Source organism: Citrobacter sp. HN-141, from assembly GCF_033341895.1.
Lineage (GTDB): Bacteria > Pseudomonadota > Gammaproteobacteria > Enterobacterales > Enterobacteriaceae > Citrobacter.
Genome location: NZ_JAWPBF010000025.1, coordinates 1 through 42219, shown reverse-complemented (window position 1 = coordinate 42219; position 42219 = coordinate 1). Strand labels below are relative to the sequence as shown.

Here is a 42219-nt window from a genome sequence, read left to right as displayed (position 1 = left end):
AACTGGGGGTGATGTTCCACTACGGAAAGCTGAATATGGCGTTCTGAGCCTTCCCACCATGATCGGGGAAGACCCATGCATATACAGTATAAAGAATCAGTTTTATTCTTCAACACACTGTTTATTATGTTGTAACTACTCCCTACCTTCAGGTTCATGGTTCATTTTGTTAACGGTCTGTTGCTTCACAGCTTTGCTGATAGTCGCCCGGCTACAACCCAGCACTTTTTGAATCTGGCTCCAGGAGCTGCCGCTCGCAATCAGCCTGTTTATGGCGTCATAGCGAGACTGATTAACCTGGCGGCCTTTATACTTCCCTTCCCTTTTCGCCCTGGCGATCCCCTGCTGCTGCCGTTCCCGGCGCTGTTCATAGTCTCGCCTGGCGACGGCGGCCAGCATATCCAGCAACATATCGTTTATGGCCGAAAACATTCGGCTGTCAAAATCATTGTGACCCGATGCGAGCCAGGTTGTCGGAACGTTGACGGCCACAACCCGGATATCTTTCTGCCGGATCATTTTCTTCAGTGTGTTCCAGTCCTCCCCTACCAGGCGTGAAAGCCTGTCCACATCCTCTACCAGCAAGATATCGTTTTGCTGACAATCTTTCAGGAGCCGGAACAACTCAGGGCGTTCAAGCTTAGAACCTGATTCATTTTCAATGTAGTAGTTACAGATGCTCAGGCCGCGCTCGATGGCGAAGGTATTTATCGTGTCCAGGGCGCGTGTTGCATCCTGTTCAGTCGTGGATGCGCGTAAGTAAGCTCTGACAAAGCCTTTCGGTACTGTTTGAGTCATTATAGGGAACCAGTTCATTTTGAGTTAACCAGACACACCCATACAGTACCCATTTCAGTTGGTTCAGGGAAGGCACACTCAAAAAGAACCAGCAAACAGACCCCAGCCCTATAGTGACAACGTCACACTAAAAATTTACAACATAAAGATGATGTAAAGACACACCAAGATTTACACCATAAAGCGCACATAAAGACACAGCAACATTTACCATGTAAAGACACCATAAAGATAAATATATCTTTATTTGTGCTTTACATGGTAAAGCCATTGCATTATAAAGACACTGTAAAGACAAAAGTATCTTTACGAAAAACACACCATGTAAAGACATTCATATCTTTACATGAGCTTTACAACATAAAGAGAGGGATTCTGAAATGGGTAAAATCTTGCTTGTCGTATCAGATAAAGGTGGGGTAGGCAAAAGCACCTACGTGGCTAACACAGGCTCAATGCTGGTCAACAAAGGTAAGTCGGTAATTATCCTGAAGACAGATAAAAACCACGATCTGTTGAGCTGGAACGAAAAGCGGACAGATAACGGCTTACTCACTATCCCGGTTCACGCAGCTTACGGAAACGTCAGCAACGAAATTAAGCGCCTTAGTAAGCTGTGTGAAGTTCTCATTGTCGATTGCCCCGGCCACGACAGCCAGGAGTTCCGTAGCGCCCTGACAGTATCAGATATCGTGGTGACACTGGTTAAGCCGTCCTCTGATTTCGAAAGCGAAACACTGACCAGTGTTACAGAGAAAATCCGCACCGCTCAGAAAGCTAACGCAGCTCTGGAACCGTGGGTGCTGTTCACCAGAATCAACTCAGCGAAACCCCGCCACAGAAAAGCGGCCATTGATCTGGATAAATTACTGCGTTCGGACAACATCTGGATTCAACCTCTGAAAACCCGGATATCCGAGCTGGATGTGTATGAAAGCGCCTGTAATGAAGGGGCAGGGGTACATGACGTTAGCCGGGCATCGAGCCTTTCAACAGCGAAAGCACAGATTGAACTTGTGGCACAGGAAATTGGCATTTTATAGAAATATCAACAATATTCATCGAAATCTTTACATTGTAAATACACCATAAAGATACTATGATATTTACAATTAATGCATACCGTACAAGGGGAAATTTTCATGGCTTTAAAACTAAACCGCCCGAACATCGATGAATCTCAGCAACCAGCAACAAACGCAGAAACCGCGCGTTTTATCTCCGGCGCTACCAGAGCGCCTGTAGCGGGTAAACCAAAGTTGATGAACTTCAGACTGCCAGCGTACTTTGAGGAGATCCTGGAAGCGGAGGCGCAGAGAACAGGCCAGAGCAAGACAACCGTTCTAAAGGCAGCGCTGGCCGCATTCGATAACCTGGACGAGAACCTGAAAAACCACTGGCTGCTTGAATCTGCAAAATTAGGGTAGCGTTATGGCTAAGAAAAAGAGATATGTTGTGATGGTTAGAGATAAACCAAATACAGCGGCAATCAGCGATTATTAGCCTGGTTAGTATGGTTCGCTAACAGGCATAATAAGGCCGTTGCCTATGACTGCGGAGAATGGATTGTCGAACCATCACATTGGTTAAGAATTGGAAATCCAAAATAGAAAGAAACCTAAGGAAAGAAAAATGTTCATATTCAGATATATTAAAACTCTTATTAATATCTACTTGTTATACATCCAACCGATATTGGGGATGTTCCTTATAGGTATAGGCTTATGGGGGTTCTATGCACCTGATGAGGGAACTTGTACTAATCTCAATATTGAGTTATGCGCTGTATCAGCTATTGATGTTCTGAAGCCTGCTATTTTTGTATTTTTAGGCATTATTACCGTTGCCGGATGGTACTTTACCGAACTTCAGCCGAAGCTAAGGGGGGAGGGCAAGTATATGAAGGTAAAAACAGGTGTAAAACCGGAAGATTTCGTTAAGTAAAAACCGAGCCTAAAGACGTTAACCGTGGGGGATTTATGAATAAATCATGGCTTGAACAACAGGTGCAAAATGAAAAATTAAAAAAAGTACAGGAAGAGAAAAAAGATGGCACTATCCAAAAAGGATTGTACAGGGTTCGTATAAAAGACAAATACAGGTGGGATTTGTGGGAAAATGATTTCAGAGTTGTTATTGCTTATTCGAAAGATGATGCAGAGCTAAAATTTACAGAAATGACAGGTTTTAATGAGCATTACTATATAGAAAGCATTGAAAAAATAGTGCTTTCAGATATAGAAAAAATCTTACTGGAAAACTGAAAAGATAGTTATCCAGAGGTTTAGTTAAATAATGGCGTCAGTTTTTCAACCAGTAGCAGATCGCTTAAACCGTCTAAAGAAACAACTTCTATACCAGAATCAACAAGTGAATCAACTCCACATACTTCACCGAAGCCGATAACCATAATCGGCTTTCGGTCTATCAAATCAAAAATCACCAAAGGCAATATTACACTGTTAATCGCTTCAAACTCCTGAAAAAACATTTCAGAGCCGTATTCGCTGGCAGGAAAAAGAATCTCACTTAATCTCAAACCATAAAAAATATGGTAGTGTTCTTTAAGGTTATCCTTTAAAATATTAACAGCCTTAGAATATTTTTCGTTAATAAACTCTTTAACCTGATATTTCATAACTCTCTCCAACAAGAACCGACTGTAGGTCACCGGGCAAACGTTGCGGAATGGCGTCAGAGACGTCATTTTGCGGCGTTTGCCCTATCCTGCATCGCAGTGAAAAGAACTCGCCTCGTGCGCTATGATTAACCGATGATAAAAGGCTGAAAGAAGCACTGCAAGCCGACTGGATAACATTGTTGCTTCACGGCTGATCATCATTGGTTGCCTCAGTGCTAGTGTGCTTTGCATCAGGAACCAGAAGACGATACCACGGCATTTTTTTGTTAAGCAGCTCCATCAGGGGAGTGGCAAACAAACTCAATCCCCACAGCGTTACGATTACTGGAATCGTGAAATTTTGCGGCGTCCAGAACTGGCGCTCAAGGTGGAACCATGTAACAACACAGAGCATTCCACCAATCCAGAAAATAGCTTTACTGAAAGCCCCCAGGACTGCCAGAGAAATAACAGAGACTAAATGCAGTGCGCCAGCCGTAGCAAGACGTAGATAAAACCAGAACCATTTAGCGTGCCGGATAACCGGGTTACCGTTCGTTTCTCGCAATCGTTTTTTACGTTCCCGGATGATTTCTTTTTTCAGCTTACTTCGTTCGGCTCCCTGCGGAAACTCATATATTTTAGCCATGTTTTGCCTCACTTATTCTTTTTTGGTGGAACGACTTTGTCAAACTCCTCTAAAAATGCCATATCATCTTCCGAAAAGGATGAGGATTTTTCATTTATACTAAACTCAAATCTAAGCATGTGAGCCATTCTCCCTTTTTTCCCAACAACAGAGAAAGATAACTGATTTATTTCCGTTTTCTCAATTATCTCATTAATGCTTTTATTGATAACATCACGAACAAAAAATGAGTATTTAGGATACTTATATTTCTTCTCCCCTTCCTCAATAGTATAAAGTCCCATTTCCTCTTTTAAATCATCCACGGATATATCAAAAGATTTTTTTGAACTATTCTGACTGTAATATTTCCTAATGACTTGATAAAGGTTTGTTGAGTTTACACTGTTCAACAACACAACTGATTTCAATACCTGAGTGGTATATCTATTTTCAGAACCAATCAACTTAGAAAAATATCGCTTAGCTGTATTTGTGAATTTTATCCGTACAGTTGCAAGATGATCGTAATAGGCACAGAATTCTGTTAAGTTTAAATCCAAGCGATCAGGTATTTTATTCTTAGATGATAGTATCCCAAGTTCATCAGCCAAATTTTTTAAATCATCTCTGTTTAAAACTAACGTAGTTGAAGAAAGAACTTTAGCTCCCTCTTTCAGAGCTGCATAAGAGGCATATTTATCTAAAGAAGTAGCTTTTGAAAAAAAGTCAGCATCAACCTCCAAAATATCATCATCTAACATTTCCTTTGTATCAATCTGGCAAAGAGCCAGAAAAAGCACTCTTTTTGCTGAAAGGGAAAGGGATGCAAGAGTTACCCCAACTTCATTTCTATGTCTAACTTTCGTTAATCCCGTTACTGTCTTCACGATAAGCCTCATATAACCTTTCCTATGTAGGCAAATCATAACCCCACAAAGGTTGTAATTCAAGACAACAATACAACCTTTAATTAAAAAACCTCTCACCTTTAGATATGAAGATCTGAGGATCTTCATATCTAAAGATAGCAACAACCGCATGTTTCACTTGATGTTCAGTCAAACTGTGGAAACCGTTAAAAATCTTCTCACCTTACGTGAAAAATCCTCTCATCTTTAGTGAAAAATCTAACTACCTTAACTTAAAAATCTTCTCACCTTACGTGAAAAATCCTCTCACCTTACGTGAAAAATCCTCTCACCTTTAGCAATTTTTTTCCATAATTTTCAGGTAATTGAAGCGAGCTAAGTTTTTAAGTTTTTAAGATCAAGAAGAAAATATAAGGCTTTTAATGCACAGCGTCTGTGGATAACTCAGCATAAATCCAGAGGATAGATCCGTCTGGCCTCCCTGAGCACTGCACCACCAAAAATTGAGCAAATATTAACCTTAGCGCGTAAGTGCTCTATTGAAACCCCGTGGAAATTCCGCTTCCTCGCTCACTCTCGGGCTTCGCCCTGTCGTTCGGCTGCGGCGAGCGGTGTAATCTCTCTAAAAGATCCAGACGGGATCCTTTTCCGATCCAATTCTTAAATGCTCTCAAAAGCCCTCAGAGGCGTTTTAACCGCTTTAACCCGGTCATGGTTCAACGGAGCGGGTAAAATGCGCTTAGAACGTCATACAGCTCGTTTTTAACCTGATCCCTAATCAGGGGGTATAACAGAGGCGGCCAAAAAATCCGGCCTTGCTCGTCAGAGTATCTACCGCGCATTATCCCCGAACGGAAACCCGACCATCACAACACTTGCACAGCTTGCAGCAGTAGCCGGGTTACAGTTCACTCTCAGTAAGCCCAACCACTAACCTTTCAGACAAGCCCCTCATACCGGGGGGATTATTTCTTACGCCAGCAAAATTTCACGACCGGCGAGGATGGCCAAGTGTTTTTTGCTGGCAATTTTCGTGCAGCAGCTGGCGCCCGGATTCATTTTTTGCTGTCAGGCATCAATCGGTTTCAGCAACCCGCCCCGTAATTCGCTGCTAACGCATCTCATAACGCGCAGATACAGCGCCCCGCGCCAGTGTTTCACACTGACCCGGCGTACCGTTCGCAAGCTCACGCGCTAACTGCGACAGGCTAAACATCGTCTGATAGTCAGAAATTGGCCTGGCAGGGGTGAGGGGGGTTATCGCTCTCATTCGGGCTTGTTGGTTCGCCAGTCCTGGCGAACGTCTCCGGCGCGATGTTACGACAGCGCATTATGTAACTACAGTTCGCGCCTCTTTCGGAAATCCCTTCATGCGCGGTAAAGCAATATACATCTTTATGTAATCTTTACAATGTAAAGCATTAAAAATGATTCCATAACCATCATTTGATGGTATAATGAATTTGTTGGTTGGGAATGGTTCCCTGCCAGATTCCAGAAGCCCACACGGGCGGGAGCGAAAAATGAATATTCAGGAAGCATTAAACGTTTTTGGTTTATCCGGTGATCTGACTGAAAAGGACATCAAGGCGGCATACAAAAAAGCGGCTTTAAAATATCATCCAGACCGCAATCCATTGGGTGCCGAGCTGATGAAAGCAGTAAATGCTGCGTTTGATTTTCTCATGGCTAACATTGATAAAATCAATCAGTTTCAAAGCACTGATGAAAACGCACGTTACAACTACGGTGAAGATCTGGAAAAAGTTCTGAATACGCTTTCCGGCCTTACAGGGATTGTCTATGAAGTTATTGGTAATTGGGTCTGGATTAGCGGAGAAACTAAAGAACACAAAGACATTTTAAAGGAAATGGGCTGTAAGTGGGCATCTAAGAAAAAACAATGGTTTTACCGTCCTGAAGAACACAAAAGCCGCTGGAACCGTAAAGAACACAGCATTGAAGAAATTCGTGAAATGTATGGTACAGCGGGTAAACGTAAGGCGTCAGGCTGGACACGTGTAGAAGCAAGCGCATAACCGGAATGGGGGCGAAAGCCCCCTAGAACATGGCAAAGATTGATTCGGAGACACGTTGATGAAAAACAAGACCATAACGGAAGCGGAGCTGATAAACATTTTTGAAAGTTACGGAGCCTACATTTGCCCGGATGAGATCGAAGTTACAGCCAAAGAATGCAATGAAAATGGTTCAGTCTTGCACCGTGGCTTAAACGCAGAAGGATGGGCGCATCTTTTTGCGAAGGAAGAAGCATATCAGCAGGAATGCGAAGCCCAGGAAGCTGCAAGTGATGATGGACACTTTGATGAATAGTCTTAAAACTGCCGTAATTCGATTTACGGCTTTTTTATTGAGTTCAAAAGGCTGAATCGATGAAAGAACAGAAAAATTTCTTTGAACGGTATAAACCGGTGTTTGAAATCGTTTGTCGAATCCTGGGGAACGGCTGGCGTGTAAATCTGCTCGATGATTGCCAGTACAGGATTAAGCTAACCTCACCTGATTTTAAAAATTACTCTATACATATTCGAATGGAGAAAGGAAGGTTAGTTATCATTGGAAGCGTAGATAGTCGCAGCTGGAGAAGTCCTTACCATACTTGCACAGTATCGCCAGAGCGTAACCCTGTAGAAATCGCCGCCGATATTGAAAAGAAAATCCTGTCGGATGCTTTAGATAATGTAGATATGGCGCGAGAGTATGAACAACAGTTACAGCAAAAACGCGAGAAAAAACTGATCCTGAAAGGAATGCTATCTCGTTTAGTGCATCTTGAAAGCTGGCATGGGACATTGACCGGGTTTAAAGTTGAGAATGGGTTAGATGGTAACGTATCAGAACGGGGCGACGGATATGAAATGGTAATTCGTGGCCTGAGTGTAGATCAGCTCATAAAGGTAGCGGGGTTTATTAAACAGCTATGAGGCAAAAAATGAATGAAGTCCTGAGCGACAGGAAAAACAAAGGTAATGTAACATACAGGATTGTTGTGTCTGAAGATGCAACACGTTTGTTTATTGAACTTGAAAAACTGATGAAGGTACGCTCTAAAGAAGCGGATAAAAAAACAACTAAAAAGATTGTTTTCCAAAAATCATTTTATTACGAAGAATTCTCGAACGTTAAAGATGAAATTGATGATCCAATTTTATTGAAATTCTATACAGATACTATTGTGAAGGTACAAAATCATGAGTTTTAAGCCAACACCTGAAGAGGTGAAACAAGCACGTATTAAAGCTGGCTTTACGCAGCAGGAAGCCGCTGAACGGTTTGGTTTTACGTTATCAGCCTGGCAAGCCAAAGAAACATCCGGTAAAACGTCTCGTGGTTTAGCCGCTGGTACGTATGAATTACTTTTGCTCCTGGCTGATGAACATCCAGATTACCAGCTCGTTAAGAGAGAAAAAAATCAGGATAAAGTGACTAAATAAATTGCATTACCATCATATGATGGTATAATTTATTTGTAGGTCGGGAATAGTTCCTTACCATGATCCAGTAGCCCAAACGGGCGGGAGACTAAAATGAACACGTATGTTATCACTTTCCAGGCTTTAAACACTAAGAAAGAAAAAATCACCTGCTCTGCTTTTGTCCATTCAGAAACTCTCTTCCTTGCCGTTCATTCTTTCGAAGATAAAAATCGCGGTCGTGGTTATGTTATCACGTCTGTTAGTGAATTGTTGTCCGAGGAACTGACGGCGAAAAATTCCCTCAAGAAAAATATTAACTTTTGGTTTAATGAGTGTGGTTTAAGTAAATCTGAGGTTATAAACGAAGTAATTAACTGGAAGAATTTCGCATATACCCTTAAAGAACTGGAGGAAGCCAAAAATGAAGCGATAAGAGAACTGCGGAGTTAATCAATTAGGGGTGGTATCAGGTTGTGGAGGCAACCTGATACCGTGACACTCAATTCCCTCGCGAGGAATATAAAATGTCGGAACGCATGTTATCAGCAATACAGACTGTTGAAAAGGGTGGGCGTCCGGTTTTTCCCTTGATGCCATTCTCTGCTTTTCCTGAGTACATGGCATTACTCAGAAAAGCCCTGGAAAAGAAAGAAACAAAAGCACTGATAGAAAAACAGGAGGTGCTATGAAAAAACAGGAGTTTTTAGATTTTATCAGTGCAGAACAGAGGCGGGGAGCTGTCCGGTTTTCGCTGGGATTTAACAGCAAAGGGGAAATTGTATTGCACTGGACTAACGAGGCCGGGTTAAGAGTCTGGAGTATACTAAGCGGTAACAGGGGAAAAAGTCCCAGCCGGGCAAACCGGGAAAGAATGAGTAACCTCCGCCGCTGGCTCCATGATGCCCGGCAGGGCATGGAAGGCGACACACCAGAGGCAGAATAAAATTCCCGTTCCTGAATCGCCGAAGCCCTCCCGTTTACGGGAGGTGCTTTTTTTGTATATTCCGTAAAACAGCGCTCGCGCCCCCTGCCAGGCCATTCGCGTAGCGAATTTATTTCCGCCCAAGTTAGCCGCGAATCCGTTGTCTCCGGTCGCAGACGCACCAGATCACAGCCACGATAGCCTTTCATTTTTTGCATTTCGATGGACGCTGAAGCACAATTTATGTGTGGAGGTAGTTCACTGCGATGCAGGATAGGGCAAACGCCGCAAAATGACGTCTCTGACGCCATTCCGCAACGTTTGCCCGGTGACCTACAGTCGGTTCTTGTTGGAGAGTTTTATGAAAAAAGTTCAATTCAGGATTGAAGAAAGCCAACATGATGATCTACTTGATTGTCTTAAAACACTTTATCCAGATGAACCGGGTTTAACCGTGGCAAAAGGAATGAAGCTGCTTGCCAATGCTTTACTGAAAAGCAAGGTTAAAAATGAAGATGTTAATGTGTCAAAAGACAATGATGATTTTATCAAAACCACAATGTATTTGACAGGGAAACAAAGAACTTTAATAGAGAAAGCGGCTCATCGTCATGGCTGGAATTTATCCAGAGAATGTCGTTATCGAATCCAGACGACACTTGAAAATGAACTTGATTTTTTCGATCAGGAACTTCTGGTGATGAATCGTTGCCGTAATGCAATAGATAAAATAGGGCGAAACTTTCATTATATTATCGTTAATGATAATGCCAGAGTACTTGATAAAGATGGGTTCTATCAGGACGCTGAGCGGTTGAGTTCAGAGATAATGAGTCTCAAAAGTGAGTTTGAAAACTACATTATGTTATGCAAAGGGCGAACTGTTTCTAACAAGGTTGAGGTGTAATCATGGGCGTTTATGTTGACAAGGAATTCAGGGTTAAGCGTAAGTCCTCTGAAGCTGGCCGCAAGTCTGCTTTCGCCCATAAAGTTAAAAATGGTGGTAAAAACTATCAACGCAACGTTCAGGAACGTATCAACCGCAAGGGTGCCAGTAAGGAGGTTGTTGTCAAAATCTCAGGAGGTGCGATTACCCGGCAGGGAGTTCGAAACAGTATTGACTATATGAGCCGGGAGTCAGAGCTGCCAGTGATGAGTGAAAGCGGTCAGGTATGGAAAGGTGATGAGATTCAGGAGGCTAAAGAGCACATGATAGATCGTGCTAATGACCCTCAAAATGTTTTCGATGATAAAGGTAAGGAAAATAAAAAAGTAACCCAAAATATTGTGTTTTCACCGCCTGTATCAGCAAAGGTAAAACCTGAAGATCTGCTTGAGTCTGTCAGGAAAACGATGAACAAGAAGTACCCAAATCATCGTTTTGTGCTTGGCTATCATAACGACAAAAAAGAACATCCACACGTGCATGTCGTTTTTCGTATTCGTGATAATGACGGTAAACGAGCTGATATCAGGAAAAAAGATTTACGGGAAATTCGTACAGGTTTTTGTGAAGAGCTGAAGATGAAGGGCTATGACGTTAAAGCCACTCATAAGCAGCAGCATGGACTTAACCAGTCTATTAAAGATGCGCACAAAACAGCGCCAAAACGACAGAAGGGCGTTTATGAGGTTGTTGATGTTGGCTACGACCATTATCAGAACGATAAAACCAAACCAAAGCAGCATTTCATAAAGCTTAAGACACTGAACAAGGGCGTGGAGAAAACATATTGGGGGGCTGATTTTGGTGAGTTAACCACTCGCGAGAACGTTAAGAAAGGTGATCTTGTTAAGCTGAAGAAGTTAGGACAAAAGGAGGTGAAAATCCCTGCACTTGATAAGAACGGTGTACAGCATGGCTGGAAGACTGCACACAGGAATGAGTGGCAGCTAGAGAACCTGGGGGTTAAGGGCATAGACAGAATCTCTTCATCCAGTAAAGAGCTGGTGCTGAACAGCGCGGAGATGATTAAGAAACAGCAACTCCAGATGAGAAATTTCTCGCAAATAAAACAGTCGATGATTCAAAGCGAACAGAAAGTGAAAATCGGAATTCGTTTAGGATAATTCATACTCTCCGGTAACTTATTGATTAAGATCGATTTATTTATCTTGTTAGCAGAGTTTTTGTAAAAAGTAACTAGCGGTAAAAAATTTAGTTAACTTGACTATAAAATAAGCGCATGGTGATCAATCGATCTGCTTTTTTGTTATCAAATAGCATATGTATCTAGATATAAATAAAATACAAGCACAAACAAAATGAAATGTGTCGTAAATGCGATCTAAAGATCTGCTTGTGTGGTTGAACGCAGCACATGTAGCTGATAAAGTTTTTATGAGATGTAAATTTGTCCTTTTGTTTTTTTTCTCTGATTCGGGGTCATCCGAGTCGAGAGAGCGCCTGAAAGGAAAAACTATGGAATGGTATGTTTTGCAATTCACCACTACGAGATTTGCAGCAGTTTTTGCTCATCTCGAACGCCTGAACTTCTCTTACTTCTGTCCTATGGAGACTGAAAGGTATCGTCGCCCGGATAAGATAATTTCATATCGAGAAAGACGTTTGCCGCTTTTTCCCGGTTATCTTTTTATCCAGGCAGATTTTGAAGAGGTTCATTCCACTACAATAACTGCTATCCCTTACGTACAACGCTTTATCTCATTTGGCGGTGAGCCTTTACCTGTACCAGAAGATGTGATGGCGGAGCTTTTGTACAGACAATCACATACAACAGCTCAGGCAAATCTTTTAAGGAAATCAATTCCACACGATTTTGCTGAAATTCTACTCATGGATAATCCGCAGCAAAGAAGTATGGCTTTCATCCACTACATCACAGAGAGAAGCTTAACCCACAAAATGAAACGGAAGAAAAATGACTGCTACCCGAAAAAAAACCGCAACGAGACGCAAGCCCCAACGTAATACACTCTACCTGCCCTCAGCTTCTCGTGAGGAACTGGATAAAATTGCTCTGGAGATTGGCTATCGCAGGGGGCGACGTATTTCAAGCTCTGGTGTTGTCCAGTACCTCATAAAAAAATATTCCAGCCAGGCTATTGAGGAGCTGATAAACGAAGACGATGAAGACGATGACGACTTCGATGACTAACCATTCAGTCTAAACTTTCCGCGCTGTTCTGGCCGGGAGAAAATCATGTTATCTACTACTGCTTTTGCGGCGCTTGCTTTGCAATGCGCGGCCAGCGTTCATCCCGATACTGCGCATGAAGTTGCAAGGGTTGAATCTGGTTTTAACCCATATGCTATTGCCGAGATAATACCGAAGGTTGAACGTAAGCCCGGTGACAAAGGCGTAGTGTCCTACTTTCCCAAAACTAAGGAGGCTGCACTCCAGATCGTAAATCAAATTGAATCACGAAATCATCGTTACTCAGTCGGTCTTATGCAAATAACGAGTACGAATTTTGCAAACTTCAATACAACCGCTGAGAAAATGTTTGACCCCTGCGAAAATCTCAAGGTTTCAGAGCAAATTTTGGTGGATTGTTATAAACGTGGTGGCGATATTTTACGTGGCCTGAGTTGCTATTATTCCGGCAATCCAGAAACAGGAACTAAACCTGAATCAGATTTTAATAACACCAGTTATATACAGCGCATAGGGTTTAATCCGCCTGATAACAAAAAAAACTGGGTGGTTCCTTCAGTTAAAGATGCAATCAGAAAGGAGAATGTAACACAGAGTATCAAACCTAAAGAAGTTACCGTATATCCCCAATATGCCATGCGTGGCACTGTTTTAGATGAAAAGGAAACAAACGATGTTAAAACTCAATAAACGTTATTTAACTCTTTCTGTATTTATGGCTGCATTGATGCTTTGTGTAGCAGAACCCGCCTTTGCTGATGATGTATCCACTAAAACAACTGGCTTCTTGCAGAAGATTATCGATTTTCTGACGGATATCCGTAAGCCAGCAATCACCATCATTGCGCTGGTAATTGGTTATATCGCTATCTTCTCACGCCAGCATGCAGCGTGGATTACGCCTTTAATTATCGGGATTATCATCTTTATTGTTGCGCCATATCTGCCTGACTGGTTAGCGTAATATGTAATAAAAGGGGGCGTAAAAATGAGTACCGTTTTTAAAGGGCTGACACGCCCCGCTTTGATTAGGGGGCTGGGCGTTCCGCTCTACCCCTTTCTTGGAATGTGCGTTATCTGCGTTTTGCTTGGTGTCTGGATTCATGAGGCTATGTATGCCCTCATCCTCCCTGGCTGGTATGCCATCAAGCGAGTTACGAAGATAGATGAACGCTTTTTTGACCTGCTTTATCTGCGAATGCAAATCAAAGGTAATCCTCTGGCAAACAAGCGCTTCAATGCCGTCCATTATGCGGGGAGTTCGTACGACGCAGTCGATATATCGAAAGTGGACAATTTTATGAAGCTTAAAGACCAGTCTTCTCTTGAAGAGTTAATCCCGTATTCATCACACATCACTGATAACCTCATTGTTACCAGAAACCATGATCTACTGGCGACCTGGCAGATTGACGGAGCTTATTTTGAATGTGTAGATGAAGCGGATCTAGCCTTGCTTACTGACCAGCTCAATACGCTGATACGTAGTTTTGATGGGAAACCCGTTACCTTTTATACGCATCGTATTCGGGTTAGAAAAGAAGTGCGACCTGTATTTGACAGCAAGATCCCATTCGTCAACAGAGTGATGAACGATTATTACGAATCGCTTTCGGCGGCTGAGTATTTTGAAAACAAATTATACTTAACCGTATGCTATAAACCGTTCAGCGCTGAAGATAAAGTGACGCATTTTCTTTCAAGGAAAAAGGGTAATAAAAATATCTTCGAAGAACCCATTAATGATATGAATGAAATATGTGGCAGATTGAGCACCTATCTCTCCCGGTTTCATTCCCGTCGTCTTGGGTTATATGAAGAAAATAATATAGTTTATTCAGAACAGCTTACGCTGTTCCAGAAACTGCTATCCGGGCGCTGGCAGAAAGTCAGAGTCACCAATAGTCCGTTTTATACATACCTGGGTGGTAAAGACCTGTTCTTTGGTAACGATGCTGGACAAATCACTGCCTCTGACCATGCCCGGTACTTTCGTTGCATCGAGATCAAGGACTACTTTCAGGAAACGGATGCCGGAATTTTTGATGCACTGATGTATCTCCCGGTTGAGTATGTACAGACTTCCTCTTTAACTCCGATAGACAAGCAGTCTGCAATCAAGGCGCTGGATGATCAGATCGACAAACTCGAAATGACCGATGATGCCGCTAAATCCTTGCTCGCTGATTTGAAAGTTGGTCTCGATATGGTCTCCAGCGGCTATATTTCTTTCGGGAAAAGTCACCAGACACTGATTGTTTACGCAGATTCGCCGGAGCGTCTGGTGAAGGACACCAATATTGTAACGACGACCCTGGAGGATTTAGGGCTGATCGTAACCTATTCAACCTTGAGTCTTGGCGCAGCGTATTTTGCTCAGTTACCTGGTAACTACACGTTACGGCCACGCCTGAGTTCTATCAGCAGTCTGAACTTTGCCGAAATGGAAAGCTTCCATAATTTCTTTACGGGCAAGGAGAAAGGAAATACCTGGGGTAACAACCTTATCACCCTGGGCGGCTCAGGAAATGATATTTATAACCTGAACTATCACATGACTACCGAGCATCAAAATTACTTCGGTAAAAACCCCACGCTGGGGCATACCGAAATTCTTGGTACGTCAAACGTGGGTAAAACGGTAGTGATGATGACTAAGGCTTTCGCCGCCCAGCAGTTCGGAACGCCGGAGTCTTTTCCACCTGAGAGGAAATTAAAGAAGTTAACTACAGTATTTTTCGACAAAGATCGGGCAGCGGAACCCGGTATACGTTCAATGGGAGGTGCTTACTTTCGGGTGAAAGAAGGAGAGCCGACTGGCTGGAACCCTGCGGCTTTGCCACCAACCAAACGAAATATTTCCTTTATGAAAGACCTGGTGAGGCTACTTTGTACGCTTAACAGTGAGCCGCTTGATGATTACCAGAACCGCCTGATTTCTGATGCCGTTGAGCGCCTGATGCAGAGGTCAAACCGCTCTTATCCGATCAGTAAGTTGCGACCACTCATTCTGGAGCCTGATGATACTGAAACCCGGCGGCATGGGCTTAAAGCACGCCTGAATGCCTGGGTGCAGGGAGGGGAATTTGGCTGGGTGTTTGATAACCCGGACGATACGTTTGATGTGGACAACCTGGACGTTTTCGGTATAGACGGAACGGAGTTTCTGGATAACAAAGTACTTTCCAGCGCCGCTTCATTCTATCTCATCTACCGTGTCACCATGCTGGCTGATGGCCGCCGACTCCTTATCTACATGGATGAGTTCTGGCAATGGATTAACAACGAAGCGTTCAGAGATTTTGTTTATAACAAACTCAAAACCGCGCGTAAGCTGGATATGGTGCTTGTCGTAGCGACACAATCGCCGGATGAACTAATTAAATCACCTATCGCGGCTGCCGTTCGTGAGCAGTGCGCAACACATATTTATCTGGCGAACCCCAAAGCGAAACGTAGTGAGTACGTAGACGAGTTGGAAGTGAGAGAACTTTATTTTGACAAAATTAAAGCCATTGACCCGTTATCTCGTCAGTTCCTGGTCGTCAAAAACCCACAGAGGAAGGGGGAAAGTGATGATTTTGCGGCTTTCGCAAGACTGGATTTGGGAAAAGCGGCGTATTACCTACCGGTTCTCAGCGCATCGAAACCCCAGCTTGAACTGTTCGATGAAATCTGGAAAGAGGGTATGAAGCCGGAAGAGTGGCTTGATACCTATCTGGAACGTGCAAACCTGATTTAAGGAATCCCTATGAAAAAGCATATCGTTGCGGCACTTATCGCCTCTGTTACGGTTATTTCTGGTGCTCAGGCTGGTGTTCCCGTTGCCATTGATGCAAACCCTGAATGGGCTGTCGAAGCGCAGCGCTGGACAGAACGCCTCAAACAGTGGCAGGACACCGTGAACCACTACCAGAAACAGATTAATGCCTATAAGCAGGAGCTGCTGACCAAAACGGGCATTCGTGATGTTCAGGGACTGGTGCAGTCTGCGCAATCTGTCAGTAAGGAGCTGGAGAATATTTACGACCAGGGGAACTCCTTCATTGATGATTACATTAAGAACCCGGAAGCCACCCTGTCTGAGCAAGCCAGATCACTACTGGCCGATTATAAGGTGACAAACACCTGTAAGGGGCTGGGATATACGGGCGACCTGGTGCGGGGCTGTGAAGCCTCGTTCCTGTCCCAACTGGCGGGGATCGAGTACGGCAATAAGCTGGAAAGTAAACTGCGTGAAGATAATCAGGAAATGGCCGACCTTATCGACCAGGTGAAGAACGCCCAGGACACGAAAGCCACGCAGGACGCGACAAACGCTGTATCTCTGGCAAGCCTGAAATTTAACAAGCTCAAATTTCAGTATGAAATGTATCGCGATAAGCAGCGCGATCTTGCAGAATACAAGGAGAAAATGTTACAGGCTGCTTTCCAGGAGAAACAATTAGGGGCTGTTAATAAAGAAACTCCAGTTGTTGATTATAAGGCAGCATTTGAGCAGCAGAGTTATGAAATGAACTGAGGGGGCATTTTGAAAAAATATGGATTAGTTGCGGCGTTGGGGCTTACATTCTTTCTTACCGGGTGTGAAGAGGTTAAATCTGTAGACTGGTGGCAGTCTCACGTAGACGATGCAACGAAAAAAGTAGCTGAATGCAAAAAGTCTGGGAGTGATAGCGAAAATTGTAAAAACGCTAAGGAAGGTTTGTTTAGGTATAAGCAATTACATCCTAAGCATGTTGACTATAAAGATGCATTCAAAAATGTATTGGGTAAAGATGGAAGTTAAAAGGAGCCACTATGGCAACTTCTAGGTATTTCCAGGCCGCTCATGACGTTATTGTTAAAACTCTTGACCAGTCTTTGACTGGTCAGTTAGATAACTTTTCTTCAATAGCGTCTCAGTTGGGTAAGTATGGTATTTCCATTTATATATTGTGGTATGCTTATACCACAATAGTTGGGAAGCAAAAAACCGCAGTGCAGGATTTTTTATGGAATCTATGTCGATTCTGGTTAATTCTTGTTTTTGTCAAAAATATGGGGGGGTGGTTAGATAGTGCAACTCAGGCCATTGATGGGCTGAAGGAAACATTTGCAGGAGGTGATCCTTGGAAATGGGTTGACGAGCTTTGGGAGAAAGTTCAGCAGGTAGCTGCATATCTTATGTCCAAAGATACTTCGAAGTATGTGAAAACAGATGGGGCAATCGCATCTTTATTAACATATGCTGGAGGGATAATTGCATTATTGCTAACTTCAATAGTTTATCTCGCCGCCGAAGTTACTATTAAGATACTTACTATTACCGCGCCGTTGTTTATTATTTGTCTTTCATTTGGTTTTTTAAGGCAGATGTTTAATAGCTGGCTTCAGTTAATATTTAGCTCATGCTTCATATTCTTGTTTTGTGGACTGGCAATTAAAGCGGGAATGACGTTCCTTAATGGCATTCTGACAATCTCGATAGCTAACGCAGATGAATTAAATCTGATATCAACAGGTGCTCAGGCCGGGGTTGCAGGTGCATTTATGGCCTGGATTATCTGGCAAGCCAAAACCTATGCTTCCCAGCTCGCAGGGGTAGGTGTTGAAGGCGCGATGCAAGGGGCAGCCGCAATGGGGATTGGTGCTGGCGTGTTCGGCGCTTCCCGTATGGGGCGTAATCTGCTTGGTATGGGTAAAAATGCAGGGATTGGCGCATGGAAAGGCGTTCGCCGTCAGGATGGAGGGTTCAACCAGTCTCCTGGTGTATCCGGTAAGTTGGGGAATCTGACCGGGCAGGGCGTTAATATTGGCGCTAAGAGGCTTCGCCAGGCTGCGATAGATGCGGCGAAAAAGAAATATGGAGGTTAACCGATTTATTATTTAAATCTGTCAACTCTGAGTATTCCGCAGTAAATATTCACTCCTCTATTTAGGTTCTCACATTATGAAACTACTTATCACGGCTATCGTGACGCTTTGCCTTGTCGGATGCCAGGCGTCACATAAACAACCTCCGGTATCCGGAAAAAGCGAACCTGTTAATTCAGCAGAGGTAATGCGCAATGGGGTTTAAACTCTCAGGATTAAAACTTCCCGGTTTTAACAAGAAAAAAGAAGTAACAGACTCTTCAACTACTTTTGAAGAGAAAAATGTATTGATGCAGGAGAAAATGAACCGCATTTATAAATTCGGTGGTATTGCAGGAATTGCCGTAGGTGTGTTGTCTCTGCTGGCACTGAATGGAGCGCTACCGTTAAAGAGTACGGTTGTCGAAGCTTATCTTATTAATGGTGTCACTGGCGTTGCTGAAAGACTGACTTCTGTTAAAAAAGAAAACCTCTCTGAAAATGAAGCGCTGGCGAAATACTTCATTACTCAGTATGTGAAGCGTCGTGAAGGGTATAACTATTTCAGTCTCCAGCATGATTATGATTATGTTCTGTTATACAGCGCTGAGAATGTGGCGACGGATTACAACGCTTTAATCAACGGCAACCAGTCACCAAAGGTTATTTATAATAAAGCGGAAAAAACCGCATCTGTTCAGGATAATCCGTCCGTGATTATCAGTCCGTCATCCCGGCGCGATGATAAGGATATGGGAGCATATATCCGGTTTAAATTAACCATTCGAAATGTCGCGACAGGCCAGGATGATTATGAATACTGGAACGTCCGGTTGACCTACCGTATTGAACCACAGGTCGAAATGGCATCGGGTGACCGAAACAATAACCCGCTTAAATTCGTTGTAACGAGCTATGTACGCGATAAAGAAGTGAAAGGGTGAAAACTATGAAAATGAATAAAGGAGCGCTAATTGTGGCGCTTCTGTTGGTGTCGCACGTCTGCCATGCAGCCGTTACGCCAGCAGCCAGCCGTTTTGATCCCCGTAATCAGATTGTCAGTTATAACCCGCAAAACACGACAGTCATAAACAGTGCGGTTGGCTATACAACCACACTGGTATTTGACGAGGATGAAACGGTCATCAGTGCCAGAACCGGCTTTCCCCAGGGCTGGGAAGTGAACAAAGAAGATAACCTGGTGTATCTCGAAGTGAAGCCCGTCAAACAGACCGTACAGAAGAACAGTACCGATGACAATGGCAACCAGTCTTCAGAGGTGGTCAGTGTAGCCCTTGATCCTGAAAACGACCTGGAACGCTGGCGAACAAACCTGTTTGTTCGCACAACAAAACGTAATTACAGCATGGAGCTGAACGCCCGAACGTTCCGGCAGCCGGATAAGATCGCGTTTGTTGTTAATTACCAGTACCCGCAGGAACGCCGGAAGGAGCAAGCCGAAATCGAGAAGAAACGGATTGAGGCTCTTAACAAGCGGCAGGAGGAGCAGGCAATCAACCGTTCTCTTGAAAATGCGAAGTCGCCCAAGAACTGGGATTACTGGAAGCGGGTAGCTGACGGCAGCCAGTCAATCAGCCCGGATTATGCGTATGACGATGGCCGCTATACCTGGTTTGGCTTCAGCCCCCTGAAGAAAATCCCCAGCGTCTTTGTTATGAGCGGCGAACAGGAAACGCTGACTAACCCGGTAGTCAAAAACAGCGGTAGTTTCACCGTTGTTGGTGTTCCTGTAGACCAGCGCTTTGTTTTGCGTATGGGAAATCAGGTTGTTGGGGTTGAAAACCGGGGCTTTGGCAAAGTCCGTCTTCCGGCAGGAGATACCGTTTCCCCGAACGTTGAGAAAGAGGTGATCCAGTGAGCGAACAGGAAAATAAAATCCCGACCGCTGTAGAAATTGAACAGGCACTACGGGAACGGCATCAGAAAGAAATTGAGCAAAACGATAAAACGGATAAGGGAGATGAAGATGACGGTAAATCAGTAAAACGCCTGGGTATCGAGAAGCTTAAAAAATCGCGTAAGGGGCTGGTGATTATTGTGGCCGCTTTCCTTCTGCTGGCCGCCGGGGTGTCTGTCTACTATATCCCGTCGATTATTCGTGCAATGTCCAGCGGTGATGATAAGCCTGCCAGTAATGCGGTATCTACTGGTTCAGTAAAACGCGCGACAGGACTCAGCGATGATGTTGATCCATTCAACACCAGGGAAGAACCGGCTAAGACGGAAGAACGGAAGGAAAGCAGCGGCAAAGCGGAAACGCCACCGGAAAAAGTACAACAAAACTTCAGTCGTGCGCTGGATGTGGCCTATGGGGGGAGCAGCTCTGCTTCCTCAAATTCCGGTGGTAGCTCATCAACGGCCAGCAATACCAGGAACGAGGGGGACGGCAGTGACAAACAGGCAGAGGTTCAGCCTGTTAATGCAGGGCAACCCGCGCAGCTTTCTAAAATTACGCGCGTTCCTTATGACCCTAACCTTTTCATTCCTGAAAATACCGCGATTAAGTGCTCGCTGGACAGACGATTTATTTCTGATCTGGCTGGCAAGCTGGTCTGTACGATTAATGAGGACGTATACAGTGCAAACAGGAATGTAAAGCTAATTGAAAAGGGAACAGCCGCATATCTGATGTATAAAACGGGCACGTTCAATCATGGTCAGGGAGCCGTGTTTATCGCTGCTACGAAGCTTAGAACACGTAAGGAACCTTTCATTGATATTCCGCTGATTGATACACAGGCGGCGGGAGCGCTGGGTGAGGCCGGGGCTTCAGGCTGGATTGACACACATTTTGCAGATCGCTTTATGGGCGCGATGATGGTTGGCATGATCCCCGATGTGGCACAGGCCGCAAGTGGAGCGGCTAAAAGTAATAAAGACAATCAGACCGACTATACAGCTAACAGTCGCCAGGCTTTTGCTGATATAGCACGCGAAGCGTTTGCAAACAGCGTAAATATCCCTCCAACGCTTTATAAAAACCAGGGGGAAATCATTACTCTGATCGTTGGTCAGGATTTGGATTTCTCCAGCATCTACAAATTAAAAATGGTGGGTACCCGGAGGTAATTTGATAACGCTGGATATCAAAGAGTTTTCAATGCTGTTAGGAATAAGGGAAAGCGAAATATACCATCATATTCGTAAGGGCATACCAATAAATGGCGTTCCTTTCCCCAAACCACTGAAACAAATCAAAACGCATCGATTTAATTACGAAGAAGTCATGCGTTTTATTGAAGATCTTAAAGGAAAAGGTGAATTATGAAGGATGCAGAGAACAGACATATTGTTTATGAAATAATAGATGAATACTTCCACCACTGGCTTAATGAAGTCGATGGTTTAACTGAAATCGCGGTAAATCGGCCTGATGAACTGTTTGTTAAAGTGAGTGGGAAATGGCAGCAGCATGAATTAAAAATGGATTTTAAAGATTGTATGTCATTTGCAGGGGCAATTTCTGATTATCATGATGGTGGGTCGGTTACGCCAGAATATCCCTTACGTTCTGTTACGCTCCCCGGAGGGGAGCGTGTACAAATAGTTATTCCCCCGGCAACGGAACGGGAAACGGTGTCTATTACAATCCGTAAGCCGTCCAGTGTGTTTATCGACCATGATACCTTTGTTAAACAAGGGTTTTACTCAAGGCTAAATCAAGGGGGGAAATTCAGGGATAAAGAAGATGAATTATCTTCAATGTTTAAAGATAATTGTTTTGAACAATTTGTCCCTGAATGCCTGGTTAAGGGTAAAACGATGGTATTTTGTGCCGGAACGGGGGCGGGTAAAACCACCTTTGCAAATGCCTGTCTTCAGTACATACCCCATCATTTACGATGTATTTCAATTGAAGATACAGATGAAGCAAAGTTCAGGTTCCACAAAAATCATGTGAAATTGTATTACCCGTCAGAAGGGGAAAGTAGCACTGTCAGTTCCGCTTCTCTTTTACGTTCTGGTTTTCGTATGAACCCGGACAGAATCCTCATGACTGAGGTTCGCGGCGCGGAAGCCTGGGATTTTCTCAAAGGCTCAAGTTCCGGCCATGCAGGGAACCTTACAACCGTCCATGAGAGCACCCCTGAAGATGCTGTGCTTGGACTGGTTCAACGGTGCTATATGAACCCTGAATGTCAGAATTTGCCTTATAACATTATATTGCGGAGGGTGTTAAGCAACGTCGATGTGATTATGAGTATTAAGTACATCGATGAGGAAGATAACCGATTTGCATCGGGTATTTACTATCGTGATATTCATTTTCAGGAATACTTTGAAAAGCTGAAGGAGTGATTATGTCTCTGAAACTACCCGATAAAGGCCAGTGGGCTTTTATCGGTCTGGTTATGTGTCTTGTGACGTATTATACTGGCTCAGTTGCTGTTTACTTCCTGAACGGAAAAACGCCGCTTTATATATGGAAGAATTTTGATTCCATGCTGCTGTGGCGGATAATAACAGAGAGTAATATACGGACAGATATCAGGTTAACCGCAATCCCCTCTCTTTTATCAGGTATGGTTTCGTCTCTCATTGTGCCTGTTTTTATTATCTGGCAACTGAATAAAACGGATGTTGCTCTTTATGGTGACGCGAAGTTTGCCAGTGATAATGATTTAAGAAAATCGAAACTTCTGAAATGGGAGAAAGAAAACGATACTGATATTCTTGTAGGTGCATATAAAGGTAAATACCTGTGGTATACCGCACCAGATTTTGTATCACTTGGCGCAGGAACCCGCGCAGGTAAAGGGGCTGCAATAGGTATTCCAAACCTGCTGGTCAGGAAACATTCCCTGATTGCATTAGATCCAAAACAGGAACTGTGGAAAATCACCAGTAAGGTACGTGAAAAACTGCTGGGTAATAAGGTCTATCTTCTTGACCCTTTCAACAGTAAAACGCATCAGTTTAACCCGCTTTTCTATATTGATTTAAAAGAAGAGAGCGGGGCTAAAGACCTGCTGAAGCTGATTGAGATCCTGTTCCCGTCTTACGGTCTGACCGGAGCGGAAGCACACTTTAATAACCTCGCGGGGCAGTACTGGACGGGGCTGGCAAAATTGCTTCATTTCTTTATTAACTACGACCCCTCCTGGCTTGGTGAGTTCGGGCTTAAACCTGTTTTCTCAATTGGTTCTGTAGTCGATTTGTACAGCAACATCGACCGGGAGCTGATACTCAGTAAGCGAGAAGACCTGGAGGGAACAAAAGGACTTGATGAAAACGCGCTGTATCATCTGCGCGATGCCCTGACCAAAATCAGGGAGTATCACGAAACCGAAGACGAACAACGTTCGAGTATTGATGGTTCGTTTCGTAAGAAAATGAGTCTGTTTTATCTTCCGACTGTTCGCAAATGTACAGACGGCAATGATTTCGACCTTCGCCAGTTGCGCCGGGAAGATATCACTGTTTATGTTGGCGTTAATGCTGAAGATATGTCCCTGGCCTATGACTTCCTCAACCTGTTCTTTAACTTCGTTGTGGAAGTCACGTTACGAGAAAACCCTGACTTTGACCCGACACTGAAACATGACTGTCTGATGTTCCTGGATGAGTTTCCGTCTATTGGTTACATGCCAATCATTAAAAAAGGTTCGGGTTATATTGCCGGGTTTAAACTCAAACTTCTGACGATTTACCAGAATATCAGTCAGCTTAATGAAATCTATGGTGTTGAAGGTGCCAAAACGCTGATGAGTGCGCATCCCTGCCGGATTATCTACGCTGTCAGTGAAGAAGATGACGCTAAAAAGATTTCGGAAAAGCTGGGCTATATCACCACCAAATCGACAGGTTCAAGCAAGACAAGCGGACGCTCAACGTCGAAAAGCAGTTCAGAAAGTGAGGCGCAGCGCGCCCTTGTGCTCCCGCAGGAGCTGGGAACGCTGGATTTTAAAGAAGAATTTATCATTCTTAAAGGTGAAAACCCGGTTAAAGCTGAGAAAGCCCTCTACTTCCTCGACCCGTATTTTATGGACAGGCTGATGATGGTAAGCCCCAAACTTACCGAGTTAACCGCCTCTCTGAATAAGACTAAAAAAGTATTGGGTGTTAAAGGGCTTAAATATCCTTCTAAAGAAAAAATGCTCTCCGTCGGTGAGCTGGAGTCAGAGGTTTTACTATGAAAAAAATGTTAATGGTCAGTGTCCTTTTTCTCTCTGCCTGTTCCTCTCCGCCTGAACCACCACAGGTTGACTGGGAACAGAATCCTGAAACGGTGAATACACAATTAATGGACTGGCAACCGACATACTCAGTTATTAAATCAGACAAGGTTAATTCATCGTGGGTTAAGGTTATCCATAATTTCAGGCCTGAAAACCGCCTTTACGATGATGCTGTTTTTTATTCTGTTGCACATTCTGATTCAGTGATTGTTGAAACCAGTAACGGAACAGACTTTTTCACAGCTAAAAACTGGTTGAGGGCGAACGGTGCAAACGGTGTCATACAGTATCGTTATAAAATGAACTGTTTTTCTTGCCGGACTACCAGTGTTTATTTATCACGATAACGCCGGATTAATAAAATTCTTGTAATTTTATTGAGCCGGGGTTGAACAACCGCAGGGCGTTAGTTGCCCGTTATCCATGAGGTGTATATGAAAAAGACCGTAACCACGGCAGTGCTGCTTTGTGCGTTCGCTGCCGGAACTGCTCATGCTGAGGAAAAGGCCGACCCGAACGATCCATGTGCAATGGTGTTATGCCTTGCCGGAAAACTTGACGGAAGTAGTCCGGCAGAATGTGACCCGATGTATAAAAGTTTTATGTCAATCAGGAAAAAGAATAAACATGGTTTTTTACCCGATCACACGGCAGATGCCAGAAAGAAAAAACTAAATGAATGTCCTGCGGCTGATGCAGGTACAGTAAGTAAAATTATTTCAAGCTTTGGCCGATTGAAAAACTTTTAATTCTGTTTGATTTAATTCTGATGTGAATACGCAAGTTTCAGGTTTGAGACTGGAACTTGCGAACATTTTTTACAGGGGTGGGAGGATGAAAATTATTAACGTACCTGATGCAAGAAGTGTGAGAATTGCCGGAATTGAAATTATCGATAGTGTCAAATCGGTCGCTTCTGTTTTTACTGAAATTTTGTTGTTTATGGTCTGGTTTCCGGCAATTGTCTATGGGCTTTATCGTTTTGTTATCGTTTTGTGGGATGCTTCCTTAAAGCCGCAATCGCTCATTGAGTTTATTAATTTCATGGTTGAGTTATACAGCTATGTACTTCCTTCGTTGGCTGTTATCGCAGTGGCTTTAGTCGTCGTTTTATCCATTTTTAAAAGACTCTCAGCAATATGGGAGGGAAGAAAGCAATGAGACATTTTTTTAATGTTCTTTCCTTTGCTGTTGCCCTGTTGCCAGCTACATTGTGTGCTGCTCAGATTCAGGGGAAAGTTATTCGCGTTCTCGATGGAGATACCATCGAAGTTAAAACACTACCCGCGAAAATTGTTGTGTATGAAGTTCCGATTCGAGTCCGATTGATAAATATCGATGCACCGGAAAAAAAACAACCCTTTGGTCGCTGGTCAACCAATCAACTTAAAGCCCTGCTGGCAGGGCAATCAGTTACCGTCTCTTATACGCAAACAGATCGCTACGGGCGAGTCCTGGGACGAGTGGTGACAGCGAACGGCACTGAGGCTAACCGCCAGCAAGTGCTAAAAGGGGCTGCATGGGTTTATGACAGGTACAACACCGATAACTCATTACCGGCTCTGCAACGGGAAGCTCAGACACAGAAGCGCGGCCTGTGGGCTGACAGTAATCCCGTTCCTCCGTGGGAGTGGCGTCATAAACAAAACTGACGCGCTTCGCTTGTCCAACCCCTCCTCTGCCTGAAGAAAATCTTCAGGCAACGTCACGGTTTTTAATATACATGGTGCGCATATGGGTAAATTAACTCTGGTAGAGCAGGCTTTACGGCTCCATAAAGAATATTACGGTGAAGATAATTTTGGTACTGTCGTAAAGGATTGTGATTACTATCCTAAAGTGGCAGAGATTTTTATAAACAGAAAGAATCGTAAAATTTATTCGAATCTTGATATCGAACCCGTTGCTTCAACCGTCGTTCATACGGGAAGTAGCCCTGTTATGGCTAAAGCCGGGAGGATTAAAAAGCTTATGTTTAAAGATGGTTCGGGAGCATACCGGATTCATCTTGGTCAAAATGAAGTGGTTCATATTATTCGCTTCATTCTTAACTCTAAAGTCAGAATGGAGTACGCAGTTGGCACAACCAAAAGTATGTCGATGCTTCATAATCTTTGCGAAGCTGGACGCGCTAAATTAAACCGCTCTTTACCCCGTAAAGGTATCTGGAAAATCGGGTGTTACGACGGCGTTTATTATCACGGTAAGGCAAGGAAGGAAGAAATAGAAAACGCTTTACGTTTTTCTGTTCATCCAAAGTTTAATGAGCTGGAGAATGACTTTAATCAGTTCTTTTCGGATATTGATTTCTACACCCGTTATGGTCAGTCAGGAATGCGAAAAGTGCTTTTTACTGGTCCTCCGGGCACAGGGAAAACGACTATCGCAAAAGCTTTGGGGGCAAAATATCAGGATAAATATGTATTTGTTTATGCTGATGATTACTTTAAAGATGTTTGCTATGCCGCAGCTCAAAAGAAAATACCCGTTATCATAATAGCTGAAGAGGTTGATGAACTTTATCGGGCTGATGCCGGAACGTTAAGTTTTCTTGATGGGGCTGATACACCGCGAAATCTTGCCGGGACATATGTTATTTTTTCAACGAACTATCCTAACCGGATTGATCCGCGCATCAGAAAACGCCCTGGCAGAATTGACAGAATCATATCTGTAGGTGCTTTTCGGACTAAAGCCGCTGCCGCTTGTGCCAAAATGTACTTACCAGACGATATAAATATTGACCTTAAAGAACTTGGCGCGGTGCTGGACAGAACGACTCCTGCTGAAATAAAGGAGATAATAAATATTGCTATTGGCATGATTCGCGGAACAAAAAACGAATTAACAGTAGATGTAATCAAGAATGCGCGTGCCTTTTTGAAAGGAACCCTTGACCTTAGTGTGCAGGAGGCAGAAGAAGACATAGAGGAAAGGGAAGAAATCTTTAAAAAGAATGGTGCGCAGCCTGACTATTCAAGTTACCTTGAGGATTGATTAATGAGACTTTTTATTGCAGAAAAACCGTCTTTAGCAAAGGCTATTTTTGAAGGACTGGGCGGAAATCCCAATACAGAAAAGAAAAACGGCTATTTTGAACACGGTTCTGATGTCGTTACCTGGTGTTATGGTCATATGCTGGAGCTTTACGACCCACAGGATTATGACGACAAATATTCCAACTGGCGTTATAGTGATTTACCCATTAAAGCGGTTTATCCGCCAAAATATAAAATCAAGCCTGAATCAGAAGCACAGACCCGCATTATTTTGTCTCTTATCGATAAAGCCGACAGCATCGTTCATTCAGGCGACCCCGATGATGAAGGATGTTTGCTGGTTGATGAGATTCTGGGTTATGCCGGAAACAAGAAACCCGTCCAGCGACTGCTTGTTGCCGACCTCAACCTTGCGCCAGTGCAAAAATCACTGTCGAATTTACAACCTAACGATAAATTTCGCGGTATGACGTTAAGCGCCCTGGCGCGTTCCCTGTGCGATCAGGGTTTTGGCTATAACATGACGCGGGGATGTACATTAAAAGGCCGTGAGAAGGGCTATGACGGCGTTCTGAACGTTGGCCGGGTACAAAGTGCCGTTCTTGGTCTGGTGAACATGCGCACGCTGGCGAACCAGAATCACACAGAAAGCTTTTATTACGATGTATTCGCCAGTCTGTCGATGAACGGGCATCAGATTAAGGCGAAATATCAGACAACAGACGACGATCAGATAGACGAGAAAAAACGCCTGATCTCCGAAGCTCAGGCCGCGCATATTGCCGGACGTGTTACGGGTAAGGATGCTATTGTTACTATCGCGACGACAAAGCCGGAAAATAGCAAGCCTCCGCTTCCGCTTAACCTTTCCACGCTTCAGCAGCTCTGCGCAAAGCGATTTGGTTATTCTGCAAAAGATACGCTCGATGTGATGCAGGGGCTGTATGAAACTCACAAGCTTCTGACCTATCCACGTTCTGACAATCGCTATCTTTCAGATGAGCATTATTACCAGGCCGGAGATATTGCCACTGCTATAGCGGCCACCGTACCCGAACTGGCGTCTGCGATCGTAGATATGGATAAAGGCCAGAAACACAAAGCCTTTAATGCCAGTAAGATTGAGGCGCACCACGCCATCATCCCGACGACAAAAAGCGGAGCCGGTATTCAGCTTAATGAAAAAGAGCGGAACGTTTATAACCTGGTGTCCGTCTACTTTATCGGGCTGTTCTACCCGGATGCGATCCGCAACAAGACGAAAATCCACTTTGATATTAAGGGGGATACCTTTACGGCCACACAGAGCGTTCTGGTACAAAAGGGCTGGGAAGCGCTGGGTAAGGATAGTGATGACGAGGACGAAACCGAAGATGCCGGAACGGACGGTTTTGACCTTTCATTGCTGAAATTTAATGACAGCGGCCTGTGTGAATCGGCAGACGTGGACAAGAAAAAGACTACACCACCTCGCTATTTCACAGAGTCAACGTTACTGGCCGCCATGACGAGTGCGGCAAAATTCATTGATGATCCGGCTCTCAGAAAGGCGCTGGAAGCGAAAGACGAGGGCAGCAGTGATCGTGGCAGTATCGGAACGGAAGCCACCCGCGCGGGTATTCTTGAGAAACTGGCGGCAAATACCGGGCTTATCTCCATCGAAAAAGAAAAGGGGTATTCGGAGCTGGTATGGAAAACCACAAAACAAGGCCAGGAGTTTTGCGCTGCACTGCCTCCTGAAATCACTAAACCGGATATCTCCGCTCTGTGGGCTGAAAAGCAGTCTCAGATCAAAGCCGGAGAGCTGACAGTTGAGGAGTTTATTAAGGAAAATGATGAGTACGTCCAGGGGTTAATCGACGAGCTGGACAGGAACGGAATTTCGATTTCTTCAAATGCCACGCCCTGCCCGGTTTGTAACAACGGTTTCCTGCGTAAGCGTAAGGGGCAAAATGGCTTTTTCTGGGGATGCTCCTGCTACCCTGAATGCAAGACAACATTCCCGGACAAAGACGGCAAACCGGATATGGAAGCAAAATCCAGATCAGAAGGTTCCATGTCCCGGCTCGAAGCCCCCTGCCCTTCATGCAGTAAAGAAATTATTATCCGGCCTAAAGGCTTTTTCTGTTCCGGGTGCGAGTTTAAAATCTGGTCTGAAGTGTCAGGAAAAAAACTGACACAAAATCAGGTTGAGACATTAATCAAAAAAGGTAAAACCGGAGAGATTAAAGGCTTTACCAGTAATAAAACCGGGAAAAAGTTTGACGCTGCAATTGTTTTGCAGGATAAAACTACGGGTAAACTTGGGTTTCAGTTCAGTAAAAAATAAGGATTAACTCGATGAGTGAAAATGAAACGTTTGACGCAACAAAAAAGCTACTCCTGAATATTCGCTCTGTTCGTGTTTTTGCGCGAGAAACCAGCTTTGAACAACTGCTGGAAATGCAGGAAAAGCTTAACGCCGTGATCGAAGAACGTCGTGAAGAAGCAGAGCGTGAGGCAGCAGAACGCGCAGAGCGCGAAAGAAAGCGCCAGGAACTGCTCCAGTTGATTGCCGGAGAAGGTTTTTCACCGGAAGAACTGCTTGGCCTGTCCGAAGATGCGCAAAAAACACGCAAAAAGACGTTGCCAAAAGCGCCGCCTAAATATCAGTTTGATGAAAACGGCGAAACGAAATACTGGTCTGGTCGTGGCCGGACACCAAAACCAATCGACGAAGCGTTAAAAGCTGGCCGTTCTCTTGATGAGTTTCTCATCAAAAAAGATGCTTCCAGCACTGCTGGTGACGAACAGTAATCTAACAAGCCTCTGACACTGCGTCAGAGGCTTTTTTTTAGCAAAAAGGGCGCGGGGGGTTATGGTGAAGAAATCTTTGGATATCTTCGCGGGGATAAGGGAAGTAGTCTCTGATATCTTTGGTTTCTAACTTACCAGTGCAGTGATACGTCTGAAAATAGATCCACTCTGCTATTGTTTTGTAGATGTGATTTCCCATGTTCGCGCTTTGAGAACCATACTGCATGACTTGTGCATCCAGGTCATTACACATCTCCGGCGGAGTGAGTACATGATATGTCCTGCATAACAGCGGGCGGTAATTGTAGATTGAGCATGTTCCCTTCTCAGACAAAAACGGACATTTTGACTCATGCCCGGTCGTAAGCGGGTTGTCTCTGGCAGTAAGTTTACTTGCTTGTGCAATATGTGTTGCCTCAAGCGCGGTTAAATGAACATCCATTTTACAGCACGAAGAGCACCCCTTTTGACAGGAGGTAAACGTGCTCACAAATTCTTTGTTAAAACGATCCAAAAAGGCGTACATCTGTTTTAACTTGAGGTAAATATTACCGGATTGAGTATTGAGTTTATTTATGAGTGCCTTTAACTCATCGAAATACTTATCAGGTACGGGTTTCAGATTGGTATAGCCGGGTAATGTTTCGCCTGGCTCCAGGTGGATCACTGAGTTAGGTTTGATATCCATTGCTTTTGCTTCCTATATTCTTCTCGCGCTGGTTGTTCATTTGACACTAAAACAAGCGTCATACAATGGCAAGGTGTCAAGCCCAGCAGTAAATCACGCTTGCCAGCAAACCAGTTTCCTGCAGCCGGTTTGGCCGTTGATTTTTGCCAGCAATATTACCCGCTCGATGCCCGCCCTGGGCGTGAAATTGCCAGCAAAAAAGATTGCCGCTATCAAAGGTGTGGTTTATATTATCTGTATCGTACGATACAGATAATGGAGAAGCTTAATAGATGACTGAAAAAATCACTGACGAGGAACTGGTAGATTTGTTGGAGGCGCTCAAAAGAGCACATGGTATGGGCGTTTGTTCAAAGGCGGTTAAGCTGGCACAGCGTTGCGCTGATGTGTTCCCTGCTATTGTTGCAGAGTTACAGGAATATCGGAACGCCGCTAAGCGAACTTCAGCATGACAAGAGCCACGGAACGCGCTTACAGCGAGCTACAACAGGCGTTTGATTTCTATAACCAGCGCCTTTTTGACGGCGAACTCCCTGACTGTCTGATTACGTTCCAGCGCGGCAAGAACACAATGGGCTATTTCAGTTACAGGCGCTTTGTTGCTGCTGACGGCAGCGGCAGGATGATTGATGAAATCGCCCTCAATCCTGAATACTTCCCGGTGTACCCGCTTATTGAAGTCATGCAAACGCTGGTTCATGAGCAGTGCCATATGTGGCAGTACCACTACGGCAACCCGTCGCGTAAGACGTACCACAATGCGCAGTGGGCGGCAAAAATGGAAAGTATCGGACTTATGCCCTCCTCCACCGGGAGACCTGGTGGTGCGAAAGTCGGCCAGAAGATTAATGACTATCCGATCCCTGGTGGCCGCTTCCAGCGCGTCACACTGGAACTGTTCCAGGGGCAATTTGCTTTGAGCTGGTTTGATCGCTTCCCTGTCCAGGTCGAACAACAAAAAGATATGACCGCCGTAATAGAGCAATGGCGCGAAACGCTTGCTCTGGCGCATCAAAATGCTGAGGCCGGGATTGATATAGAAGCGGTGCTTTCTATGGCTCTGCTGCCGTCAGTGTCACCGCAGAACGGGAGCCATTCAGATGATATGGCCGGGAGCAATGACAATGATTTGTCAGTTGCAGCATTTGAGGACAAGCCAAAACGAAATAAAGTTAAATATCAGTGTCGCGGGTGTGGCGCTGCCGTGTGGGGCAAAGCCGGACTGAATATTGAATGCGGCGATTGCGAGCTGGCTTTCATCGAAAATTAATTGCCAGCAAATTTTCCCGGTCACATCTGTTGGCCAGTGTTTTTTGCCAGCAAAGTTTCTTCCCGGGTTCGCGCCGGCAGCGCAAAAATGACAGCAAAAGAGGGGTATCATGGGGCATTACACAATCAGAACGAATGACGACGAAGATCAGGCCATTAAAAAGGCGCAGGAAGCGACCGGACAGGCATCAGCCAGCAAAACCTTTATGACGGCTATCCTTGAGCTTCAGCGTAACAGAGACGAGATGGCGCAGCTACGGCGTGAACTGGCGCAGGAAAAAGCGCGGAGTCAGGAGCTGGTATCATCGGTAAAACAATTCCGTTCCAGCCTGAACAATCTGTTTGATCTGGCTGACAACCCTTAAATAACAAGGAGCGAAACGTGCATACCACAAATGCGATTATCCTGTGCCTGGTGTCATATCCCTGCATCGTTGCATGGGTTATCTATAAAAACAGATTTGTCGATTACTTGTTTTTAACTCTGCTTGCTTGTTTGGGGAGCATTTTTTCAGTCGTATTGTATAAACAGCCCGACTACTCATTGACCATATATCAGGCCGTTGCTGTCGGCTATGCTGCCGTGATCATGCCAACGGTGTTAGTTTTGAGTGTCGTTAATATCTTCATGGGAAAAGCAGAGAGAACGTGCAAATGAATACACTGGCTGCACTGGAAAATACGTTTCGTGATATGAGAAAGCATGGCTGCCAAACAGTCATGGTCACGCAGTCTTTAGCTGATTTTGGCCGCTACAGCTATAAACCGCGCCCTGCATTTCAGGACTGGATCGAACGGCTGAAGACTGGCGAACGTCTGCCGCGAGGCCGTTACTTTGTTGGCAAGAAGCCTGGTGGCCGCCTGGTGCTCATTGATGAATTGGGGGGAACATGGACAGAAAAAGTAACAGTGATTCATACCAACGCTGGATGATAGAGAAGGCTGACAAAAGGGAAAGGACGCAAATCAGTATGTCGTTCGTAAAGATGAAGGACGTACTTTTTAACGTGCTGGCTATCGGTACTGTTTTAGCAGCCCTGGTGGTGATCTTTTATGAAGTGCAAAGCAGCTTATAAATTGATGGCCGTTGACAATGAATGTCATACTACCTGACCGGGCAATGCCGGAAGATTTCTTTCACGGGTGATGGTTTGTGATCCCGGCATTGTTCCGGCGCTCTCTCGTAAATTCTCGCGCCCAATCCCCCTCGCAAAACCTCAGAATTCACGTAACGCACCGCGATTTCGGCAACCATCAACCCTAACGTCCTTATGTTGTTGGGTTTGCCGCAGAACAATTTATTCATTTAAAATAGATTTAAACGAAGCGGGAAACCGCAGACGTAAAAAAACCGACTGGTGAGGTCGGCTTTTTTACGGTTCCGGTGCGAGCTGGTAACTCAGCCCGGAAGGGAAACTCTCTACAACTGACAATAGTATGATAATCCGTGAAGCCTGATTATGCAATATGACGGGCAGTGACTGTGCGTTAACGGTTTGCCTGAACGTTAGATAAACGTATAATCAGAGGGTTAGCTCTGTGGTGAGTCTCTCCCTGCATTCCGCTAAATGCGGCATGAACAGGTTCAAAGTCCTGACAGGTAATACAGGTGGTGCTGGTTATCTGTGCTCTGGCAGGAGTGAGACTCTCTACAACTGACAAGACGAAGAGAAGCCGTGGTGACAGGCAGTGTAAGAGCAAGCCACGGTGTCTTTACTCCATTTATGGAGAAAACGGATGATTAACCTGTTAATCATCGTTCTGAGGGCGGTAGCGGCGCTTGCAAACGCGCTGATTGCCATTCTGGAACTGATCCGCCAGTTCATCGACTAATGAACACGGAAACGTAATTAAGGCCGGAGGAACACCACCTCCGGCCTTTAATAAAAATATAGTTTAGTTACAACATTCACTAGTCTGTACTAACCACCACACACCTGACCTTCTGCGCACAAGTTACCTTTAATCACTCCTAAACAGGCATTTCATGAAACTCCCCTGTTCTTGCATCGGTAACAGGGGTCTGACGCTCAGTGGAACGAAAACTCACGTTAAGCAACGTTTTCTGCCTCTGACGCCTCTTTTAATGGTCTCAGATGTCCTTTGGTCACCAGTTCTGCCAGCGTGAAGGAATAATGGCCGAGCATATTGATATGTCCGTGGCAAAGCGGGGAGAGGCGTGCGATATCTTCATCATTCAGTGTTTCACCCTGCGCCCGGAGATGATCCAGGGCTGCCTGCATATAAATAGTGTTCCATAACACGACGGCGTTAGTGACCAGCCCCAGTGTGCCCAGTTGATCTTCCTGACCGTCGGTATATCGTTTTCTTATCTCACCTTTTTGACCGTGACAGATGGCTCTGGCAACGGCATGGCGACTTTCTCCCCGATTAAGCTGGGTCAGAATGCGCCGGCGGTAATCTTCATCATCAATATAATTAAGCAGATACAGCGTTTTGTTGATGCGCCCCACTTCAATGATTGCCTGAGTCAGTCCGGAAGGACGTTCACTTTTCAGCAATGAACGGACCAGCACTGAAACCTGTACTTTGCCCAGCTTCAGGGAGCCAGCGGTCCGGATCATTTCGTCCCACTGAGGGGTTCTAGGGATTTTCCGTCCAAAAACGACAAAGTGCTCTGGAGGCCCCGCCGTCTGTGGCCTCCAGAGGGGTATTACTTTTTTCGAGATCCCTATTTGGGCTCTGTTTGAGTAAGATTTAGTCTTTTTGGGCTAAATCCATGGCATTCGAAGAACGTGTCCAAATCTTGTCCGAGGCAGAACAAGATGAGTTATATGGACCCCCCGCTTTCACCTCCGCCGACCAACGCTTCTTTTTCTCGCTGAACGATAAGGAACTGGCGATCGCTAAAAGCCTCCGTCATCGGGGCCAGCGTTACATGCTGGTGGTACTGCTGGGCTATTTCAAAGCCAAGCCGGTGGTGCTGAATCCCGGCTTTCATCAGATCAAGCAGGACCTCAAATACGTTTATCAAACCGTTCTACCAGGCCCAGGCTGTAGACCCTTTAATCTCACGCCAAAAGAGAACGAACGGATTTACCAACGTGTTTTCCAGCTCTGCAACTACCAGCGCTGGAATGTCAAAGACCATGGAGCGGCGTTGAGAGATTACTTATCCCAGCAAGCCAGAGCCTGGACAGCGCCTAGGCACCTCTTCGATGCGGCCAATGAATATTGTTCGGGGCAGAAGATCGCAATCCCTGCCTACAGCACGCTGCAAAAGATCATCAGTCAGGTGGTGGGAGACGAACAGGAACACATGGCCGCGCACCTTGAGCGTGCAATGTCACGCGGTCTTAAGCAAGCACTGGCGGAGCTCGTGAACGGCACAGGTCCACTGCCGTTCCGACAGTTGCGACAATCGGCTCGTAACTTCACCGGAACCGAGTTGGAGAAAGAACTGATTGTCTATCGCCATATCCAGCATTGGATGCCGGAAGTGGATCTGCTGTTGAGCACGCTATCACTGTCGCAGAAAAATCTGCAACACCTGGCAGAGAAAGTCGACTACTACGGTGCCAAACTGAAACGTCAAACCGTAGGCAGCCAATGGCTGTATTTATTGTGCTATCTTCAAACGCGATGGCAGCAAGCGCTGGAACGTATTGCCGATGGCTTTGTGCATCATGTCAGACAGACCAAACAGAAGGCAAAGGATTATGCGCAGGAAGCGGTGTTTAAGGATTGGCAAAAAGCAGCTAAAAATGTCAGCAAGGCAGCTGAAGTACTGCACCTGTTCATTGATGACAGCATTGATCTGCAACTACCGTTTGCAACAGTAAGACAGCAAGCACTGAGCCTGCTGACCAAAAGGGATCTGGAATCTGTATGTCTCTTCCTGAACGAGCAGCGACGATCGGTCGATGAAGCCATGTGGCAGTACTGCGACGAGAAAGAAAGTCTGCGGAAAGGTTTGCTGCGAGAGTTGTTCCTATGTCTGCGCTTCGAAGGCTGCGACGGCACCCAGCACTTAGCGGCCGCCTTGGCGAAAACACAAAACGAACTCAACGGCCAGGACGCTCAGTTGCAAACTGCCGACACCAGACTCCTTTCCAAAAAATCACGTGAATTCCTGCTGGATGGTGAAGGGAATATCCTGATCGATCGTTATGAGTGGTTCCTCTATCAACAGATTCCTGATCGCCTGAATGGCCAGCTGACGCTGCCTGATATCACTAAATACCGGGCACTCGACGCCGACCTGATCGACGGGGAACATTGGCGAAAAAACAAATATACGCTGCTTCAACAGAGCCATTTTACAAAATTAGCGGAGGAGCCTGAAAAGCTGATCAAACAGATGGCCATGGAATTGGATACCCGTTTGTACGAAGTCGGCGAATATCTTGAACAGGAAGACAACCGGAATATCATCTTGCGTAATCCGCAGGGTAAACGCTTCTGGCGCCTGCCTTCGGCCAGCAAACATCATCTGGTCAACAATCCCTTCTTCCAGCAAATTCCCACAACGGGGATTGCGGATGTACTGCGCATGGTTGATCGTGACACCGGTTTCATTGACTGCTTCGCTCATGTGCTGGGTTCCCAATCCAGAAGCCGTTCCCATGAATATGACCTGTTGGCAATTCTGGTCGGCAATGCAACCAATCAAGGCATTTACGGCATGGCACAGATCTCTGATCGTACCTATGATCAGCTCAGCACTATCCAGGCGAACTATCTTCGCCTGGAAACATTGAATGCTGCTAACGACAACATCAATAACGCGACAGCCAAGCTACCCATCTTCCGGTACTACAACATCCAGGAAGATGTGATCCACGCCAGTGCCGATGGTCAAAAGTTCGAAGCCCGGCGCGAGACCTTCAAAACCCGTTATTCGTCGAAGTACTTTGGCACTCAAAAAGGTGTTTCTGCCATGACCTTGATCGCCAATCACGCTGCGATCAACGCCAGAGTGATCGGCGCCAACGAACATGAATCGCACTACATCTTTGATTTGTTGATGAGCAATACGTCAGACATCATTCCGGATGTGCTCTCAACCGATACCCATGGGGTGAACCATGTGAACTTCGCGTTACTGGATCTGTTCGGATACCAGTTTGCCCCACGCTATGCCCAGGTTGGCAAAGTGATCAATGACATGTTTGATGTCAAGGAAGACAAAGAACACCGAATTCAGCTGTGCTTAAAAAAGCCAATCAATACCCATCGTATTGCGCAGCACTGGGATACCATCCAACGGATTGCAGTATCACTTAAGCAGCGGAAAACAACGCAAGCCACCTTGGTGAGAAAGCTCTCGGAGTACAAGCGCAATCACCCGCTGCTGGAAGCCCTGACGGAATACAATCGCCTGGTGAAAGCGAATTATCTACTGTGCTACATCGATGATGCCAGTTTAAGAAACTATGTTCAGCGCGCGCTGAACCGGGGAGAGGCCTATCACCAACTGCGTCGGGCCGTGAGCAGCGTCAATGGGGATCAGTTCCGGGGCAGTTCAGACGAAGAAATCCAGCTATGGAATGAGTGCGCTCGCCTGGTCACCAATGCCATCGTTTACTTCAACTCCAGGATACTCAGCCAGCTGTTGACCAGCTTCGAATACCAAGGGAAGGTGCGAATAAGCGGGGAAATTCTTCTCGGCTGACTCAGTCATTTCATTTCTTCATGTTTGAGCCGATTTTTTCTCCCGTAAATGCCTTGAATCAGCCTATTTAGACCGTTTCTTCGCCATTTAAGGCGTTATCCCCAGTTTTTAGTGAGATCTCTCCCACTGACGTATCATTTGGTCCGCCCGAAACAGGTTGGCCAGCGTGAATAACATCGCCAGTTGGTTATCGTTTTTCAGCAACCCCTTGTATCTGGCTTTCACGAAGCCGAACTGTCGCTTGATGATGCGAAATGGGTGCTCCACCTTGGCCCGGATGCTGGCTTTCATGTATTCGATGTTGATGGCCGTTTTGTTCTTGCGTGGATGCTGTTTCAAGGTTCTTACCTTGCCGGGGCGCTCGGCGATCAGCCAGTCCACATCCACCTCGGCCAGCTCCTCGCGCTGTGGCGCCCCTTGGTAGCCGGCATCGGCTGAGACAAATTGCTCCTCTCCATGCAGCAGATTACCCAGCTGATTGAGGTCATGCTCGTTGGCCGCGGTGGTGACTAGGCTGTGGGTCAGGCCACTCTTGGCATCGACACCAATGTGGGCCTTCATGCCAAAGTGCCATTGATTGCCTTTCTTGGTCTGATGCATCTCCGGATCGCGTTGCTGCTCTTTGTTCTTGGTCGAGCTGGGTGCCTCAATGATGGTGGCATCGACCAAGGTGCCTTGAGTCATCATGACGCCTGCTTCGGCCAGCCAGCGATTGATGGTCTTGAACAATTGGCGGGCCAGTTGATGCTGCTCCAGCAGGTGGCGGAAATTCATGATGGTGGTGCGGTCAGGCAAGGCGCTATCCAGGGATAACCGGGCAAACAGACGCATGGAGGCGATTTCGTACAGAGCATCTTCCATCGCGCCATCGCTCAGGTTGTACCAATGCTGCATGCAGTGAATGCGTAGCATGGTTTCCAGCGGATAAGGTCGCCGGCCATTACCAGCCTTGGGGTAAAACGGCTCGATGACTTCCACCATGTTTTGCCATGGCAGAATCTGCTCCATGCGGGACAAGAAAATCTCTTTTCTGGTCTGACGGCGCTTACTGCTGAATTCACTGTCGGCGAAGGTAAGTTGATGACTCATGATGAACCCTGTTCCATGGCTCCAGATGACAAACATGATCTCATATCAGGGACTTGTTCGCACCTTCCTTAGAGAAATTTGCTCAGCTTGTTGATTATCATATGGCTTTTGAAACTGTCGCACCTCATGTTTGAATTCGCCCCATATTTTTGCTACAGTGAACCAAATTAAGATCATCTATTTACTAGGCCTCGCATTTGCGGGGTTTTTAATGCTGAATAAAAGGAAAACTTGATGGAATTGCCCAATATTATGCACCCGGTCGCGAAGCTGAGCACCGCATTAGCCGCTGCATTGATGCTGAGCGGGTGCATGCCCGGTGAAATCCGCCCGACGATTGGCCAGCAAATGGAAACTGGCGACCAACGGTTTGGCGATCTGGTTTTCCGCCAGCTCGCACCGAATGTCTGGCAGCACACTTCCTATCTCGACATGCCGGGTTTCGGGGCAGTCGCTTCCAACGGTTTGATCGTCAGGGATGGCGGCCGCGTGCTGTTGGTCGATACCGCCTGGACCGATGACCAGACCGCCCAGATCCTCAACTGGATCAAGCAGGAGATCAACCTGCCGGTCGCGCTGGCGGTGGTGACTCACGCGCATCAGGACAAGATGGGCGGTATGGACGCGCTGCATGCGGCGGGGATTGCGACTTATGCCAATGCGTTGTCGAACCAGCTTGCCCCGCAAGAGGGGCTGGTTGCGGCGCAACACAGCCTGACTTTCGCCGCCAATGGCTGGGTCGAACCAGCAACCGCGCCCAACTTTGGCCCGCTCAAGGTATTTTACCCCGGCCCCGGCCACACCAGTGACAATATCACCGTTGGGATCGACGGCACCGACATCGCTTTTGGTGGCTGCCTGATCAAGGACAGCAAGGCCAAGTCGCTCGGCAATCTCGGTGATGCCGACACTGAGCACTACGCCGCGTCAGCGCGCGCGTTTGGTGCGGCGTTCCCCAAGGCCAGCATGATCGTGATGAGCCATTCCGCCCCCGATAGCCGCGCCGCAATCACTCATACGGCCCGCATGGCCGACAAGCTGCGCTGAGCCATGGCTGACCACGTCACCCCCAATCTGCCATCGCGCGATTTCGATGTGACAGAGGCGTTTTATGCGAAGCTGGGCTTTGCGACGAGTTGGAAGGATCGCGGCTGGATGATCCTGCAGCGCGGCGGTTTGCAGCTCGAATTCTTCCCCTATCCTGACCTCGACCCAGCTACGAGCTCGTTCGGCTGTTGCCTGCGGTTGGATGATCTCGATGCCATGGTGGCATTGGTGAACGCGGCGGGAGCCGAGGAAAAAAGCACCGGCTGGCCGCGCTTCAAAGCTCCGCAACTGGAGGCGAGCGGCCTGAGGATCGGCTACCTGATCGATCCCGACTGCACGCTGGTGCGGCTGATCCAGAACCCCGACTGACCGCATGCCCGCGAAAATCAAGATTTGCGGGATCAGCACACCCGAGGCGCTCGATGCGACCATCGCGGCGCGGGCGGACTATGCCGGGTTGGTGTTCTATCCAGCGTCGCCCCGTGCGGTTACGTCGAATGTCGCGGGCGCTTTGACATCGCGCGCAGCTGGCCAGATCGCCATGGTCGGTTTGTTCGTCGATGCGGATGATGCTGTCATCGCCGACGCACTGGTGGCAGCCAAGCTGAACGCGCTGCAGCTGCACGGTTCGGAATCGCCCGAACGCGTGGCCCAGTTGCGCGCGCGGTTTGGCAAGCCGGTGTGGAAGGCGCTGCCCGTCGCCAGCGCCAGCGATGTCGCACGCGCCGCAGCCTATGCCGGGGCGGCGGACTTGATCTTGTTCGACGCCAAGACCCCCAAAGGCGCGCTGCCCGGCGGCATGGGGTTGGCGTTCGACTGGTCGCTGCTGGCCGGATATCGCGGTGCCTTGCCGTGGGGGCTGGCAGGCGGGCTAAATCCGACGAATGTTGCCGAGGCGATTGCGCGCACCGGAGCGCCGCTGGTCGATACCTCCAGCGGCGTCGAAAGCGCGCCGGGCGTCAAGGATACCGACAAGATTACCAATTTCGCCTTTGCGGTGCGCTTGGCCTAAATCGCGTCGATCAATAGGCGTCGTTCAGCGCAAAGATCGGCTTGCGGGTGCGCCACTGCCCTCGGGTGAAGTCGGGAAAATCTAACGTGCGATTGCCCTCAGCAATCGATTGTTCCGACAGAGGCGTGATCGCGCTCCAGGCCAGCGCGTCGTAAATGTCGATTGGCATCGGGGCCTTGGCCTTCAGCGCCTCGACAAAAGCGTGGATCACGAACCAGTCCATCCCGCCATGCCCGGCCCCTGCCGCCAGATCGGCGTAGCGTTTCCATAGCGGGTGATCGTATTTCGCAAACCAGCCCTCGGCAGGCTCCCAGCGGTGCGGCTGTGGGCTCTTGCCCTCCAGATAGATCGACTTGTTGACGTCCATCCACAGCCCCTCGGTGCCTTGCACCCGAAAGCCGAGAGAATAGGGGCGCGGCAGCGAGGTGTCGTGGCACAGCATGATCGTTTCACCATTAGTGCAGCCGATCATGGTGTTGACCACATCACCCAGTGCGAATTTCACCTCGGCGTTGGGATGATCGGCAGAGCCGTTCTTGACGACATAATCATGCAGCCCGCGCGCCTTACAGCCGAAGCCGCCAGCGCCCGCTTCGCCCGGCAACGCGACCTTCAGGGTGCGGGTCTGCGGCGGGTAGCACACGCCGGCATCGGCGCAGCCCTGGTACTTCACGGTCAGGGTGGTCGCGCTCGCGCCGGCCGCGGGCGTGCCGGTGAGGGTGCCGAGCAATTCCTTGCGGTAGGTTTCGACGTCGCCGAAGAATTCGTCGCGGTAGGCCTTGCCCTTCGGCAGCGCCATGGTCGCGCCGGTGAAGGCGGCATCGGCCTTGACCGAGGTGCGGTGCCGGTACAGGTAATAGCCGTCGGCGATCCGCCAGCGCACCTCGATGCGGTCCGGCGCGGTGGCCTGCGCGGACAGGACGAAGACCTCGTCGACCGGCGGCAGTTCGAAGTCCTGGGCGACGGCCGAGGTCGCGGGCAGCGCAAGCAGCAGGGCGAGCCCGGCCAGCCAGCGGCGCAGGCGGATCGTGGATGCGGTCATTGGCTCAGTTTACCGGTCGGCTCTCGGCGGCCAGCCATTGCAGGTATTCGGGCAGGCCGGACGCGGCTTCGACCGCGAGCAGCTCCGGGAGTTCGTAGGGATGCAGTTGGCGCAGGCGTTCCTGCAGGGCGGGGGGCACTGTTGCAAATAGTCGGTGGTGATAAACTTATCATCCCCTTTTGCTGATGGAGCTGCACATGAACCCATTCAA

Annotated in this window: 52 protein-coding genes and 3 pseudogenes; 45 read left to right on the top strand and 10 right to left on the bottom strand. The window is 46.6% G+C overall.

Annotated features, from left to right (window positions below):
• Window positions 1–135: 135 nt before the first annotated feature.
• Window positions 136–798, bottom strand: coding sequence for a recombinase family protein (locus tag RYZ59_RS22335; protein WP_001549893.1), 663 nt, complete (start codon window positions 796–798; stop codon window positions 136–138).
• Between the two features lie 380 nt (window positions 799–1178).
• Between RYZ59_RS22335 and RYZ59_RS22330 the strand changes: the two genes are divergently transcribed.
• From RYZ59_RS22330 to RYZ59_RS22315, 4 genes are all read left to right on the top strand, one after another.
• Window positions 1179–1841, top strand: coding sequence for a division plane positioning ATPase MipZ (locus RYZ59_RS22330; RefSeq protein WP_000516402.1), 663 nt, complete (start codon window positions 1179–1181; stop codon window positions 1839–1841).
• 99 nt (window positions 1842–1940) lie between these two features.
• Complete coding sequence (locus RYZ59_RS22325; RefSeq protein ID WP_001185481.1) at window positions 1941–2225, top strand: hypothetical protein; 285 nt, start codon at window positions 1941–1943, stop codon at window positions 2223–2225.
• A gap of 205 nt (window positions 2226–2430) precedes the next feature.
• A complete protein-coding gene (locus RYZ59_RS22320; protein WP_000469598.1) occupies window positions 2431–2742 on the top strand; it encodes a hypothetical protein in 312 nt (103 codons plus the stop codon).
• Window positions 2743–2777: 35 nt separating this feature from the next.
• Complete coding sequence (locus RYZ59_RS22315; RefSeq protein WP_001043731.1) at window positions 2778–3062, top strand: hypothetical protein; 285 nt, start codon at window positions 2778–2780, stop codon at window positions 3060–3062.
• Window positions 3063–3082: 20 nt separating this feature from the next.
• Here the strand turns inward: RYZ59_RS22315 and ddp1 (RYZ59_RS22310) are convergent, their stop codons facing one another.
• The 3 genes from ddp1 (RYZ59_RS22310) to RYZ59_RS22300 form a co-directional block, all read right to left on the bottom strand.
• Window positions 3083–3436 carry a DNA distortion polypeptide 3 gene (gene ddp1 / locus RYZ59_RS22310; protein WP_000877224.1) on the bottom strand — a complete coding sequence of 118 codons (354 nt, stop codon included), beginning with the start codon at window positions 3434–3436 and terminating at the stop codon, window positions 3083–3085.
• A gap of 187 nt (window positions 3437–3623) precedes the next feature.
• Window positions 3624–4067 carry a hypothetical protein gene (locus RYZ59_RS22305; protein ID WP_001074369.1) on the bottom strand — a complete coding sequence of 148 codons (444 nt, stop codon included), beginning with the start codon at window positions 4065–4067 and terminating at the stop codon, window positions 3624–3626.
• Window positions 4068–4075: 8 nt separating this feature from the next.
• Window positions 4076–5089 (bottom strand): replication initiation protein, encoded by a 1014-nt coding sequence (locus RYZ59_RS22300; RefSeq protein WP_001348704.1) that lies wholly within the window; start codon window positions 5087–5089, stop codon window positions 4076–4078.
• A gap of 610 nt (window positions 5090–5699) precedes the next feature.
• On the opposite strand from RYZ59_RS22300, the pseudogene RYZ59_RS22295 reads away from it, so the two are divergent.
• A pseudogene (locus RYZ59_RS22295) lies at window positions 5700–5852 on the top strand (DNA-binding protein); the annotation flags it as partial.
• Window positions 5853–6029: 177 nt separating this feature from the next.
• Here RYZ59_RS22295 and RYZ59_RS22290 read toward each other — a convergent pair.
• Window positions 6030–6188, bottom strand: a complete 159-nt coding sequence (locus RYZ59_RS22290; protein ID WP_152913118.1) for a hypothetical protein — start codon at window positions 6186–6188, stop codon at window positions 6030–6032.
• A 253-nt stretch (window positions 6189–6441) separates the two neighbouring features.
• Here RYZ59_RS22290 and RYZ59_RS22285 point away from each other — a divergent pair, with 253 nt between their 5' ends.
• The 30 genes from RYZ59_RS22285 (at window position 6442) to RYZ59_RS22140 (ending at window position 30226) form a co-directional block, all read left to right on the top strand.
• Window positions 6442–6957 carry a DnaJ domain-containing protein gene (locus RYZ59_RS22285; protein ID WP_001025390.1) on the top strand — a complete coding sequence of 172 codons (516 nt, stop codon included), beginning with the start codon at window positions 6442–6444 and terminating at the stop codon, window positions 6955–6957.
• Window positions 6958–7015: 58 nt separating this feature from the next.
• A complete protein-coding gene (locus RYZ59_RS22280) occupies window positions 7016–7252 on the top strand; it encodes a hypothetical protein (RefSeq protein ID WP_000792381.1) in 237 nt (78 codons plus the stop codon).
• Window positions 7253–7311: 59 nt separating this feature from the next.
• A complete protein-coding gene (locus tag RYZ59_RS22275) occupies window positions 7312–7863 on the top strand; it encodes a hypothetical protein (protein ID WP_000662998.1) in 552 nt (183 codons plus the stop codon).
• A gap of 8 nt (window positions 7864–7871) precedes the next feature.
• On the top strand, window positions 7872–8141 hold the full coding sequence (locus RYZ59_RS22270) for a hypothetical protein (RefSeq protein WP_001006717.1): 270 nt from the start codon (window positions 7872–7874) through the stop codon (window positions 8139–8141).
• On the top strand, window positions 8131–8373 hold the full coding sequence (locus tag RYZ59_RS22265) for a hypothetical protein (RefSeq protein WP_000008707.1): 243 nt from the start codon (window positions 8131–8133) through the stop codon (window positions 8371–8373). Before RYZ59_RS22270 ends, RYZ59_RS22265 begins: the two co-directional genes overlap by 11 nt.
• 93 nt (window positions 8374–8466) lie before the next feature.
• The gene (locus RYZ59_RS22260) at window positions 8467–8805 is read left to right on the top strand and encodes a hypothetical protein (RefSeq protein ID WP_001099725.1); all 339 of its coding nucleotides are present in this window, start codon (window positions 8467–8469) and stop codon (window positions 8803–8805) included.
• 74 nt (window positions 8806–8879) lie between these two features.
• Entirely contained in the window at window positions 8880–9044 is a 165-nt protein-coding gene (locus tag RYZ59_RS22255; RefSeq protein WP_000004083.1) for a hypothetical protein, read from the top strand.
• Window positions 9041–9298, top strand: coding sequence for a hypothetical protein (locus RYZ59_RS22250; RefSeq protein WP_004199355.1), 258 nt, complete (start codon window positions 9041–9043; stop codon window positions 9296–9298). The genes RYZ59_RS22255 and RYZ59_RS22250 overlap by 4 nt, the downstream gene beginning before the upstream one ends.
• A 340-nt stretch (window positions 9299–9638) precedes the next feature.
• The gene (ddp1, locus tag RYZ59_RS22245) at window positions 9639–10184 is read left to right on the top strand and encodes a DNA distortion polypeptide 1 (RefSeq protein ID WP_001348698.1); all 546 of its coding nucleotides are present in this window, start codon (window positions 9639–9641) and stop codon (window positions 10182–10184) included.
• A gap of 2 nt (window positions 10185–10186) precedes the next feature.
• Complete coding sequence (mobP1, locus tag RYZ59_RS22240; protein ID WP_004199101.1) at window positions 10187–11347, top strand: MobP1 family relaxase; 1161 nt, start codon at window positions 10187–10189, stop codon at window positions 11345–11347.
• A gap of 352 nt (window positions 11348–11699) precedes the next feature.
• Window positions 11700–12209, top strand: a complete 510-nt coding sequence (locus RYZ59_RS22235) for a transcription termination/antitermination NusG family protein (protein WP_000455437.1) — start codon at window positions 11700–11702, stop codon at window positions 12207–12209.
• A 232-nt stretch (window positions 12210–12441) separates the two neighbouring features.
• On the top strand, window positions 12442–13086 hold the full coding sequence (locus RYZ59_RS22230; protein WP_000953538.1) for a lytic transglycosylase domain-containing protein: 645 nt from the start codon (window positions 12442–12444) through the stop codon (window positions 13084–13086).
• Window positions 13070–13360, top strand: a complete 291-nt coding sequence (locus RYZ59_RS22225) for a TrbC/VirB2 family protein (RefSeq protein WP_000916156.1) — start codon at window positions 13070–13072, stop codon at window positions 13358–13360. Before RYZ59_RS22230 ends, RYZ59_RS22225 begins: the two co-directional genes overlap by 17 nt.
• A 24-nt stretch (window positions 13361–13384) precedes the next feature.
• Window positions 13385–16138 (top strand): VirB3 family type IV secretion system protein, encoded by a 2754-nt coding sequence (locus RYZ59_RS22220; RefSeq protein ID WP_015060057.1) that lies wholly within the window; start codon window positions 13385–13387, stop codon window positions 16136–16138.
• Window positions 16139–16147: 9 nt separating this feature from the next.
• Complete coding sequence (locus RYZ59_RS22215; protein ID WP_000716326.1) at window positions 16148–16918, top strand: type IV secretion system protein; 771 nt, start codon at window positions 16148–16150, stop codon at window positions 16916–16918.
• Between the two features lie 9 nt (window positions 16919–16927).
• The gene (locus RYZ59_RS22210) at window positions 16928–17185 is read left to right on the top strand and encodes an EexN family lipoprotein (RefSeq protein ID WP_000759841.1); all 258 of its coding nucleotides are present in this window, start codon (window positions 16928–16930) and stop codon (window positions 17183–17185) included.
• A gap of 11 nt (window positions 17186–17196) precedes the next feature.
• Window positions 17197–18252: a type IV secretion system protein gene (locus tag RYZ59_RS22205; RefSeq protein ID WP_000235886.1), complete on the top strand. Its 1056-nt coding sequence runs from the start codon at window positions 17197–17199 to the stop codon at window positions 18250–18252.
• Between the two features lie 194 nt (window positions 18253–18446).
• Complete coding sequence (locus tag RYZ59_RS22200; RefSeq protein ID WP_004199085.1) at window positions 18447–19175, top strand: virB8 family protein; 729 nt, start codon at window positions 18447–18449, stop codon at window positions 19173–19175.
• Between the two features lie 5 nt (window positions 19176–19180).
• Entirely contained in the window at window positions 19181–20110 is a 930-nt protein-coding gene (locus tag RYZ59_RS22195) for a TrbG/VirB9 family P-type conjugative transfer protein (protein ID WP_000783386.1), read from the top strand.
• Window positions 20107–21321 (top strand): VirB10/TraB/TrbI family type IV secretion system protein, encoded by a 1215-nt coding sequence (virB10, locus tag RYZ59_RS22190; RefSeq protein ID WP_001295060.1) that lies wholly within the window; start codon window positions 20107–20109, stop codon window positions 21319–21321. The genes RYZ59_RS22195 and virB10 overlap by 4 nt, the downstream gene beginning before the upstream one ends.
• A gap of 1 nt (window position 21322) precedes the next feature.
• Entirely contained in the window at window positions 21323–21520 is a 198-nt protein-coding gene (locus RYZ59_RS22185) for a DNA-binding protein (RefSeq protein WP_000629109.1), read from the top strand.
• Window positions 21517–22551, top strand: coding sequence for a P-type DNA transfer ATPase VirB11 (gene virB11, locus RYZ59_RS22180; RefSeq protein WP_000650512.1), 1035 nt, complete (start codon window positions 21517–21519; stop codon window positions 22549–22551). Before RYZ59_RS22185 ends, virB11 begins: the two co-directional genes overlap by 4 nt.
• Before the next feature lie 2 nt (window positions 22552–22553).
• Window positions 22554–24389: a type IV secretory system conjugative DNA transfer family protein gene (locus RYZ59_RS22175; protein ID WP_000053822.1), complete on the top strand. Its 1836-nt coding sequence runs from the start codon at window positions 22554–22556 to the stop codon at window positions 24387–24389.
• Entirely contained in the window at window positions 24386–24778 is a 393-nt protein-coding gene (locus RYZ59_RS22170) for a cag pathogenicity island Cag12 family protein (RefSeq protein WP_000738524.1), read from the top strand. Before RYZ59_RS22175 ends, RYZ59_RS22170 begins: the two co-directional genes overlap by 4 nt.
• An 87-nt stretch (window positions 24779–24865) precedes the next feature.
• A complete protein-coding gene (locus RYZ59_RS22165) occupies window positions 24866–25180 on the top strand; it encodes a TrbM/KikA/MpfK family conjugal transfer protein (RefSeq protein WP_000754496.1) in 315 nt (104 codons plus the stop codon).
• A gap of 85 nt (window positions 25181–25265) precedes the next feature.
• Window positions 25266–25592, top strand: a complete 327-nt coding sequence (locus RYZ59_RS22160; protein WP_004208538.1) for a hypothetical protein — start codon at window positions 25266–25268, stop codon at window positions 25590–25592.
• Window positions 25589–26083: a thermonuclease family protein gene (locus RYZ59_RS22155; RefSeq protein ID WP_001215543.1), complete on the top strand. Its 495-nt coding sequence runs from the start codon at window positions 25589–25591 to the stop codon at window positions 26081–26083. The genes RYZ59_RS22160 and RYZ59_RS22155 overlap by 4 nt, the downstream gene beginning before the upstream one ends.
• A gap of 82 nt (window positions 26084–26165) precedes the next feature.
• A complete protein-coding gene (locus RYZ59_RS22150) occupies window positions 26166–27428 on the top strand; it encodes an AAA family ATPase (RefSeq protein WP_000517490.1) in 1263 nt (420 codons plus the stop codon).
• Window positions 27429–27431: 3 nt separating this feature from the next.
• Window positions 27432–29759 carry a type IA DNA topoisomerase gene (gene topB, locus RYZ59_RS22145; RefSeq protein ID WP_004199098.1) on the top strand — a complete coding sequence of 776 codons (2328 nt, stop codon included), beginning with the start codon at window positions 27432–27434 and terminating at the stop codon, window positions 29757–29759.
• A gap of 11 nt (window positions 29760–29770) precedes the next feature.
• A complete protein-coding gene (locus RYZ59_RS22140) occupies window positions 29771–30226 on the top strand; it encodes an H-NS family nucleoid-associated regulatory protein (RefSeq protein ID WP_001293458.1) in 456 nt (151 codons plus the stop codon).
• Window positions 30227–30263: 37 nt separating this feature from the next.
• On the opposite strand, the gene RYZ59_RS22135 is transcribed toward RYZ59_RS22140, so the two are convergent.
• Window positions 30264–30914 carry a YkgJ family cysteine cluster protein gene (locus tag RYZ59_RS22135; RefSeq protein WP_000351937.1) on the bottom strand — a complete coding sequence of 217 codons (651 nt, stop codon included), beginning with the start codon at window positions 30912–30914 and terminating at the stop codon, window positions 30264–30266.
• Between RYZ59_RS22135 and RYZ59_RS22130 the strand changes: the two genes are divergently transcribed.
• From RYZ59_RS22130 to dqlB, 6 genes are all read left to right on the top strand, one after another.
• Entirely contained in the window at window positions 30904–31170 is a 267-nt protein-coding gene (locus tag RYZ59_RS22130; RefSeq protein WP_032072053.1) for a hypothetical protein, read from the top strand. The two genes, RYZ59_RS22135 and RYZ59_RS22130, sit on opposite strands and share 11 nt — an antisense overlap.
• Before the next feature lie 16 nt (window positions 31171–31186).
• A complete protein-coding gene (locus RYZ59_RS22125) occupies window positions 31187–31366 on the top strand; it encodes a hypothetical protein (RefSeq protein ID WP_023408316.1) in 180 nt (59 codons plus the stop codon).
• Entirely contained in the window at window positions 31363–32184 is an 822-nt protein-coding gene (locus RYZ59_RS22120; protein ID WP_000196235.1) for a SprT-like domain-containing protein, read from the top strand. Before RYZ59_RS22125 ends, RYZ59_RS22120 begins: the two co-directional genes overlap by 4 nt.
• 109 nt (window positions 32185–32293) lie before the next feature.
• Complete coding sequence (locus RYZ59_RS22115; RefSeq protein ID WP_000510385.1) at window positions 32294–32548, top strand: hypothetical protein; 255 nt, start codon at window positions 32294–32296, stop codon at window positions 32546–32548.
• Between the two features lie 289 nt (window positions 32549–32837).
• Window positions 32838–33116 carry a hypothetical protein gene (locus RYZ59_RS22110; RefSeq protein ID WP_001093608.1) on the top strand — a complete coding sequence of 93 codons (279 nt, stop codon included), beginning with the start codon at window positions 32838–32840 and terminating at the stop codon, window positions 33114–33116.
• An 804-nt stretch (window positions 33117–33920) separates the two neighbouring features.
• On the top strand, window positions 33921–34016 hold the full coding sequence (dqlB, locus tag RYZ59_RS22105) for a DinQ-like type I toxin DqlB (RefSeq protein WP_000609145.1): 96 nt from the start codon (window positions 33921–33923) through the stop codon (window positions 34014–34016).
• A gap of 251 nt (window positions 34017–34267) precedes the next feature.
• Here the strand turns inward: dqlB and RYZ59_RS22100 are convergent.
• Window positions 34268–34780: pseudogene (locus RYZ59_RS22100) on the bottom strand (Tn3 family transposase); the annotation flags it as partial.
• A 143-nt stretch (window positions 34781–34923) separates the two neighbouring features.
• Here RYZ59_RS22100 and RYZ59_RS22095 point away from each other — a divergent pair.
• Window positions 34924–37791, top strand: a pseudogene (locus RYZ59_RS22095) (Tn3-like element IS3000 family transposase); the annotation flags it as partial.
• A 135-nt stretch (window positions 37792–37926) separates the two neighbouring features.
• Here RYZ59_RS22095 and RYZ59_RS22090 read toward each other — a convergent pair.
• The gene (locus tag RYZ59_RS22090; protein ID WP_000019402.1) at window positions 37927–38907 is read right to left on the bottom strand and encodes an IS5-like element IS5 family transposase; all 981 of its coding nucleotides are present in this window, start codon (window positions 38905–38907) and stop codon (window positions 37927–37929) included.
• Window positions 38908–39141: 234 nt separating this feature from the next.
• Between RYZ59_RS22090 and RYZ59_RS22085 the strand changes: the two genes are divergently transcribed.
• From RYZ59_RS22085 to RYZ59_RS22075, 3 genes are read left to right on the top strand one after another with little or no spacing between them, the layout of a single operon-like run.
• Window positions 39142–39954, top strand: a complete 813-nt coding sequence (locus RYZ59_RS22085) for a subclass B1 metallo-beta-lactamase NDM-5 (protein WP_023408309.1) — start codon at window positions 39142–39144, stop codon at window positions 39952–39954.
• Window positions 39955–39957: 3 nt separating this feature from the next.
• Complete coding sequence (gene ble / locus RYZ59_RS22080; RefSeq protein WP_004201167.1) at window positions 39958–40323, top strand: bleomycin binding protein Ble-MBL; 366 nt, start codon at window positions 39958–39960, stop codon at window positions 40321–40323.
• A 4-nt stretch (window positions 40324–40327) separates the two neighbouring features.
• Entirely contained in the window at window positions 40328–40966 is a 639-nt protein-coding gene (locus RYZ59_RS22075; RefSeq protein ID WP_004201168.1) for a phosphoribosylanthranilate isomerase, read from the top strand.
• A gap of 10 nt (window positions 40967–40976) precedes the next feature.
• Here RYZ59_RS22075 and RYZ59_RS22070 read toward each other — a convergent pair whose 3' ends face one another.
• Together RYZ59_RS22070 and cutA are read right to left on the bottom strand one after the other, a co-directional pair.
• The gene (locus tag RYZ59_RS22070; protein WP_004201169.1) at window positions 40977–42008 is read right to left on the bottom strand and encodes a protein-disulfide reductase DsbD domain-containing protein; all 1032 of its coding nucleotides are present in this window, start codon (window positions 42006–42008) and stop codon (window positions 40977–40979) included.
• A gap of 4 nt (window positions 42009–42012) precedes the next feature.
• The gene (gene cutA / locus RYZ59_RS22065; protein WP_023408307.1) at window positions 42013–42147 is read right to left on the bottom strand and encodes a divalent cation tolerance protein CutA; all 135 of its coding nucleotides are present in this window, start codon (window positions 42145–42147) and stop codon (window positions 42013–42015) included.
• Window positions 42148–42219 lie beyond the last annotated feature (72 nt).

What these genes read in the sequence shown, in the direction of transcription:
- RYZ59_RS22335 (WP_001549893.1), bottom strand. Translation starts at nt 798, where the DNA reads ATGACTCAAACAGTACCGAAAGGCTTTGTCAGAGCTTACTTACGCGCA.
- RYZ59_RS22330 (WP_000516402.1), top strand. Translation starts at nt 1,179, where the DNA reads ATGGGTAAAATCTTGCTTGTCGTATCAGATAAAGGTGGGGTAGGCAAA.
- RYZ59_RS22325 (WP_001185481.1), top strand. Translation starts at nt 1,941, where the DNA reads ATGGCTTTAAAACTAAACCGCCCGAACATCGATGAATCTCAGCAACCA.
- RYZ59_RS22320 (WP_000469598.1), top strand. Translation starts at nt 2,431, where the DNA reads ATGTTCATATTCAGATATATTAAAACTCTTATTAATATCTACTTGTTA.
- RYZ59_RS22315 (WP_001043731.1), top strand. Translation starts at nt 2,778, where the DNA reads ATGAATAAATCATGGCTTGAACAACAGGTGCAAAATGAAAAATTAAAA.
- ddp1 (WP_000877224.1), bottom strand. Translation starts at nt 3,436, where the DNA reads ATGAAATATCAGGTTAAAGAGTTTATTAACGAAAAATATTCTAAGGCT.
- RYZ59_RS22305 (WP_001074369.1), bottom strand. Translation starts at nt 4,067, where the DNA reads ATGGCTAAAATATATGAGTTTCCGCAGGGAGCCGAACGAAGTAAGCTG.
- RYZ59_RS22300 (WP_001348704.1), bottom strand. Translation starts at nt 5,089, where the DNA reads ATGCGGTTGTTGCTATCTTTAGATATGAAGATCCTCAGATCTTCATAT.
- RYZ59_RS22290 (WP_152913118.1), bottom strand. Translation starts at nt 6,188, where the DNA reads ATGAGAGCGATAACCCCCCTCACCCCTGCCAGGCCAATTTCTGACTAT.
- RYZ59_RS22285 (WP_001025390.1), top strand. Translation starts at nt 6,442, where the DNA reads ATGAATATTCAGGAAGCATTAAACGTTTTTGGTTTATCCGGTGATCTG.
- RYZ59_RS22280 (WP_000792381.1), top strand. Translation starts at nt 7,016, where the DNA reads ATGAAAAACAAGACCATAACGGAAGCGGAGCTGATAAACATTTTTGAA.
- RYZ59_RS22275 (WP_000662998.1), top strand. Translation starts at nt 7,312, where the DNA reads ATGAAAGAACAGAAAAATTTCTTTGAACGGTATAAACCGGTGTTTGAA.
- RYZ59_RS22270 (WP_001006717.1), top strand. Translation starts at nt 7,872, where the DNA reads ATGAATGAAGTCCTGAGCGACAGGAAAAACAAAGGTAATGTAACATAC.
- RYZ59_RS22265 (WP_000008707.1), top strand. Translation starts at nt 8,131, where the DNA reads ATGAGTTTTAAGCCAACACCTGAAGAGGTGAAACAAGCACGTATTAAA.
- RYZ59_RS22260 (WP_001099725.1), top strand. Translation starts at nt 8,467, where the DNA reads ATGAACACGTATGTTATCACTTTCCAGGCTTTAAACACTAAGAAAGAA.
- RYZ59_RS22255 (WP_000004083.1), top strand. Translation starts at nt 8,880, where the DNA reads ATGTCGGAACGCATGTTATCAGCAATACAGACTGTTGAAAAGGGTGGG.
- RYZ59_RS22250 (WP_004199355.1), top strand. Translation starts at nt 9,041, where the DNA reads ATGAAAAAACAGGAGTTTTTAGATTTTATCAGTGCAGAACAGAGGCGG.
- ddp1 (WP_001348698.1), top strand. Translation starts at nt 9,639, where the DNA reads ATGAAAAAAGTTCAATTCAGGATTGAAGAAAGCCAACATGATGATCTA.
- mobP1 (WP_004199101.1), top strand. Translation starts at nt 10,187, where the DNA reads ATGGGCGTTTATGTTGACAAGGAATTCAGGGTTAAGCGTAAGTCCTCT.
- RYZ59_RS22235 (WP_000455437.1), top strand. Translation starts at nt 11,700, where the DNA reads ATGGAATGGTATGTTTTGCAATTCACCACTACGAGATTTGCAGCAGTT.
- RYZ59_RS22230 (WP_000953538.1), top strand. Translation starts at nt 12,442, where the DNA reads ATGTTATCTACTACTGCTTTTGCGGCGCTTGCTTTGCAATGCGCGGCC.
- RYZ59_RS22225 (WP_000916156.1), top strand. Translation starts at nt 13,070, where the DNA reads ATGTTAAAACTCAATAAACGTTATTTAACTCTTTCTGTATTTATGGCT.
- RYZ59_RS22220 (WP_015060057.1), top strand. Translation starts at nt 13,385, where the DNA reads ATGAGTACCGTTTTTAAAGGGCTGACACGCCCCGCTTTGATTAGGGGG.
- RYZ59_RS22215 (WP_000716326.1), top strand. Translation starts at nt 16,148, where the DNA reads ATGAAAAAGCATATCGTTGCGGCACTTATCGCCTCTGTTACGGTTATT.
- RYZ59_RS22205 (WP_000235886.1), top strand. Translation starts at nt 17,197, where the DNA reads ATGGCAACTTCTAGGTATTTCCAGGCCGCTCATGACGTTATTGTTAAA.
- RYZ59_RS22200 (WP_004199085.1), top strand. Translation starts at nt 18,447, where the DNA reads ATGGGGTTTAAACTCTCAGGATTAAAACTTCCCGGTTTTAACAAGAAA.
- RYZ59_RS22195 (WP_000783386.1), top strand. Translation starts at nt 19,181, where the DNA reads ATGAAAATGAATAAAGGAGCGCTAATTGTGGCGCTTCTGTTGGTGTCG.
- virB11 (WP_000650512.1), top strand. Translation starts at nt 21,517, where the DNA reads ATGAAGGATGCAGAGAACAGACATATTGTTTATGAAATAATAGATGAA.
- RYZ59_RS22175 (WP_000053822.1), top strand. Translation starts at nt 22,554, where the DNA reads ATGTCTCTGAAACTACCCGATAAAGGCCAGTGGGCTTTTATCGGTCTG.
- RYZ59_RS22170 (WP_000738524.1), top strand. Translation starts at nt 24,386, where the DNA reads ATGAAAAAAATGTTAATGGTCAGTGTCCTTTTTCTCTCTGCCTGTTCC.
- RYZ59_RS22165 (WP_000754496.1), top strand. Translation starts at nt 24,866, where the DNA reads ATGAAAAAGACCGTAACCACGGCAGTGCTGCTTTGTGCGTTCGCTGCC.
- RYZ59_RS22160 (WP_004208538.1), top strand. Translation starts at nt 25,266, where the DNA reads ATGAAAATTATTAACGTACCTGATGCAAGAAGTGTGAGAATTGCCGGA.
- RYZ59_RS22155 (WP_001215543.1), top strand. Translation starts at nt 25,589, where the DNA reads ATGAGACATTTTTTTAATGTTCTTTCCTTTGCTGTTGCCCTGTTGCCA.
- RYZ59_RS22150 (WP_000517490.1), top strand. Translation starts at nt 26,166, where the DNA reads ATGGGTAAATTAACTCTGGTAGAGCAGGCTTTACGGCTCCATAAAGAA.
- topB (WP_004199098.1), top strand. Translation starts at nt 27,432, where the DNA reads ATGAGACTTTTTATTGCAGAAAAACCGTCTTTAGCAAAGGCTATTTTT.
- RYZ59_RS22140 (WP_001293458.1), top strand. Translation starts at nt 29,771, where the DNA reads ATGAGTGAAAATGAAACGTTTGACGCAACAAAAAAGCTACTCCTGAAT.
- RYZ59_RS22135 (WP_000351937.1), bottom strand. Translation starts at nt 30,914, where the DNA reads ATGGATATCAAACCTAACTCAGTGATCCACCTGGAGCCAGGCGAAACA.
- RYZ59_RS22125 (WP_023408316.1), top strand. Translation starts at nt 31,187, where the DNA reads ATGACTGAAAAAATCACTGACGAGGAACTGGTAGATTTGTTGGAGGCG.
- RYZ59_RS22120 (WP_000196235.1), top strand. Translation starts at nt 31,363, where the DNA reads ATGACAAGAGCCACGGAACGCGCTTACAGCGAGCTACAACAGGCGTTT.
- RYZ59_RS22115 (WP_000510385.1), top strand. Translation starts at nt 32,294, where the DNA reads ATGGGGCATTACACAATCAGAACGAATGACGACGAAGATCAGGCCATT.
- RYZ59_RS22110 (WP_001093608.1), top strand. Translation starts at nt 32,838, where the DNA reads ATGAATACACTGGCTGCACTGGAAAATACGTTTCGTGATATGAGAAAG.
- dqlB (WP_000609145.1), top strand. Translation starts at nt 33,921, where the DNA reads ATGATTAACCTGTTAATCATCGTTCTGAGGGCGGTAGCGGCGCTTGCA.
- RYZ59_RS22090 (WP_000019402.1), bottom strand. Translation starts at nt 38,907, where the DNA reads ATGAGTCATCAACTTACCTTCGCCGACAGTGAATTCAGCAGTAAGCGC.
- RYZ59_RS22085 (WP_023408309.1), top strand. Translation starts at nt 39,142, where the DNA reads ATGGAATTGCCCAATATTATGCACCCGGTCGCGAAGCTGAGCACCGCA.
- ble (WP_004201167.1), top strand. Translation starts at nt 39,958, where the DNA reads ATGGCTGACCACGTCACCCCCAATCTGCCATCGCGCGATTTCGATGTG.
- RYZ59_RS22075 (WP_004201168.1), top strand. Translation starts at nt 40,328, where the DNA reads ATGCCCGCGAAAATCAAGATTTGCGGGATCAGCACACCCGAGGCGCTC.
- RYZ59_RS22070 (WP_004201169.1), bottom strand. Translation starts at nt 42,008, where the DNA reads ATGACCGCATCCACGATCCGCCTGCGCCGCTGGCTGGCCGGGCTCGCC.